The sequence below is a fragment of the Kribbella sp. NPDC031520 genome (genome assembly GCF_055580825.1).
The window spans coordinates 53665-107807 of record NZ_JBVIKS010000003.1; the positions used below are offsets into that span (position 1 = coordinate 53665).

Below are 54143 nucleotides of genomic sequence, written 5' to 3' on the forward strand. Positions count from 1 at the left end.
GCGTGGGCAAGGTGAGCTGCTGCGACGGGAGATCATCGACGCGGCGTTGCGCATGCTGAACGAGCTCGGTGACGACGAGGCGCTCTCGCTGCGCGCGGTGGCCCGAGAGGTCGGGATCGCGGCCACGTCGGTGTACATCCACTTCGCCGACCGGGACGAGCTCGTGTACGCGGCCCTCGAGCAGAGCACCGTGGATCTGCTCCGCGATCTCGAACAGGCGGAGGACAGCGCGGGCGACAATCCCGTACGGCGGCTCCGCGCGCGGCTGCTGTTCCTCGGGAGTTGGACACGTGAGTACGCCGGCATCTACAAGGTGCTGCACGAGAGCACGCTGAACCGGCGGATGCAGCTGACCTTCAAGGAAGAACTATCGGTTCGCGCGATCGCGGCCGTGCAGGCCTGCATGGACGCGGGGCTCGCGCCGGCGGACGACGCGGCGGCGGTGGCTCTCGACATCCGTTCGGCGGTGCACGGTGCGGTGTCGATCCGGATCAACGAGCCGGAGGCGTCGCTGCCACCCCTGGAGGACCAGGTCGATCGCTTCCTGCAGAAGCTGGTTGGCGTATCGCTCGAACATATGTTCTAATAGCGGTCCAGCATCAGTCAGAAGGAGATCGCCGCAACGATGACTGTAGACACCCTTGCAGTAGAAGCGCCGTCCGGCCTCACCGACACTCCCGAGTCGGTCGAAACCACGCCCGCCCCCGAGGTCGCCGAGGCGCCGAAGCCGCGGAAGGCACCGGCGAAGAAGGCGGCCGGCAAGAAGACCAAGACCATCGAGCTCACGCTGACCGTCACCGGGACGGCCGACGGTGAGTGGCGCGCCGAGCTGAAGCAGGGCACGACGTACCTGGCTCGCGACCTGGCCGTCGCCGCGGCCGCGGTGTCGCGCGCCGCCAAAGAGCTGCACGAGGACCTGTCGACCCCGATCGACGAGGTGATCGAAGAGGCCCGCGCCCAGCAGGCCGCCAAGGTCGCCGCCCTCGAGGCCGAGCTCGACGCCGCCCGCAAGGCCCTCGCCGACCTGGACTGACCTCGAGCACCCGTCCGCAACCGTGTGAGGTGGTTGCGGACGGGTTCTGGAAACACAGGCTCTGGAAACTCAGTCGGGCTGGGTCTTGAGGACGATGCGGAGGTTGGCCTTGGGCTCTTCTCCTTGTCCCGCCCGCCCACGAGGTGTGACTGAAACGGCACGCCGAAGTGCTGGGCGGGGAACGGGGATTGCCCTTACCGTGGGTGACCTGCGGGATTTGGCCGCTCCGGGGTGAGAAGGGGTCAGATGAGCACTTTCGAGGACCTGGGTTCGCTGCTGCTGGTGCGGGGCGCCGACGAGATCGACCACGCGGGCGGCAGCCTGTACGTCCACCTGCACCGGGTCGCCAAGCGCCTCGGATCACTCGGTGCATCCAAGACCCTGATGCTGGCCGGGCTCGCGCACGCGGCGTACGGGACGGACGGCTTCCCGACGCACCTGTTCGACTGGCAGACCGAGCGCCCGGTGCTGGAATCGGTGATCGGCGCCGACGCCGAGGCGATCGTCTACCGGTACGGCGCCTGCGACCGGGAGACGACCTGGCGCGACCTCGCCGAGCACCACACCGTCACCGACCGCTTCACCGGTACGTCGGAGGAGCTCGGTACTGCCGACCTGCGCGACTTCGTCGACCTGACGATCGTCAACGAGCTCGACGTCCTCGACCACGATGCCAAGCGCGCCGTGAAGCTACGCCCGTTCCTGCAGGAACAACTCCCCCGCTGGCAGTCGCTCGCCTCCCCCGCCGTCCTCACCGAGGCGACCAGGATCGTGCAGCTGTAAGACTTGGCGCTGTGAAACGGTTCCTGTGGCGAGGGTTCGTGGGACTCCTCGGGCTCTGGCTGATCGTCACCGCAGCCTCCTTCGTCTACAACCTCGCCACGAACGCAACCGCTGCGCCACCACCGGGCCTCAAGTACGTCGACGCCGGCGGGATCAAGACCCGGTACGACGAGTGGGGTACGTCGGGCACCCCCGTCGTACTCGTCCACGGCGCGGCGGAGTCCGTCGACACGTGGTCGCGGCTGGTGCCGCTGCTCGCGAAGAACCATCGCGTGTACGCGTACGACATCACCGGCTACGGGTACTCCGAGCGCAAGGCGCCGTACACGATCGAGCATCTCGCGGCGCAGCTGCTTGGCTTCCTGGACGCGATGCACCTCGGCGGGCCCGGGCAGCCGCGGCCGATCCTGGTCGGGCACTCGCTCGGCGCCGGCGTCGCGGCCGAAGCCACACTCGAAGCGCCCGGCCGGATGGGCGGGATCGTGTTCCTCGACGGCGACGGGCTGCCGCTGCCGGGCGGGAAGGCGGGCCCGCCGAGCTGGCTGGTCATCCCGCCGTACCGGACATCGCTGTTCCGGCTGGTGCTCGACCAGGGCTGGCTGCTGAAGAAGATCTACAACAGCGTCTGCGCGCCCAGCTGCCCGCAGATGGACGTCGACGCGTGGACCCGGCCGTTCCGGCAACCGGGCGCCGAGAAGGCGATCTGGCAGATGACCGCGCACGGCATCCCCGCGGTCGCCTCGGATCGGCTGGCCAAGCTGAAGGACCTCGCACTGCCGAAGTCGGTGGTGTTCGGCGCCGACGACACGAACGGCGGCAACGCGACCGAGACCGCGACCCGGATCGGCGCGCCGGCGCCGACGCTGATCCCGAACGCGAACCACCTGACCCTGATCTCCAACCCGGCGGAGGTCGCGGCGGCGATCGACGCACTTCGCTGATCGCAGATTTCTGGAAATCCGGCCGGCGCCGACGCATGATCGGAGCATGGCCCGATACGAAGTGGTTGCGCGCGCGAAGCCGGATCGGCGACTGTCCAACGCCGACTACATCGACCTGGCCCTGCACTCCTGGGCGCTGGACAAGGGCATGCGGTTCCAGCGGATCGAGGACCTGCCGGACGGTTCGATCGCGATCGTCATGCAGCAGAACATGTCGCCGCGCAAGCACGACGCGGCCTGCGAGATGGCGAACCGCAGTCTCGCCCAGCTCGGTATCCCGTTCCGTCAGGTGCAGCAGATCGACCTGCACCGGCTGACCCGCAAGGGCGGCCGCGCGCTGGTCCGCTCCTGGGCGGGCCCGAACAACCCGCCCGGCCCCGGCACCGCCGGCGATCGCGAGCCGCGCCGCCCGAAGCCGACACCGCCGCACCTGCAGGAGTACCGCCCGCTTACAGAGTGAAGACCTCGAACCGCGCGCCGTACTTCGTGCCGAGCAGCGTGCCGGCCGGACGGGCGGCGCCTTCGAGGAACTCCTCCGGATCGAAGTCGGGCCAGTTCAGGCCATCGATGTAGGCCTTGTGCGCCTTCAACGACTGCACGCCCTTCTCGAAGGTGTCGGTCGTGTCCACACCGTGCTTCGAGTTCGGTGAGCCGGACGCCCACACCTGCCGTACGCCGGACCACTTGTCGCCCGCGTCCGGGAAGATCCACCGGTTCGCGGCATCCCGGACCGCGTCGAGGGTCCCGCGGCCGGTGTTGATGTGGTCGGCCTGGTTGAGCACGACGTCGCCGTCCCAGGTGTCGCGGAAGTTGTTGGTGATCACGATCTCCGGCTGGTGCCGGCGGATCGCGGCCGCGATCACGCGGCGCAGCGGTACGCCGTACTCGATCGTGCCGTCGGGCTGGCCGAGGAACTCGACCGCCGAGACGCCGACGATCCGCGAGGACTCGATCTGCTCGGCCTCGCGCAGCGGACCGCTCTCGGCCGGGTCGACGCCGTCGATGCCCGCCTCACCCGAGGTCAGCAGGCAGTAGACGACCTGCTTGCCCTGCCCGGTCCAGCGCGCGATCGCCGCCGCCGCACCGAACTCCAGGTCGTCGGGGTGGGCGACCACCGCGAGCGCCTTCTGCCAATCCTCGACAACCGGTTCAAGCTCCATGCCCGCAGGCTAGCGGCCGAAGACCTGGCGGGTGTAGGGGTTCTCGAAGGTGCGTTGCGGGTCGAGCCGGTCGCGGACCGCGAGGAAGTCGTCGAAGTGCGGGTACCGGGTGCGCAGGTCGCCGGCGGTCAGCGTGTGCAGCTTGCCCCAGTGCGGGCGGCCGGCGTAGTCGGCCACGATGTTCTCGAAGGCCCGGAAGTACTCCTCGTACGGCAGCCGGTGGTACTGGTGGACTGCGACGTACGCCGTCTCCCGGCCGGACGCGGTGGACAGCCAGATGTCGTCCGGCGCGGCCACCCGGACCTCGATCGGGAACGGGATCCGCGAACCGGACGCGTCGATCCACTCCCGCAGCCGGCGCACCACCTCCACCACGTGCTCCCGCGGTACGGCGTACTCCGACTCGCGGAACACCACGTTCCGCTCGGAACAGAACACCTTGTACGACGCGTCGACGTACTCGCGGGCCGACAACGCGCGCGACGCGAACTGGTTGATCCGCGGCACCAGCCCCGGCCGGCGTACCCCGAGCCGGTTGGTCAGCTCGAACACCTTGTTGGACAGCAACTCGTCGTCGATCCAGCCGCGCACCCGGCCGACCGGCGACGCGCCGACGCCAGCGCCGACCCGGTTGTTCCGCTTGGTCAGCGCGAGGTCCGTGTGCGGGAACCAGTAGAACTCGAAGTGGTCGTTGCCATCGGCAAGTTCGTCGAACCCGTCGAGGACGTCGGCCAGCGGCATCGGCATCTCCTGCGCCCGTAGCAGGAACGCCGGTACGGCCTGCAGGGTGATCGAGCTGATCACGCCGAGCGCACCGACCGAGACTCGGGACGCGGCGAACACGTCCGGGTTCTCCTCGGCGGAGCAGTGCAGCACCGAGCCGTCCGCGGTGACCAGGTCGAGCGCCACGATCTGGGTGGCCAGCCCGCCGAGCCGCGCGCCCGTCCCGTGGGTGCCGGTGGAGATCGCGCCGGCGATGGTCTGCTTGTCGATGTCGCCGAGGTTGGCCATCGCCAGGTCGAACGCCGCGAGGCCCGCGTTCAGCTTCCGGAGACTCGTGCCCGCGCCGGCCGTGACCCGGCCGGACTCGCGGTCCGCGTTGATGATCGAGGACAGGCCGTCCAGCTGGATCATCACCTCCTGCGGAACCGAGCAGCCGGTGAACGAGTGCCCGGAGCCGATCGCCTTGAGCTTCTTGCCCTGTTCGGCCGCGGCCTTCACCGTGGCGGCCAGCTCGTCGGCCGAGCCCGGCCGCACGGTGTCGATGCCGGTCGCCGATTCGGTACCGGCCCAGTTCCGCCAGGTGCTCATCCGAAGTTCTTCCCTTCACCCCGGTAGGTCGCAAGCTCACGGACGTCCTCGCCGTCGATCGCGTGGAGGACGTCGAACCGCTCCAGCATCTCGCCTGCCTTCGCGTACCGCATCCACACCCTGTCGCCGATTCGCAGCCGATCGGCCGATCGGCCTTGTACCGGAGTCTGCACCTCGCCGGCGCCTTCGGTGCCGAGCAGCTTCAGGCCGGACGGCGCGGTGGGCAACGGCAGGCGGGACTTCTTCGCGGGGCCGGACGCGACGTACCCGCCACCGAAAAGGGTGGCGATCCGCGGTGCGGGACGCCGTACGACGTCCAACGCGTACGCCATCGCGTGCTCGGGCTGGAAGATGTCGTACTTGTCGAAGAGGGTCGGGCCGTAGAGGCCGGAGCCCGCGGTGACCTCGGTGACGACCGGGTCGGCGCTGCTGATCTCGAGGCTGCCGGTCCCGCCGCTGTTCACGATCCGCAGCGGCGCGACCTGCTTGACCGCGTCGACGACCGCGCCGCGCCGGTCCGCGAGCTCGGCGGCCGACCGGCGTTTCACCCAGCGGACGGCCGGCGACGTGTCCGGCAGCCCGGCGATCTGCGCCTCGTAGAACATCACGCCGGTCAGCTCGAACGCGTCGTCGGCGGCGACGGTCCGGGCCAGCGTGGCGACGTCGGACGGGGTCCGTAGCGGAGAACGGCGGACGCCGAGATGCTGGCCGAAGACGCGCAGCGAGGCGTCGACGTCGAGACAGACCTGGATCCGGGCCGGACCGGTCGCCGCGGCCCGGATACCGGCAGCCTTGATGACGGCGAGGTGCTCCGGCGAGTCGATCATCAGCGTGATCCGGGACGCCGCCTCCGGGTCCCCGGACAGCTCGCGAAGCGCGGCCCGGTGCGTGGTCGGGTAGCCGAGCAGGATGTCGTCGACGCCGTTCCGGGCCAGCCAGAGCGCCTCCGGCAGCGCGTAGCTCATCACGCCGTGGAAACCGGGCCGCTCGAGCGCGGCGGCGATCAGCGGTCGGCAGCGGACCGACTTGGAGGCGATCCGGATCGGCGTACCGGCGGCGCGCCGGACCAGGTCGTCGGCGTTCCGGCGGAACGCGGCCAGGTCGATCACCGCGTACGGCGCGTCGAGCCGCGCGGTCAGTCGGGCATACCGGTCGAAGTCACCCATAACCGGAGTGTAGGTCACGAAATACTGAAAGGTAATACACATATTGCCCTGGGGTATCGGCACCAGGGCATCTGACGGGCGCGACCGGGGGTGCACCCGGGCGAGGCTGATCGCGAACCCACTCACGAAAGGTCTCCTCATGAACGTAAGCCGCCGCACCCTCCTCAAGACCACCGGTGCCGCCGCCCTGACCACTCCGTTCCTCGCCGGCGCCGCGGCCGCTACCCCGAAGCTCCCGTTCGGGCCGGTCCGGCAGATCGACGCTGGTGTTCTGAACGTCGGCTACGTCGAGCTCGGCCCGTCGCACGGCACACCGGTGCTGCTGCTGCACGGGTTCCCGTACGACATCCACAGTTACGAGCAGGTCGCTCCGCTGCTGGCCCGCCACGGCTACCGGGTCGTGGTGCCTTACTTCCGCGGCCACGGCAGTACTACGTTCCGCTCGGCCTCGACGCCCCGCAACGTGGACCAGGCGGCGTTCGCGCTCGACATCCTCGCGCTCATGGACGCCTTGAAGATCCAGCGCGCAGTACTGGCCGGCTACGACTGGGGCTCGCGGACGGCGGACATCATCGCGGCGCTGTGGCCGGAGCGGGTGCAGGCGCTCGTGTCGGTCACCGGATACCTGATCACCAACTTGGAGTTCAACAAGAAGCCGCTGCCGCCGGCGGCCGAGAACGCCTGGTGGTACCAGTACTACTTCGCGACCGAGCGCGGCGTGCAGGGACTGCACCAGTACAAGCGGGAGATCGGTGAGTTCATCTGGAAGTTCAACTCGCCGACGTGGAAGTACAGCGCGGCGACTTACGCCCGGACGGCGGCAGCGTTCGACAACCCGGACTACGAGGCGATCGTGATCGGCAACTACCGCTGGCGGCAGAGCCTGCTCCCGGCGGAACCGGAGTACGCCGAACTCGAGGCCAAGCTGCAGCAGGCGCCGAAGATCGCGGTGCCGACGATCACGATCGACGGCAAGTACGACCCGTTCACGCCGGCGGGCGACGGGTCGTCGTACCGGGACCACTTCGTCGGGCGGTATCAGCACCGGACGTTCGACGTCGGCCACAACGTCCCGCAGGAGGCACCACGGGAGTTCGCGCAGGCAGTGGTGGACGCTAGCCGATGACGGACTCCAGGGCTGCTGCGGCGGTGTGCGCCCAGTCGGACTGCTGGGTCGGGTGCGCTGAGGTGGTCGCGAGCAGAGCGACCGTTGCCGCTTTGAGCACGGACACCTCTACGTAGGACTCTGCTCCGCGGTACGAACGTACTGCGGTGGCTGCTGTGGTGGTCAACCAGAGCTGTTGGACAGACAGGTCGCCGCCTGTACCGCAGGCGGTCATGCGGGCTTGGTAGCCGGTGTAGTAGGCGTGGGCTTTGTCCGCGTCCTTGAAGCGGAGTAGCAGGGCTGTGGCGGGCAGAGCGTCTGCCGTGCGGTAGCTGCCGGTGAGGGCGTAGGCGGGGACCGGTAGGGAGCCTTTGACCGGTTGGCCGGAACAGCCGGACGGTAGGGCTTCGTACGAAGCCTGGTGGGGGTCGCGTCGACGGGTCCAGGTGTTGTTGCCGATGAAGCCGGCTTCGGCGCCACCTGGGTCGGTGTAGGTCTTCCAGCCCGCTCCTAGCTTCTCGGGAGCCGGGAGGTTGTGGAAGGTCAGCGGACCTGCGTTCGCCGGTGGTGGCGCGGTTGCCTGCTCTGGGACCTGGGGCGGCACAGCTGCATCCGTTGGTTCGTTGGTGGGCAGTGTGTTTGTCGGAACGGGCACAGTGCCGCTGACCGTGCTTGGGATGAGCTGGGTCGGCGTAGGCGTCGGTGTCGGTGTCGGCTGCTGAGCGGCGGGCGCGGAACTGCAGCCCGCCAACACGGCCCCGACCGCGCACGCAGCCAGGAGCGTTCTCACCTGGGCTCGAAGTGCTGGTAGTCGGGCTTGGCCCAGCCGGCGCCCCAGAAGTAGCCCTGGGCAATCAGAGCCTTGGTGGCGACACTGCTCGCGAACAGCATGCCCGGACGAACCAGAGAGCGGTTGCGGTACGCCAGCCCGTTGGACGGGTACCAGACGCCGTTCGCGGCCAGGTACGGGTTCTCGACGGTGTTGATGTCGATCGCCCACCCGTACGAGTGCGGAGACAACGAGTACGGGTCACCCGTGACCCGGCGGCAGTTGAACGCGGACGTGTTGTCGGCCGTCATGGACGTCACGTCGTTACCGCCGAACACGTCCACCCGGCGCATCTGCCGGATCGGGAACTTCGAGGCGAACGTCGAGGTCCAGACCGTGATCATCTTCGCCACCGCGGCGTCCCGGAGGATCAGCTCACCGCGGTGCACGCGGCCGTCGAAGCCCCAGTAGTTCAGCTGTAGGAGCCGCAGCGACGCGGGCGCCACCGGGCAGCCGGCCCGGTACGTGTTCGGCACCATTGCGGCCGACACCGCGTAGACCCTGGGATTGAGGGCGGCCTTGATCACGATCGTCGCGTTCGCGGAGTACTCCATCGCGGCCTGGGTGACGCCGCGGGTGACCACCCGGACCGTCCTCGTGACCGGCAGGTCGTCCGGGACCCGCAGCCGGAAGTTGCCTCCGGCATCCATTGTCGTGATGTTCACGAGTCCCCATTTGCCGCTGCCGAGGTACTGCTGGAGCGCGAGTTCCTTGCCCGGCTCGGCCGGCACCATCTTCCCGCTCACCGAGACCCCGGTGAGCGTCGCGTACCAGGCGGCCGGGGTGTTGAGCACGAGCTTGCGGTCCTGGATCGGCACGGTCCGGTAGTCGGAGATCGCCAGCGCGGTCTCGGCCTTGACCCCGATCATCGTGCGGAACGCCCAGGTGCCCGTGGACGGCGAGACGTAGCTGAACTTGTACGCGCCGTCCGCCGTGGTCCTGGTGGAGCCGCGGAGCGCCCAGGCGCCGGGGACACGCTGCCAGAGCGTGATGTACGAGCCCGTGATCGGCCGGCTGATCTTGCCGGTGAAGACGGTCGGCTTGTCCTCCCACGACGCGGCGGGCTGGTCGAGCGAGATCCCCCAGGCCGGTGTCGCAGGCGGCGTCGGAGTCGGTGTGGGCGCGGGCGTCACCGCCGCGGGAGTCTGCGTCGGAACAGGTGTTGGAGAAGGGGTCGGCGTGACCCCGGCCATCAGTACCGCTACCACCCCGAGCAGATGCAGCCGCATGTGCCCTCCCCTCCCTCGATGTCACCTACCCCTCTAAGAGGCGGTCACACCAGGAAGACGTCACACGCAGCCGCGAAGTTTTCTATTCCTGCAGGCGTTTCACCGCGGCGTCGACGCGCTCGTCGGTCGCGGTCAGCGCTACCCGCACGTTGCGCTCACCTGCCGCGCCGTAGAACGCTCCCGGGGCGACCAGGATCCCCAGGTCGGCCAGCGCGCCGACGGAACCGTACGCGTCGTACGACGGGTGCGACGCCCACAGGTACAACCCGCCGTTCGACAGGGTGATCTCCCAGCCCGCATCGGTCAGCGCGTCCCGCAACACCGCACGGCGACGCAGGTAACGCGCGCGCTGCTCCTCGACGTGTACGTCGTCCGCGAACGCGGCCGCCATCGCCGCCTGGATCGGGGACGGGACCATGAGGCCCGCGTGCTTGCGCACTGCCAGCAGCTCCGCGACGACGGTCTGGTCGCCCGCGACGAAGCCGCCGCGGTACCCGGCCAGGTTCGAGCGCTTGGACAGCGAGTGCACCGCCAGCAGGTTGTCGTGGCTCCCGCCGCACACGTCCGGGTGCAGCACGGACACCGGCTTCTCGTCCCAGCCGAACTCGGTGTAGCACTCATCGCTGACCAGGAGTACGTCGTTCGCCCGCGCCCACTCGACCGCACGGCGCACGTCGGCCACGGGGGTGATCTCGCCGGACGGGTTGCGTGGCGAGTTCAGGTAGGCGATCCGGACGGGACCGTCGTACGTCGTCGGGTCCGGCACCGGCACGCTGGTCGCCCGGGCGAGCGCCGCGCTGGCCTCGTACGTCGGGTAGGCGAGGTCCGGGATCAGGACCGTGTCGCCGGCGCCGACGCCGAGCAGCGTCGGCAGCATCATGATCAGCTCTTTGGTGCCGATCACGGGCAGTACGCCGGTCCTCGGGTCGACCCCGGTCACGCCGAGCCGCCGCTCCATCCAGTCGACCGCAGCCTGGCGCGCAGCCGGCGTACCGATAGTGGTCGGGTACGCCGGTGCGTTAGCGGCGTCGGCCAGCGCCTTCCTGACCAGCTCCGGCACCGGGTCGACCGGGCTGCCGACCGACAGGTCGACGATGCCGTCGGGATGCCCGGCCGCCTTCTCCTTGAACGGGGCGAGCTTGTCCCACGGGAAATCCGGCAACCGGCTGGAGGTCTCGAAGATCACCGGCCCATTCTCCCTCAGCAGGTGTCAGAGGTAGAGACCGGTCTGCCCGTCCTCGAGGCGGCCGGCGGCCACCGCGTGCAGGTCCCGCTCGCGGAGCAGGATGTAGTCGTCGCCGCGCACCTCGACCTCGGCACGGTCCTCCGGGTCGAACAGCACCCGGTCGTCGACCTCGACGGTCCGTACGTTGGCGCCGATCGCGACCACCTTCGCCCAGGCCAGCCGGCGGCCCATCTGCGCGGTGGCGGGGATCAGGATGCCGGCCGACGACTTGCGCTCGCCCTCCTGCTCGAGCGACACCAGGACCCGGTCGTGCAGCATCCGGATCGGGAGCTTGTCGTCGGACAGCCGCTTGCGTGGCGTCACCGGCGACCCACCAGCCGGCGGATCACCAGCAGTACGCCGACCACGCCCACGACCGCACCGGCGACTGCGACGATCTTCTGGGTACGCAGCTGACCGTCCTCGTCGAAGACCTGGGCCTTGGCCTGCTCGACCTGCCGCTCGATCACGTTCTTCGGGTTCGCTCGGTCGACCAGCTCGTCCACAGTGGAAGCCAGCCGCAACCGGGTGGCGGCGATGTCCGCCTCGATCTGCTCGGCGGTCCGAGCCTTCGTGTCCGACACTGTCGGCTCCCTTCCGTCGGCGGGGCATGCCCCGATCTGCCCCTGGTCCCCACCATCCTCGCAGGTCACCCCCGCAAGTCCACGACCACCTTGACGTCTTCCGGTTTCCGTACCAGCGCGGCCGGCCATTCGGACAGCGGAACGGTCCGGGTGATCAGCCGCTCCAGCCAGCCCCGGTCGGCCTTGACCAGCACGTCGACAGCGTCCGCGTAATGCCGCTTGCCCGCGTTGACCGTGCCAACCAGTGCAGCGTTGCGTACCACCAGCTGCCGCACCAGCGCGTCCAGCTGTACGTCGACAGTCGCCGGACCGGGCTGGATCCCTGCGAGACACATGACACCTGCGGGCGGCAGGAGCGACGCGCAGTCGAACACCAACTGCCCAACACCCGTTGCCTCGATCACCACATCCGGTACGACGTCCAGCTGGCACAGGTCCGTCAGGTAGGTCGCGCCGAGCTCCCGGACCAGCTCGGGCTTCGGCCCGTCGTCGACCCGGTCCAGCACATGTACGTCGTACCCGCGTTGCCGTGCGATCAGTGCGGCCAGCAGACCGATCGGACCGGCACCTGTGACGAGCACGTGCTGCGGGGAGTACCAGGAACGTGCACCGACGCGGTCCACCTGCTCCCACGCCTTCGTGAGGATGCTGGCCGGTTCCACGAGTACGCCGAGGTCTCCCAGGGCAGCCGGCACCGGTACGGCGAAGTACGGGTCGACCCGCCAGCGCTCAGCGCCGTACCCGTCCATCTCCGTGATCCCGCGCTCGGTGTACCGCCCGTTGCGGCAGAAGTCCCACTCGCCGCGGGCGCACGCAGGACAGGGCACCGGGTCGGGCCGTCGTACCACTCCGGCCACCAGGTCCCCGGTGGCGAAGCCCGAGCCCACGGGGGCTTCCAGTACGCGGCCGAGCGACTCGTGACCGATCACCAGCGTGCCGGAACCGGGACGGCCGCTGCCGAACACTCCCGAGACCAGCTCGAGGTCCGTCCCGCAGATGCCGGTCAGCAGGCCCTCCACGAGGATCGACCCGTCGGCAACCGGAGGCTCCGGGACGTCACCCACCACCGCCGAGTCGCCCTTGCCCGGCGTGATTGTCATGGCCCGCATCGGGTCAGGCTAACCGGGTCATGTCGACGGTCACCTCGATGGCCGTCGCAGCACCGCCCGAGTAGATGCCTTTCAGCGGCGACACGTCCGCGTAGTCGCGGCCGGTCGCCACCCACACGTGCCGGTGCCCGATCGGGAGGTCGTTGGTCGGGTCAAAGCCCCACCAGTCGCCGGTCCACGCCTCCACCCACGCATGGCTCTCGCCGACGACCGTCTCCCCCACTGCGGCGTCCGGCTTCGTGTGCAGGTAGCCGGAGACGTACCGGCTGGGGATACCGACTGCGCGCAGCATGGACAGCGTGAGGTGGGCGTAGTCCTGACAGACGCCCTCACCGGCCTGCCATGCGTCGACTGCGGACGAGTGCACGCCAGTGGTGCCACGTTGGTACTTGAGCTTGTCGTGGACCCACTTGGACACCGCCAGTACGGTCTCCTCCGGCGTACGGCCCTTGCGGAGCTCGCGGGCCACCGCGGAGAGCTCTCGGTGCTTCGGCACGTACGGGGTCCACTCGAGGTACTCGGCGTACGTGTCGAGGACCTCAGGAGCCTTGAGCTGCAGCCAGGTCACGGGGGCGGGTGGCTGCGTCTGGTCGGTCGTCTCGACCACAGAGGCCGCGATGACCTTCAACTCGGTGTGCGGGGTGTGCAGGTCGAAGGAGCTGACCTCCGTACCCCAGTAGTCCGTGTATTTGTAGGCACGGGCTGCGGGCACGGTCTCGAGCCGGGCCACCATCAGGTTCTGCCGGTTGTCGTGCCGCGGCGTCAGCCTGGCCTCGTTGTAGGACTGGGTGACCGGTGTCGCGTACCTGTAGCCCGTTGTGTGGACTACGCGCAGCCTCCACTTCACAGGTTCACCTCCGCGTTGTTCCACTCGATCCAGGGCACGGTGTGGAAGTACTGACGCGACACTGCCTCACCGACCTCGCGGACCATTGTCTGCAGCGCCTGTAGCCGGTCGGTGAGGTTCTCCAGCAGGTCAGCCGGTCGCAGGAACTCCAGGTCGCTCCTGGCCTTCCCCAGCAGACGTGCGGCCTCAGCGCTCGCACCGATGCGAGCAGACGGCCCGTGGTCGAGCTCTGCGAGGCAGGACTCGGCCTGCTGCAGTGCGTGGAAGACAGACCGTGGGAACAGCCTGTCGAGTAGGAGGAACTGCACGACACGCGAGGCGTCCAGTGCACCGCGGTACGTCCGCAGATACGTGTCGTGAGCACCTGCAGAACGCAGTACCGTCACCCAGCCCGGTGAGGTCGGCCGGTCACCGACCCGGGACATCAGCAGCCGGACGAGCATGTCCACGCGTTCCACAGACCGTCCCAGTACCAAGAACCGCCAGCCGTCGTCGCGGCTCATCGTGGAGTCCGCGAGGCCGGCGAACATCGCAGCCCGGTCCTCCACGAACGTGAAGAACTCGTGCGGCCCCACCCGGCGCGCGGCCCGCTGCCTTTCCGGTACGGCGTTCCACATGGCGTTGATGCACTGCCAGATCTCGCTCGACACCACCTCGCGCGCGACCCTGGTGTTCTCGCGCGCGCTGGCGATCGAGGACACGATCGACCCGGTCTCCGGTGACATCGCGACCAGCTCGGTCAGGCCCCAGACATCCAGCTCGCTGCCGTCGGGTGGAGTGATGCCGAGGACCGACAGCAGCCGGCGGCTGGCCGTGTCCGCGTCGACCGTGGCGTCCTCGAGCAGCTGGTGCACCGAGACGTCGAGGATTCGCGCGGTGTCGTCCGCACGTTCGACGTACCGGCCGATCCAGTACAGCGACTCGGCGTTGCGTGCGAGCATCGTCAGCACCTCCTCATCACTGTTGCTGCTGCTGTTGGGCGACGTTCAGTTCCGGTCCTTGCTCCGGCGTACTCTCCGACTTCACCGCGGGCGTACCCAGCCCCCGTCCCCGCAGCTCCGCGTCTTCGTCGGAGGCCCTGGGTGCCAGCACCCACGTGTCCTTGCTGCCACCGCCCTGGGACGAGTTGACGACCAAACTGCCTTCAGGAATCGCCACCCTGGTCAGGCCACCGGGCAGTACGAACACGTCCTCGCCGTCGTTCACCGCGAACGGCCGCAGGTCCACGTGCCGTGGCTGCAGCCGTTCACCGACCTTGGTCGGCACGGTGGACAGCTGTACGACGGGTTGGGCGATCCAGCCGCGCGGGTTGGCCCGGATACGGCGGCGCTGCGCCTGCAGCTCCTTGGGCGAGGCGTCCGGTCCGAAGACGATGCCGTACCCACCAGAGCCCTCTACCGGCTTCGTAACCAGCTCGTCGAGGCGGTCGAGTACCTCTGCATGTTCTGCGGGCAGCCAGCACCTGTAGGTGTCTACGTTCGGCAGGAGAGGTGTCTCGCCGAGGTAGTACTTCAAGATCTCGGGCAGGTACGTGTAGATCAGCTTGTCGTCGCCGACGCCGTTTCCGATCGCATTCGCGATCACTACGTTGCCTGCGCGTGCTGCGTTCACCAGACCGGCCACACCGAGCACGGAGTCCGGCTCGAAGTGCACCGGGTCCAGGAACTCGTCGTCGATGCGTCTGTAGATCACGTCGACCCGCTGATCGCCCTCAGTGGTCCGCAGGTAGATCACGTTGTTCCTGGCCAGCAGGTCACGTCCCTCGACGAGCTCCACGCCCATCTGGCGCGCCAGCAACGAGTGCTCGAAGTACGCCGAGTTGTAGACGCCAGGGGTCAGTACGACGACGTTCGGGTCGGTGGCACTCGCCGGAGCGGCCGCCCGGAGCGCCCGCAGCAGGTGGACGGCGTAGTCGCCGACCGCACGGACCCGGTGCTTCGCGAACAGGTCCGGGAACACCCGCGCCATCGTCCGGCGGTTCTCCATCACGTACGACACCCCGGACGGGCTCCGCAGGTTGTCCTCCAGCACCCGGAAGTCGCCCTGCTCGTCGCGGACCACGTCGATCCCGGCCACGTGGATGCGGACGCCGTTCGGCGGAGCGATGCCGGCCGCCTGCCGGTGGAAGTGCTCGCAGGAGGTGATCAGCCGCCGCGGCAGTACGCCGTCCGCCACGATCTGCTGCTCGCCGTAGATGTCCGCGAGGAAGGCCTCCAGCGCCCGGACCCGCTGGACGACGCCACGCTCCAGGCGGGACCACTCCGACGCCGTGATCACCCGCGGCACCAGGTCGAGCGGGAACGGCCGTTCCTCCCCGGACAGGCTGAACGTGATCCCCTGGTCCACCAGCGCCCGGTCCAGCGCCTCGGCCCGGGTGGTCAGATCGCCCGGCTGCAACGGCTGCAGCGAGTCGTGCAGCCGCTTGTACGCCGTACGGACCCCGTCGACCGGGTCGAACATCTCGTCGTACGCCCCCGCATGCGGGCGGCGCGGATCCAGATAGCCGTCGAAGAGCTGGCGGTAGCTCATCCACGTCCTCGCTTCGCTGCGGGCGCGGATGAGGCACGAAGGACGCTGTGTTGAACGATGAATTCGCTTCGCTCATTCATGGGCGCATCTTGCCCGTACGATTGCGGCAGTTCAATCGATTCGTGGAGGGTCCTTCATGTCCGATCGTCTGTCCGCCGGCGACACCGCACCCGACTTCACCCTGCCCGATGCCGACGGCAACGACGTGGCACTGGCCGGCCTGCGCGGCAAGAACGTGATCGTCTACTTCTACCCGGCCGCGATGACCCCGGGCTGCACCAAGCAGGCCTGCGACTTCCGCGACTCGCTCGACTCGCTGCAGGCCGCCGGGTACGCGGTCCTCGGCATCTCCCCCGACAAGCCGGCCAAGCTGGCGAAGTTCCGCGAGCGCGACGGCGTGACGTTCCCGCTGCTCAGCGACCCGGACAAGGAGGTGCTGCAGGCGTACGGCGCGTTCGGCGAGAAGACGATGTACGGCAAGAAGGTGACCGGCGTGATCCGGTCCACGTTCGTCGTCGACCCGGACGGGAAGATCGCGATCGCGCAGTACAACGTGAAGGCGACCGGCCACGTCGCCAAGCTGCGCCGCGACCTGGGCCTGTGAACCTGAGCTGTGAACCTGACGGTGTGAAAAGGCACCTCGTTCTGGGCGTTACCGGAGGGAAACCTTCGACCGTTTCATGAGGGTGGTCCATGGAACGGTCGTTTGAGCAAACTGGCACTGTGATTTGGGTCACACGAACATCTCACCGGACCGGAGCGGAGTCGGCACTCAGGGTGAGTTTTTAAGCGTTCCTGTGAAAGAGCCGTACTCAGGAGACGGTTCCGGTTCAGCGACGGGTGTGTCACGACCGTTCCGGGACTTCGCCGTGACGTGCGGAAACCGGGTAATCTGCGCGCGCAGTCAGCCTCTGGCAGCATCTTGGAGGGAGGGACCTGCCGCGATGGGAAAACATTCCTCTGCGGTGACGCGAAGTAACAACAACCGTCGCTCGGTGTACATCACCGCGGTCGGGATTCTGGTAGTCACGCTGGGCGCCGTGTTCGTGGTCCGTTCCTTCGGATCGCAGAACGGTGCCGACGGGTTCCTCGGCGGCGGCAAGGGCTGCTCCGACCCGGCGCAGATCAGCCTGTCCACCACTCCCGAGATGCAAGGCCCGCTCGAGGCAGCCGCCAAGTCACTGGCAGCCAAGGGCGGCAAGGACGGCAACCCCTGTTACCAGGTCACCATCAGTTCGGCACCGTCCGCGCAGGTCGCGCGGGACGTGGCGCACGGCAGCGACAACCGGCCCGACCTCTGGGTACCGGACTCCTCGCTGTGGGTCGCCCAGGCCGACGACGGGCAGAGTGTGCCGACCGTCGCGGTCGCCTCGGTCGCCACCTCACCGCTGGTCCTGGTCGGCCGCAACGCGAACTTCGGCGACACCTCCGCCTGGCTGCGCGTACTGGGCGCCACCGAACCGGCGCTGCTCGACCCGCTGAGCACCTCCCCGGGCGCGCTGACGCTGCTCGCGCTGCAGATGGAGCGGCAGAAGACCTCGGCGTCGGACAACCAGGTGTCGCAGGTCGTCGTACCGCTCGCGCAGCACCTCGGTTCGATGGCCAAGCCGTACACGGACGTCAACGCGCTCTTCGGCCGGGCGGACCAGGACGGCAGCAAGATGGTCGTACCGGCGTCCGAGCAGAGCTTCGTGAAGTACCAGGAGGCGCACCCGGAGGCGCAGCTCAGGGCGATCCAACCGGCCACCGGCACGCTGTTCCTGGACTACCCGATCGTCGTCACCGCGAAGTCGGACACCGATCAGGCGACGAACGTCGCGCAGGCGCTGGCCGCCGAACTGCTCAGCGACAGCGCGTCGCAGGCCCGTGACGACGCCGGCTTCCGCGACACCCAGCTCAGCCCGCTGAGCGCCGGCCGCGGCGTCGGTGACGTCACCCAGCTGACCAAGCCGACCAGCGAAGCCGTCAACACCACCCTGCAGAACTGGACCCGGCTGTCGCTGTCCGCGCACTCGCTGGCGGTCATCGACGTGTCCGGCTCGATGGCGGAGAAGGTCGGCACCAAGACCCGCTGGCAGCTCACCGTCGAGGCGGCCGCGAGCGGCCTGAAGCTGTTCCCGGACAGCGCCGAGCTCGGGCTGTGGACGTTCGCGACCAAGATCGGGACCGACGACGCCGACTACAAGCCGCTGGTGCCGATTGCGCCGCTGTCGGCGAACCAGCGCGCGAAGATCGTCGGCCAGCTCAGCGCCCAGCACCCGATCGTGGGCGGCGGCACCGGCCTGTACGACACCGCGATCGCCGCGATGCGGGCGGTCCGCAAGGAGTACAAGTCGGACGCGGTGAACACGATCCTGCTCTTCACCGACGGCAAGAACGACGACCCCGGCAGCCCGACCCTGGCCCAGACAGTCCAGGCTCTGCAGGCCCAGCAGGACCCGGCCCGCCCGGTCCGCATCATCGCCCTCGGCATCGGCCCGGACACGAACGCCGACGAACTCAGCACCCTGGCCCAGGCCACCGGCGGGCAGGCCTACGTCGCGAAGAACCCGACCGACCTGAAGAGCGTCTTCATCGACGCCCTCCAGAACCGCTGACCCAGGCGCCTCCCCTAGGATGTACTTCCTAGGGGAGGCACCGCCCTCCTCGGCCAGAGTGGTGGAACGGCAGACACACCGGCTTTAGGTGCCGGCGCCCCCGGGCGTGCGGGTTCAACTCCCGCCTCTGGCACAACGCGTTGCGTTCAGGCCGTCAGCTCGGCCAGCAATTTCTCTGTCCGGTCGCGGATTTCGTCGCGGACCTGGCGGACGACCTCGAGGGGCTGACCGGCGGGGTCGGTGAGTTTCCAGTCTTCGTACCGTTTGCCGGGGTAGAACGGGCAGGCGTCGCCGCAGCCCATCGTGATCACGACGTCGCTGGCCTGTACGTCGTCCGTCGACAGCAGGTGCGGTGTCGTGCCGGTGATGTCGATACCGACCTCGCGCATGGCTTCGACGGCGACGGGGTTGATCTGGTCGGCCGGTTCCGACCCTGCCGAACGGACCTCGACCCGGTCGCCGGCGAGCTGACGTAACCAGCCCGCGGCCATCTGGGAACGGCCGGCGTTGTGGATACAGACGAACAGAACACTGGGCTTGCTCACGACGACGCTCCCGCGGTGGTTTCGGTGTGTGGTGTGACGGCTTGGTCCGCGGCGCTGCCTGCGCCGGGGTAGAGGATCGTGACCAGGGCGGCGCCGACGATCGCGCCGACGAACTGGAAGACGACGAAGCCGGGGACGGAACCCGGCGCGATACCGGCGAAGGTGTCGCTGAACGCGCGGCCGACGGTGACGGCCGGGTTGGCGAACGAGGTGGACGAGGTGAACCAGTACGCCGCGCCGATGTATGCACCGACTGCCGGCGGCGCGATGGCGGCCCGGCCGGTCGCAGCGAGGCTGAAGACGAGCAGGACGAGTCCTGCGGTGGCGACGCTTTCGCCGAGGTAGAGGTGTTCGGCGGAGCGGTGGGTGGTCGACCAGGACACGGCGGTTTCGCCGTACATCAGGTTCGCCAGGACCGCCCCGGCGATGCCGCCGGCAAGTTGGGCCGGGAGGTAGGCGGCGAGCTCCCGTACGGCGAGGCCGGTACCGAGGCGCCGGCCGAGCCACCAGTCCGCCAGCGACACGACGGGATTGAAGTGGGCGCCGGAGATCGGGCCGAAGATCAGGATCAGTACGGCGAGCCCGAGCGCGGTGGCGAACGAGTTCTCCAGCAGTTGCAGGCCGACGTCACCGGGCGAGAGTTTCGCGGCGGCGATTCCCGAGCCGACCACTACCGTCACGAGCAGCCCGGTGCCGATCCCTTCGGCGAGCGCTTTGCGCCACGGGTTCATGCGCGGCTCGCTTCCGGGGAAAGGGCCGGGGCCAGCCGGTCGATCCGCTCGGTGATCTCGGAATAGGCAGCCTCGAACGCCGCGTCGGTGTCCACGGGCGCGGGGTCCGGGACGGACCAGTGCAGCCGGGGCCGCTGTTCGGTGAGCAGGTGTTCGGTGGGCAGGTGTTCGTGGGCGTTGTCGCAGACCGCGATGAGCAGGTCGTCGGTACGTACGACGTCACGCAGGTTCGCCGTACGCCAGCCCGACGGGTCGAGACCATGGCGGCGGGCAACCTTCGACGCGCGGGGGTGTACCCGTCCGGCGGGTTCGGTACCGGCCGAGACCGCGGGGACCTGGCTGCGGCGGGACCAGATCGCGGCGGCGAGCTGGGAGCGGGCGGAGTTCTGCGTACAGACGAACACCACCCGGTTGGCGGCGAGCAGCGCGGGCGTGGCGATCGATGCCAGGGCTTGGGGCTCGAGACGTACGTACGTACGTCGGCGGTCGCCCTCGGACCGGGTCCGGACGACGAGGCCGGCGTCTTCGAGGACCTTGAGGTGATGTGCGACCAGGTTGGTCGGCAGGCACAGCGCGGCGCCGAGCTCGCCGGGAGCGGCGTCGCCGGCGACCAGGGTGTCGATGATCGCGAGCCGTGCGGGGTCACCCAGGGCGGCGTGGATCCGGGCTCGCTCCGGCAGGGTAGATCGCTCAGTATTCATTGACTCAATAATCGTTGAGTCAATGCTTCTGGTCAAATGCGCGTCGAATCAGTTGAGAGAAGGCCGGCGACCCAGCGCAGCTTCTCGGGGACCGGCCAGTAGTAGACCCAGGTGCCGCGGCGCTCGCAGTCGACCAGGCCGGCCGCGCGGAGCACCTTCAGGTGATGGGAGATGGTCGGGCCGCTCACGTCGAACTGCGGCGTGAGGTCGCAGACGCAGATCTCGTCACCGGCCGAGGTGATCATCGAGAACAGCCGCAGCCGGATCGGATCGGCGAGCGCTTTGAACACCGCCGCACCCTCCGCGGCCCCGGCCTCGTCGAGCGCGGCGTCAGAGATCGGCGCGCAGCAGCCACCGGCGGCGACGGGGGTCAGCGTGATCTCTTGTTTCGACATGGATCTATCTTGACTCTTGTCTAATCAGCAGGCAAGCTGACTGTTGTTTCGATGATCTTCTAGACAGGGAGTTGGATCGTGGGCGAGCAGACAGCAGCGCCGATCGTCGTCATCGGCGGGGGCCCGATCGGCCTGGCGGCCGCCGCACACCTCGCAGAACGGGGGCTGGACTTCGCCGTACTCGAGTCCGGTCCGGGCGTCGCGGCGGCGATCGAGGAATGGCGGCACGTGAAGCTGTTCAGCCCGTGGCGCTACGACATCGACTCCGCGGCGCGCCGCCTGCTCGAACAGACCGGCTGGACCGAGCCCGACCTCGGCACGCTTCCGACCGGCGGCGATCTGATCGACGCCTATCTGGAGCCGCTCACCAAGACGCCCGAGCTGAACGACCGCATCCGCTACAACTCTGAGGTCGTCGCTGTGACGCGGGTCGGTTTCGACCGCCTCCGCACCGCCGGTCGGGAGAACGCGCCGTTCCTGATCCGGCTGGCTGACGGGACCGAGCTGCTGGCGGCCGCGGTGATCGACGCTTCCGGTACATGGCGGAAGCCCAACGTTCTCGGTGGTTCCGGCATCCCGGCCCGCGGCGAGGTCGGTACGGACGGTATCGCGCACGCGTTGCCCGACGTACTCGACGCGGACCGTGAGCGCTATGCGGGCCGACGTACGGCGGTCGTCGGCGCAGGCCACTCGGCCGCGACCACGCTGCTCGACCTCGGCCGGCTCGCCGACGAGGAGCCCGGTACGGGGATCGTGTGGGTGGTCCGCGGGACCGACCAAGCGCGCACGTACGGCGGCGGTGACGCCGACGAGCTCCCCGCCCGCGGCGCGCTGGGGTCGCGGTTGAAGAAGCTCGTCCAGTCCGGGCACGTCGAACTGGTCAGCTCGTTCCGCATCGAGTCCGTTGGTACGGCCAACGGCCGCGTCGTACTCACCTCCGGCGAACGAACCGTCGCCGCCGACACCGTGGTCAACTCCACCGGCTTCCGCCCCGACCACGGCATGGTCTCCGAACTTCGTCTCGACCTCGACCCGATCATGGGATCGACCCGCGCCCTCGCGCCGTTGATCGACCCGAACCAGCACTCCTGCGGCACCGTCCCACCGCACGGCGTCGACGAACTCGCACACCCCGAACCCGGCTACTACGCCATCGGCGCGAAGTCGTACGGCCGCGCGCCCACGTTCCTCCTCGCCACCGGCTACGAACAAGCCCGCTCCGTCACCGCCGCCCTGGCCGGCGACTGGGAGGCCGCCCGAGACGTCCAACTCGACCTCCCCGAAACCGGCGTCTGCTCCTCCAACCTCGCCTACGGCGACAGCGCAGACGAGTCCACCGGCTGCTGCGGTCCTGCGCCACAGACAGCCTCGGAACCAGCAGCCCGAGGCCTGTCCACCGGCCTCAACGGCGCCCTGCTGACCATCGTCGAAGCCAACACCCCCAAGGCATCCGGCTGCTGCGGCTGACGCACACACCCCACTCCGCGACCGACCACACCCCCGGCCGGTCGCGGAGCCATCCGACGTGCGGCGGAAGCAAGATGGTCACGCCGCCCCGCCGCAATCGCCAACACGATCAAACCCACCTGATCCCCTCGATCGCACCGCGCTCCGGAGCACCCGACCTTCAGCGATCACACCCTCCGAACCGGGGGGCATCGCGTCACCGCCTTTAACGGTCCTGACACGGTCAGCACGACAGTCGGCCCGGTGACCGCGGCTCCGGCCGATCCGGGAACGGTCTTCGTCGCGGTCGATTGCGACGTCCCGGCACTCACGGATGGTCAGCCGGTGTTGCCGGTCGCCGCCGAACCCTACGACCAGTCCGAGCGAGAAGGTGCCGATAGCAACGACCCACCGCGGAGGCGTCGTCGGCAGCACTTCCGGCCACGGGTACTTCGGACTGACCGAGCGCCTCACAGCCAGCCGCATCGCACCCAGGCCATGCACGTCCGAGCCCGACAACTTCCAGCCCCCGGCCGCCAAGGAAAGTCGAGCCCAGGCGATTTCTTCTTGTATGTAAGGGATCCGGGTGGATCACCGATTTGTACGTGACCATTCCGTGACCTACAATAGAACACATGTTCGATCCCGACCTGGACGACCTCGACACCACGGCGCTCCTCGCCGCGGCCGCCGACTACGCCCAGGACCAAGAACACGCCGCCGTCGGCCTCCTCCGCACCACCCTCGCCTTCGCCGACCGCAACGCCGTCATCGACCGCGACCACGACCCGCTGCCCGGCTACGAACGCCTCCAGGTCTACGGCGGCGACGGCTGCCCCGGCGTCGCCGAATTCGCCCCCATCGAACTCGGCGCCGTCCTCGCCATGTCCAGCGGCGCCGCCGCCTCCCTCCTCGGCGAAGCCCTCGCCCTCCGCCACCGCCTCCCCTTCACCTGGGCCGCCGTCCTCAACGGCACCGCCACCTCCTGGAAAGCCCGCAACATCGCCCGCGCCTGCCTCCCCCTGTCCCTCGAGGCCGCCGCCCTCGTCGACCACCGCGTCGCCGGCCTCGTCAACACCCTCACCCCAGGCGCCCTCAAGAAGATCGTCACCGCCGCGATCTGGCAAGCCGACCCCGAAAAGGCCCAAGCCAACGCCGAAGCCGCCGCCAAACAACGCGGCGTGTACGTCACCCAGTCCGACCCGAGTGACGACCACGGCACCAAACGCATCTGGGTCCGCGCCGCCACCGGCGACGTCATCCGCTTCGACGCCACCATCAGCGAACTCGCCCAGGCCTTGAAGCTCCTCGGCGACCCCGACCCGGTGGACCAACGCCGCGCCAAAGCCATCGGCTGGATCGCCGACCCCGAAGCCGCCCACAACCTCCTCGAAGCCGCCCGCTACCTCGCCCGCCACCACACGCACAGCCAAGACACCCACGGGCACCGAACCCACCCCGCACAACCCACCCCAACCCCCACCACCAACTCCACGCCCGCCAGTCGACCAGCACAGCCACCCAACCCAGCACAGCCCACCAACCCACCTCACGCGACCAGTCCCACGCACCCGACCCACCCAGCCGCCCCAACCGATCCAGCGCCCTGCGCTCACCCGTTTCCACCGGAGCGCACGCACCCAGCCGAGCCGGCATGCCCCGCGCACCAGACGCACCCTGCGGACGCGACCGACCTAGCCGACGTAGCGGTCCCGACAGACGCGACAGACGCTGCTGGTCTGGCGAGCGCGGCCGACCTGGGGGATCTGGAGAATGCGGCGGACCCTGCGGACCCGGCTAACCCTGCGGCGGGATCGGACTGCGCTGCGGTGGCCGAGGACGAGCCCACCGTTGATGACGAAGCTGCGGCGCCCGACTGTGCCATGCGGGACGAGGCCATGCGGAACGACGAGCCTGTGCTCGAGGACGAGCCCGTGACGTACGACGAGCCGGTGGCCTACGACGAGGCTGGGACCCACGACGAGGCTGGGACCTACGACGAGGCTGTAGCGTACGACGATGGCGCGGAGGATGACGCGACCAGCGGTGACGCCGACCGCGTCGGTGACATCGACAGGGTCGGCGGGCTGAACGAGGCAGCTGACGGCGAGGCGTTCACCCGGCTGGCGCTGGCCGACACGCTGAAGGCGCGCCTGGCCGCGATCAAACAGGATGCCTACAGCAACGGACTCGGCACAGGCACCGGACGGCGAGCCCGGCACACCCTCTACGTGCACCTCACCGACAACACCCTCGCCACCGGCACCGGCGTACTCCGAGTCGAAGAACTCGGCCCACTCCTCGCCACCCAGTTGACCGAACTCCTCGGCCACGACCAAGTCGTCGTGAAGCCCGTGATCGATCTGCATGACCAGGTCAGCGTCCACTCCTACGAAATCCCGGATCGGATCCGGGAGCGTGTGCGGTTGCGGCATCCGGTCGACATGTTCCCGTACAGCGGCGCCGAAGCCACCATCTCCATGGACCAAGACCACATCACCCCGTACAACCACACCCAGCCGACACCAGCCGGCAGCACCTGCGAAGCCGAGCCAACCGAGCCAGCCGGTCGATCCGACAGCACCGGACCATCCGACTGCACCGGCGTGCCCGACGGCCGAGGATCGGCCGGACCCACTCGACCACCCGGTAGAGGTGGTCGACCCGATCGGACCGGACCGCCTGGAAAGACCGGGCAGACCGGTGTCGACAACCTCATACCGCAAGGCCGACTCCACCACCGCGCCAAAACCTTCGGCGGCTGGCACAACCGCCGCCTGCCCACCGGCGCCATCGAATGGACCAGCCCCCACGGATTCCGCTTCCACGTCGACCACAAAGGCACCCACCCGCAACCACACCGCCAAGCCAATGGCCGCAGACCTCGACCACGGCCCGAGTCGTGAAGCGCGGTAGGCGGAGACGCCGCGGCCGCCCAGAGCGCACGATGGAAACCGGTGCCGTTCCGGAAGCAACTTGAGCAGGCGGACAGCGCAACCAATCCCGCCGCGTCGCCCGCTCGGACCAGAGGTCGGCGGTAGCATCGAATCATGGCGCGACAGGTGGCTGTCCTGGGTTTCGTGGCGGCGATGATTGCTGTCGTGGTCGCCGTGGACGTCCTGTTCTTCAGGCATCAGTTCTGGCCGCGGTTGATTGTGAACGTCGGGATTGTCTTGGTGTTTCTGGCGATCTACCTCAGGTTTCTGAAGCGGGCTTGAGGCGTACGGCGCCTGCGCTGCCGTTGAGGGTTGTGGGGGTGCCGTCGGGGATTCTGGTGGTGGCTTGGGGGACGGCTACTACAGCTGGGATGGATTGTTCGCGGGCGACGATGGCGGCGTGGGAGAGGATGCCGCCTGACTCGGTGATGACGCCGGCGGCGATGGTCAGGAGTGGGGTCCAGGACGGGTCGGTGTACGGGCAGACGAGGATGTCGCCGGGCTGGACCTTCGCGAAGTCGGCGGGGCCGCGGACGATGCGGGCCGTGCCGGAGGCGAGCCCCTGGCTGGCGGGAGTGCCGGTGAAGCTGGCTCGGGAGGTGCCGGTGTCGGTGGCCGGAGAGCCGGTGTCGGTGGCCGGAGAGCCGGTGTCGGTGGCCGGGGAGCCGGTGCGGGTGGCCGGGGAGCCGGTACCCGTGGCCGGGGAGCCGGTACCCGTGGCCGGGGAGCCGGTGCGGGTGGCCGGGGAGCCGGTACCCGTGGCCGGGGAACCGGTGCCGGCGGCTGGGGTGCGTGTGGGCCCGGTGCGGGTGGGCGGGGAGCCTGTGCGGGTGGGCGGGGAGCCTGTGCGGGTGGGCGGGGAGCCTGTGCGGGTGGGCGGGAAGCCTGTGCGGGTGGGCGGGGAGCCTGTGCGGGTGGTGGTTTGTGGTGGGGGTGTGGTGGTTGGTGGGTTGGCTGTTATGGGGCGGGATTGGAGGAGCCAGATCTTGTCGGCGGCGATGGCCCATTCCATGTCCTGCGGGGTGCCGAAGATGGTGGCGGCTTGGTTGCCCAGGGCTGCCAGTTGGACGGCGGTCGCGGCGGTGAGAGTCGGCGTGCGGCGTTTGTCGGCGGGGACCTGGGTGAGGCCGGTGCGGGTCAGGGATGTGGATTTGTTGGCGATGGTGCTGGTGACGGTGTCGTCCACGACCTGGTAGCGGTCGGGGGTCTGGCGGCCTTCGACGACGGTTGGGCCTAGGCCCCAGGAGGATTCGATCAGGGTCGGGGCGCTGGGGTCGGTGGGTGTGAACATCACGCCGGATACGTCCGCGTCTACCTGCACCTGGACGATCACCGCCATCGACGGTTCCTCGTCGCCCTTGCGGTATGCCGTCGCGCGTGCGGACCACAGTGACGCCCGGCACGCATGTACGGCGTCCATCACCGCCTCGATCCCCCGTACGCCGAGAAAGCTGTCGTGCTGCCCCGCCGCCGAAGCCGCCAGGCCGTCCTCACCAGAACCCGACGACCGCACCGCAACCACCGGGTCCCCCGTACCCGTCAACCACCCCCGAAGCTCCTCCACCTCAGCCCAACTCAGCCGCGCACCCGCACGAGGGAACGGGACCACCACACCCCCAGGAACAGGCAGACCTGCCCGGAGCAGGACGGACAGCGCGGCGGCTTTGTTGCCGCACGTGGCAGGGGTGGCTGCCGCCAAAGGGATCAGCACGGAGCTCCTATCAACGATTCGTTGCCAACATAATGTTGACAACGTTTTGTTGATGATGCACGGTGGGCGGATGCGGCGCAAGGGCGATGGCGATCAGGAGCGGGCCGAGCGGGAGCGGGAGGCTCGAGAACAGCTGCTCGCGAAGGGAGCGAAGGACGTGGCGGCCCGGCCGTGGCGGCCTGCGCCGATTCCCTTGTCGGCGGTGGATTTCACGCAGTTCGCTGTGTGGCGGGCGGCCGAGTTGAGCGAGGAGGAGTTGCTGGCGGCGTTGACGTTGTTGCCGGCGGCACGGGCCGAGGTGGAGGAGGTCGAGGCAGGATTGTTGTTCGTGGCAAGGAGTTCGGGGCTGACCTGGGCAGAGATCGCGGACGCGATGGGGTTCAGTTCACCGCAGGCCTGTCAGCAGCGGTTCAACCGGTTGGCGGCGCGGCAGGACGGGGTGTCGTGATGTTGCTGGTGCTGCATGCCGTGCGGTTACTCGGGTTCGCCGATACACCGGCGGTTGCGAAGCGGTTCAACCAAAGCGTCGACGAGACCCAGCACGCGCTCGAGGACGCCGAGGCGCGCGGGTGGGCGACGTACAGCAGTTTCGCCGGCACAGCCGGGTGGTCGCTCACGGAGACTGGCCGCGCGGAGAACGAGCGGCTACTGAGGACCGAGCCAGGACGCGAGATCGTGCAGGAGGTGTACGACGAGTTCCTGCCGCTGAACGCCCTTCTGCAGCAGGCCTGCACCGACTGGCAGCTCAAGCCGACGGCCGGCGATCCGCTGGCCGCCAACGACCACGAGGATCCAGCCTGGGATGACGGCGTACTGCACGAGCTGAGAGCACTGGCCAAGGCGCTGGTCACGATCAACGCCAAACTGCCGCTCCCCCGGTTCAAGGGGTACGACGTACGGTTCTCAACCGCGCTACAGAACGGCTGGGTGGATCGGAGTGACGTGGACTCGTGTCACCGCGTCTGGTTCGAGCTGCACGAGGATCTGATCGCGACGCTCGGGATCAAGCGCTCCTAGTCGCATCCAGGTACGCCGCGCCGCGCGGTGAGATCCGGTAGCCGACCTCGAGGCTGTAGGTCAGCCCGAGGTTCTTCAGCTTCCGTACGTCGAGCTTGAACGGCGCGGTCTCCCGCCCGACCGACGCGGCCAGATCCGCGGCGCGTACAGCCGGCGTGGTCTCGATCAGGCGCAGGGTCTGCAGAGTCCAGGGGCCGTGGTTGCTGAGCTCGTCGAAGCGGTCGAGGCGTTCCTGCAGCTCGGCCAGCTCGGCCTCCGACAGCGACGTCTGCGTGGCCAGTTCGTCGCGCGGGTCCGGACCTTCGACCAGGTGGAAGCGGATCAGGAACGTCGGCAGCGACTCGTCGCCTCGCAGCCGCCGGCGTACGTCCCGGGCGTTCTGCCGGTCGGCCAGGGCCAGGTCGGCGTCGGTGTCGGCGATCAGGTCCGGGTTCACCTGACGGATACTGTCGATCTCGATCCGCCCGGCGTTCGTGCGGTACACGCGCCCCTCGACCACCCGTGGCTCGGCCCACCGCCGGTACGCGACGGTGATCTTCCCCGACGCGACCCCGTCGGTATCAGTACCAGCGAACAACATGACTAGCTCCCCAACGCCTTCGCGACGATCGGGGCGAGCTCGCGCAACGCCTTGCCCCGGTGGCTGATCGCGTCCTTCTCCTCGACCGACAGCTCGGCCGTCGTCCGGTCGTACCCTTCGGCCTGGAACAGTACGTCGTACCCGAACCCGCCGGTGCCTCGCAACGACCGGATCACCGACCCGCGCATCTCGCCGAGCACGATCTCGTCCGGCCCGTCCGGCCGGACGAACGCGACCGCCGCCACGAACGACGCCCCGCGCCGCTCGTCCGGCACATCCTCGAGCTGCCCGAGCAGCAAGAGGTTGTTCGCGTGGTTGTCCTTCGCCGGACCCGACCAGCGCGCCGACAGCACCCCGGGCATCCCGTTCAGCGCGTCGACGCAGATCCCGCTGTCGTCCGCGATCGACGGCAGCCCGGTCGCCTTCAGCGCCGCGTGCGCCTTCAGCAGCGCGTTCCCCTCGAACGTCGGCTCGGTCTCGGGCGGTTCGTCGTACGGCGGTACGTCGCCGAGCCCGAGCACCTCGATCCCGGGCACGATCGGCGTCAGGATCCGCCGCAGCTCCTCGAGCTTCTTCTTGTTGTTCGAGGCAAGCAGTACGCGAGTCACGCCAGCGCCTCCTGCTGGATCTTCGCGAGGTCCGCACATCCGGAAAGTCCGAGCTCCAGCAAGCTGTCCAGCTCGGCGCGGTCGAACGGCGCGCCCTCCGCCGTCCCTTGCACCTCGATGAACTTCCCGTCGCCCGTGATCACCAGGTTCATGTCGGTCTCGGCCCGGACGTCCTCCTCGTAGCAGAGGTCGAGCATCGGCGTACCGTCGATGATCCCCACCGACACCGCCGACACCGATCCGGTCAGCGGCTCGCTCTTCAGCAGCTTCCGCTCGCGCAGCCAGGACACCGCGTCGACGAGCGCGACGTACGCGCCGGTGATCGCCGCGGTCCGGGTGCCGCCGTCGGCCTGCAGCACGTCGCAGTCCAGCAGGATGGTGTTCTCGCCGAGCGCCTTGTAGTCGATCACGGCCCGCAGCGAACGGCCGATCAGCCGGGAGATCTCGTGGGTACGACCACCGATCTTGCCCTTCACCGACTCGCGGTCCGAGCGGGTGTTGGTGGCCCGCGGGAGCATCGCGTACTCGGCACTGACCCAGCCGAGGCCTGAGCCCTTGCGCCAGCGCGGCACACCCTCGGTCACACTCGCCGCGCACAGCACCCGGGTCCGCCCGAACTCGACCAGCACCGAGCCCTCGGCGTGGTCGAGCCACTTCCGGGTCACCTTCACCGGTCGGAGCTGGTCGGCATTACGTCCATCGATACGGGCCATGCACCAGACCCTATGCCTGGATGCGCCGGACCTCCGAATGGGACGACGGCGGGAGGGCGAGCGGGCTGCTCGGCGCGAACTGCGTGACCGCCATCCGGGCGGCCCACGGCAGCAGGTCGTGCGCGCGGCGGCCGACCCAGGGAACGCCCTCGCGAACCAGCCACACCGTGTCCGCCCATCTACTCGGCGGACGGGACGCGCAGTCCAGCTCCGGTGGTACGTCGATCGGGATCCCTCGAAGCGTCAACTCGTCGGCGAACGCGCGAGCCAGCCTGCGGTGCCCGCGCTCGCCGGGATGCAGCCGGTCGATGCTCCAGAAGTCCCGCCGGTACACCTCGGGGTAGTCGGCCATGTCCAGCCGGATCCCGCCGTACCGTGCGTGCAGGTCGTCGAACGCGACGTTGACCTGCTCGATCCGCTGCCACAGCGGCCGCCGTAACCAGCGCGGCAGGCCGAACACCTTGCCGTGATCGTGGAACCGGACGGTCAGCAGCAGCGCGCCCCGCGCGGTCAACTGCTCCGCGCAGAGTTGCAGCTGCTCGCGGATCCGGCCGGCGTCGAACGTTGACCGCAGGGTGTCGTTGACGCCTACGATCAAGGAGGCGATGTCGATCGGGCCGTCCGACACCGACACCGCGGAGGGTAGTTGCTCGGTCGCGACGATCGGCACGGTGGCGCCGCTGGTCGCGAAGTTGGAGAACGTCACACGGTGGGAGCTGGCCAGGGAGTCGGCGAGCAGCGAGGCCCAGCCCCGCCACCCCTCGCCCGGGCGCGCGCCGGCACCGGACAGGTCGGTCGTACTGCTGCCGTTCATCGGGTCCCCGACACCTACGGTGGTCGAGTCCCCCAGTGCCACGTAGTGGAGGCTCACATTCCGCCATGGTGACGGCACGGAGCGAGACGCCGATGTGCGGCGGGTGGCCGGTAACCCAATTCCAACTGGAGGATGGGTGATTGATTGCCAGAATTGCTCGGAGTTAGGCTGTTACAAACAACTATGTGCAGGAGTTGCCTGGTATGACTGATCTTCGGTTTGGCGTCGTGGGCCTCGGCGCCCGCAGCCGCATCGCGCAGTACGCGCACCGTCCCGGCGAGGGTTCCGAGGTCGTGGCGCTGGCCGACCCGTCCGCGCCGCAGCGGGACGCGGCCCTCGAGCTGTACCCGGAGGCGACCGCGTACGCCGACCACACCGAACTGCTCGACCAGAAGCTTGACGGCGTCTTCCTGACCACGCCGGACGACCTGCACGAGGACCCGGCAATCGACTTCCTCCAGGCCGGCATCAACGTCTTCGTGGAGAAGCCGCTGGCGATCACCACCGAGGGCTGCGACCGGGTGCTGCAGACGGCGTACGACTCCGGCTCGCGGCTGTACGTCGGCCACAACATGCGCCACATGCCCGTCGTACTGACGATGCGCAAGCTGATCCAGGACGGCGCGATCGGCGACGTGAAGGCGATCTGGTGCCGGCACTTCGTCGGCCACGGCGGCGACTTCTACTTCAAGGACTGGCACGCCGACCGTCGTCGTACCACCGGGCTGCTGCTGCAGAAGGGTGCCCATGACATCGACGTGATGCACTGGCTGGCCGGCGGGTACACGACCCGGGTGAACGCGATGGGCGCACTCACCCTGTACGGCGGCATCGCCGACCGGCAGGACCGCTCCGGCCAGCGGTTCAAGGATTTCGTGTCCAGCGACAACTGGCCGCCGCTGGAGCAGAAGGGCCTGGCGCCGGTGATGGACGTCGAGGACCTCTCGATGGCGAACCTGCTGCTCGACAACGGCGTCTTCCTGACCTACGAGCAGTGCCACTACACGCCGGACTACTGGCGCAACTACACGGTGATCGGAACGCACGGCCGGCTGGAGAACTTCGGCGACGGGCCGGGCGGCGTGGTGAAGGTGTGGAACAGCCGCCGCTCCGGGTACCGCGAGGACGCCGACCTGGTCGTCGAGATCGAGGGCGACACCGAGAACCACGGTGGCGCCGACCCGCACCTGGTGGCCGAGTTCGTGAACTTCGTCCGCGACGGTGGCGCGACGCTGACGTCCCCGATCGCTGCCCGGGCCGCGGTCGCGGCCGGTTACGCGGCGACCCAGTCACTGCGGGCGAACGGCGTGCCGCAGGACATCCCGGCGCTGGACCCGGCCCTGGTCGCGTACTTCGACAACGGGCAGACGCGCTGAGGGTGGTGCTACCCTCTTGGACGTGACCAGGTACGCCGCGATGCGAATGCTGAGCCCTCGATGCGGGAGGACTTCAGCGGCGTAGGCACGTGTGCTTGCAGCTAGAGGCCCCCGATGTCGGGGGCCTCTTCTTTTCCTGAGACCAGCTGCAAACCACCCTGGAGTGCCACATGATCACGTACATCACCGACTGTCACGACGGTAACGCCCGCGCCAGACTCAGTACCCGGATCGGCGCGCTGTTCGGCCAGGCGCCGACGATCGTCGCCGCCGACGGGCCCGATCCGGAGGCGTTCGCCGCGCTCACCCTGCTCGACTGCCTGCAGTCGCTGGACCTGCTCGGCGAGGACGGCCGTCCGACGATCACGCTGCTGAACATCGCACCCCGCGACGGCGTCTGGCCGAACGGCGTACCGTTCTGCTACTTCTGGTACGGCAAGCACCTGATAGCGAGCACCTTCAACGCCCGGGTGCTCTCCCTGGTACGACGTGAGCTCGGCATCCACCACGTCCACGTCACCGACATCCGCGAGGCGGTGACGGCCGCCGGGTTCGATCCGGCCGACGTCGAGAAGATCGCGGGTACGCAGTTCCGCAGCCTGTGGTACCTGCCGCTGCTGGCGAAATGGGTAGCCGACGGCCGAAAGGTCCCCGCTGTCGAGACCGCCGTACCGCACACGCCGGCCGGCGATCCGGTGGTGACCGTCGTCGACAACTTCGGCAACTGCAAACTCGACCGCCGCCTCGACCTGGTCCCCGGCACCGCACTGTCCGTTGCCCAGCGCAACAATGACGGCAGTACGACGGTCGTCGACGTGACGTGCTACCCGCACCTGACCGCCGTACCCCGCAACACCCCCGGCATCGTCCCCGGCAGCTCCGGCAACGGCTTCACCGAACTGGTCATCCGCGGCGGCTCAGCGGCCGAGACCTTCGGACTACAACCCGGCGACACCTTGCTGGAGGCGGTCGACGCTCAAGTGGCGTGAGGTCCCAACGGGAGGCCGGCGAGGTGGTCGAAGGCTTCGTCCATGGTCTTCAGGTAGACCGGGAGCGTCGAGTCGACCGCGAGGTGCTGGTAGGTCGCCATCACTACCCCGACGACCGCGCCGGCCCAGGCGCGGACGGCGAAGTCGTCGGGGGAACGGCCGGTGCGTTCGGCGGCCAGGCCGGCGAGCAGGTCGATGCCGGCGTACAGCTGGTCGAGCATGCGGACGCGGAGTTCCGGGGCGTTCATGACGAGTTTCTGGCGTTCGGACTCCAGCGCCCACTCGTCGTCGTCGAGCGCGCCGAGGCTCTGCCGGATCGCCGCGCGGAGCGCCTCGGTCGGGCTCAGTTCGGGCGGCTGGGCCCGGAACAGCTCGATCATCAGCGGATCGAGCCGGTCCAGGATGATCGTGTCCTCCTTGGTCGGGAAGTACCGGAAGAACGTGGCCGGCGAGATCTCGGCGGCGTCGGCGATCTCCTGGACCGTCGTCTCGGCGTACCCCTGGTCCCGGAACAGCCGCAGGGCGTGCTCCTGGATCGCGGCCCGGGTCTTGGCCTTCTTCCGCTCACGCAAACCGCTCATACCTTGATTGTGACGGCTTCCTGAGGGACGGCCGCGGTACGGCGTGGCAGGAACGTCAGCGCGAGCACGATCGACACGACCGCGAGGCCGCTGCACGCCCACAGCGTCACGTCCATGCCGTCGACGAACGCGGCCCGCGCGGACCGGGTCAGCTCGGGCGAACCGAGCGCGATCGCCGCGGACGCGCTGTCCCGCGCAGCATGCGCCGCCGCGGGCGGGAGACCGGTCACGTCGAGGTGACTGCGGTACGCCGCGTTCAGCACCGTACCGAGGATCGCCACCCCCAGCGTGCCGCCGACCTGGCGCAACGTCTGGATGAGCGCCGACCCCGAACCGCTCCGGTCGAGCGGCAGCGCCGCGAGTGCGAGCCCGTTCATCGGCGGCAACGTGAACCCGATGCTGACCCCGACCAGGCTGACCCAGATCGCGGTGAACCCGTACCCGTCACCGGCCTCCGTGAACGCCCCGAGCGCCAGCCCGGCGAGCATCAACCCGAACCCGATCACGACCGAGACCCGCGCCCCGGCCTTCTCGACCAGCCGCTCGGCGACCTTCGCGCCGACCAGCATCCCGCCGATGATCGGCAGCAACCGCAGCCCGGCCTGGAACGCGTCTACGCCCTGCACCGCCTGGAACAGTTGCGGCAGTACGAACAGCAGCCCCACCAGCGCGAACGACGCCAGCGTCGCGAGCACGGTACCCCAGGTGAACCCGGCCGACCGGAACAAGGACAGCTCGATCAACGGATCCGCCGTACGCCTCGCCCACGCCCAGAACGCGACCAGGAACAGCAGACCGCCCGCGATCCCGCCGAGCGCCCATGCCGAACCCCACCCGTGCTCGCCCGCCGCGATGAAGCCGTACGTCAGCGCGACCAGCCCGGCCGCGGTCAGCAGGATCCCGGGTACGTCGATCCGCCGCGACCGGTGACCGGCCGTCCTCGGGATCAGCAGGGCGACCGCGACCAGCCCGATCGCAACGAGTGGCAGGTTGATCAGGAACACCGAACCCCAGCGGTAGTGGTCGAGCAGCCACCCGCCGAGCACCGGTCCGAGCGGGATGCCGATCGAGTTCGCCATCAGCCAGATCGTCATCGCCCGCTGCCGTTCCTCGGGCGCGAACAGGATGTTCAGCAGCGACATCGACAGCGGGATCAGGAACGCCGACCCGATCCCGAGCGCCGCGCGCGCGGCGATCAACTGCCCCGGCGTCTGCGCGAACGCACACGCCGCCGACGCCAGCCCGAACACGACGAGCGCCCCGAGCATCAGCCGCTTCGGCCCGTACCGGTCCCCGAGCAGCCCGGCCGGCAACAGCAGCGACGCCAGCACCAGCGTGTACGCGTTCGCGAACCACTGCAGCTGACTCGTCGACGCCTTCAGATCGGTCGCCAGCGTCGGCAACGCGACATTCAGCACGGTCAGGTCCAGCCCGATCACGATCAGGCTGACCGACATCGCCCCCAGGGCCCACCACCGCCGCGGATCCAGCATGACAAACACCTTTCTGAGATCGCCTCTAATTTGAGAGTAGGTCTCAGAATCATCATCTGTCCAGTCTCAGCGCTCCGCGGCGAGACCTGCCAGCACATGCCCGAGGCTCCGCTCGAACAGCCGGTCGAACCGGTCGTCGGCGTGCGGGGTCTCGGCCTCGACCATGATCCGGCTCAGATGCGGGTAGTCCCCGCTCCCGATCACGCGCTCGCCGTACTGCGACTGCTTCGCCAGCCAGTCCGCCATCGCCTGGCCGGACTCGCGCTCGGCCAGCTCATCCAGGACATGACCGCGGACGAAGGTCAGCAACGTCGCCGCCTGCGCCAGCACCTCATCCGCGGAGAGCCCGGGCGCGTCGACAGCGGCGTACGTCGCCTCGAGCCAGGCAAGCATGTTCGGACCGAGGACGGGGCGGGTCGCGGGCAGGCGCACGAGCCAGGGATGCCGCAACGCCCGCGCCCGTTGGGCGTCGGCGAGGGCACGCAGATCGGCCTCCCAGTCACCGGTCGGGACGGGCGGCGGATGGTCGCCCATCGCCCGGTCGACCATCAGGTCGAACAGCTCGTCCTTGCCGTCGAGATAGCGGTACAGCGAGGTCGTACCGGTACCGAGCTCGGCGGCCACGCGCCGCATCGACACCGCCTCCAACCCGTCGGCGTCAGCGACCCGGACGGCGGCAGCGGCGATCTCGGCCCGGCTGTGGGCCGGCCGTGGTCCGCGGGCGGCGCGCTCCGGGCGGAGCCAGATCGGTGGTCTCTCCATACCGGGAGTTTACTGCGCACAGTGTTCGCAGTACGATTACTGCGAACAGTGTTCCCGGGTTTTGGGGAGGATCGGATGGAGATCGGATCGGTGGTGTCGGCCGACGGCACCGAGATCAGCTATCGCCGGGTCGGGCAGGGGCCGGCGGTGATCCTGGTGCACGGCTCGATGCTGGCCGCGCAGGACTTCACCGCGCTCGCCGAGGCGCTGGCGGGCGACTTCACCGTGTACGTGCCGAACCGCCGCGGGCGTGGGCGCAGCGGTCCGCACGGTCCGCGGTTCGGGATCGATCGCGAGGTCGAGGACCTGCAGGCGATGGTCAAGGAGACCGGCGCGACACGGGTGTTCGGGCTGAGCTCCGGCGCACTCATCACGCTGCGGACCGCACTCCGGACGCCGGCCGTCGAACGCATCGCGCTCTACGAGCCACCACTGTCCCTCGACGGCTCGGTCCCGGTCGGCTGGGCGTCGCGCTACCACCGCGAGATCGCCGCCGGCCGGACCGTCTCCGCGCTCGTCACAGTACTCAAGGGGCTCGGCGTGGATCCCGTCTTCGCCAGGGTCCCCCGGTTCGCGCTGGTGCCGCTGCTCAAGCTTGCACTGCGAATCCAGCGGCCGAAGGGCGACGACGTCCCGATCGCCGAGCTGGTCCCGACGATGGCCGCCGACCTGAAGCTGGTGGAGCAACTAGCGGGTACGACCAACGATTACGCCGCGGTCGGCGCCGACGTTCTACTGCTCGCCGGTGGCCGGAGCCCGGCGTATTTCGAGCGCGCCCTCGACGCGCTGTCCGCCGTACTCCCGAGGACGTCGCGGGAGACCTTCGAGAGGCTCGACCACTCCGGTCCGACCAACGACGGCGGCCCGGCGGAGGTCGCCCGGTCGCTACGAGAGTTCTTCGCCTGAACCTGACACCACGTCCCGCAGCAACTGCCGGACCATCGCGGGCTGCTCGAGCCACGGTGAGTGGCCGGCGGCCGGGATCAGGTGGAAGGTGTGGTTCGGGACGTGGTCGGCGAGGTCGCGGACGGCCGACCACGGGCGCGGATCGTCGGCGCCGTGGACGAACGCGACGGGCGCCTGGATCGTCGCCGCCCTGGCCTTCAGTTCGTCGTCGGTCGCGCCTCCGACTGCCCCGAGCGCGCGGTTCGCGGCGAAGTTGATCGGGAGGTCGACGGACGCGCTCGCGTACGCCCACTCCATCGCGCGCTCGCGGTCCGCGTAGTCGGTGAACCAGGACAGCACGCGGAACTCGATCTCCTCGTCCCAGGTCCGTGGCCGGCCGGACAGCTGCTCCAGCTGGGCGTCCTGCTCGGGGGTGATCCGCCGCGCGCGTTCCTCGTCGTACGCGGTCTGCCAGTCCCCGACTCCCACGCCGCCGACGTACACGACGCCGGCCAGGTGATCGCCGTACGACGCGGCGTACGCCATCGCCAGCGAGGCGCCGAACGAATGGCCGAGGACGATGATCCGCTCATGGCCGAAGTGCGCGCGGAGCTCGTCGATGTCCTGCGCCGACCGCTGCACGGACTGCAGCTCCGACGGGCCGGATCGTCCGCACCCGCGCTGGTCGAAGCGGTACACGACGGTCAGGTCGTCGAGCATCTCCGCGAGTCTGGCGTAGTCGTCCCAGAGCCCCGGTCCGCCGTGCAGGATCACGACCGGCGGCCGCTCCGTCGCCGTGCCGGACGACACGGTCCAGAGCCGGACGCCGTCAGATGTCGAAAACGGCATGAGGGGTCGCGATCTCGACGGGGCCGGGGTAGGTACGGCGGGCGTTCTCGGCCTGCGTCACGCGGTCGTACCACGGGGGCACGTGGGTGATCACAAGCCGCTTCACCCCGGCCTTCTTCGCGTGCTCGCCGGCATCGGCCGGGGTGAGGTGTAGGTCGACCGGGTTGTGCGGGTCGTTGTCCGGAAGGGCCGCCTCCGACAGCAGTACGTCGGCGCCGCGGGCGAGCTCGACGAGCGCGTCGTTCGGCCCGGTGTCGCCGGTGTAGACGAGCGACTTGTTGCCGTACTCGACGCGGATCGCGTACGCCGGGACCGGGTGGACCATCGGCGCGGTGCGGATCGTGAACGGCCCGACCTGCTGAACGTCCTGCCAGGCGTGGAACTCCAGCTCCTCCTCCATCCCCGGATCGAGCGGCAGGTCGTACGCCAGCGCCATCCGTTCGGCCGCACCGGGCGGGCCGAAGACGGGGATCCGCGGGATCGGGGAGCCGGGCGCGTAGCGCGCCGCGACGTACAGACCGCACAGGTCCATGCAGTGGTCAGGATGCAGGTGCGACAGGCCGACCGCCCCGATCTCCGGTACGGCCAGATGCCGTTGGAGTGAACCGAGCGCACCGCTGCCGAGGTCCAGCACCAGGTTGAACCCGTCGGCGGTGACCAGATAGCTCGAGGCGGCCGAGTCCGGCCCGGGAACGGACCCGGAGCAACCGATCACGGTGAGCTTCATACTTGAAACCCTACCGGCGCGTCATGCCGTGTGCAGGACCAATCGGGTTGCCACACAGGCTTTCGGGGCCTTTCCGGTGCCTTCGACAACGGCCCGTGCGACCTAGGTCACACGTCAGCGGACCCAGGCGAACTGGTCGACGTTCGCCAGCGCGGGGCCCAGAAAGCGGGAGCCGATCGCCGCGAACTCGGCCGGATTGCCGGTGGTGACGAAGCGGTGCTCCGGCGCCGGCAGATTGTCGGGGCGCAACAAGTTCGTCTTGGTGAGGACGGAGTACACGTCCTTCGCGCACTCTTCCGCACTGCTGACCAGCGTGACGCTGTCGCCCATCACGTACGAGATGACGCCGGTGAGCAACGGGTAGTGGGTACACCCAAGGATCAACGTGTCGACGCCGGCCTCGACCAGGGGATCCAGGTACTCATGGGCGGCCTCGAGCAGCTCCGGCCCCGACGTCACGCCCGACTCGACGAAGTCGACGAACTTCGGGCACGCCCGGGTGAACAGCTCCACCTGCGGCGCGGCGGCGAAACCGTCTTCGTAAGCAAGCGATTGAGCCGTCGCCTTCGTGCAGATCACGCCGACCCGCTGGTTCCGGGTCGCGGCGACGGCGCGGCGCGCGGCCGGCAGGATCACCTCGACGACCGGTACGTCGTACCGCTCGCGGGCGTCCCGCAGCATCGCGGCGCTCGCGGAGTTGCACGCGATCACCAGCATCTTCACGCCGGCGTCGACGAGATGGTCGAGGCACTCCAGCGCGTACTCACGGACCTCGGCGATCGGTTTCGGGCCGTACGGCTGCCGGGCGGTGTCGCCGAGATACAGGATCGGTTCGTGCGGCAACTGGTCGAGCACCGCGCGGGCGACGGTGAGTCCGCCGAAGCCAGAGTCGAAGATCCCCACCGGTGCGTCAGCCACAGCGAAATCTTATACGGGTCCGTTGCCGGGCAGATCCGAAGTGCAGCCTTACCTAACCGATGGCAACGACACGCCGAGGTTGTCCACATCTTTACGTTATGGAATTGCCTTTTCGCGTGATGCACGCCACTCTGGAGCGATGTTTGCTGGACCGCCCCTCGTGATGCCATGGATCTGATGCATCACCTCGCGGTGGCATTCGTTGCCACCCCCGCACCAACTCCGAAACCCACGGAGTCGAACAACGGCACAGCCGCAGCCATCGCGTCGTCCATCGGGCCGACCGGTCTGCTGCTGTTGCTGCTGATGGCGATCGTCGCTCTGTACGTCGTCTCGCTGGCGCTGCACCCGAATGCCAAGTGCAACAGGTGCAAGGGTGCCGGTCGGCACCACGGCAGCCTCTTCAGTTACGCCCAACGCCCCTGCAACAGCTGCAAGGGACGCGGCGTCCACCCACGGCTCGGCCGCCGAGTCCTGTTCAAGGAACCGTAAGTTGCCTCAAGCCCACAACTGACCTTCGAGGCGTTCTTCGGCTTCGTCGACGGTGCCTTCGTACGCGCCGGTGGACAGGTACTTCCAGCCGCCGTCCGCGACCACGAACGCGATGTCGGCCTGCTCGCCCTCACGCACGCACTTGGCCGCCTGGCCGAGCGCGGCGTGCAGGATCGCGCCGGTCGAGATGCCGGCGAAGATGCCCTCGTTGTCGAGCAGTTCGCGCACCCGCCGGACGGCGTCCCGCGGTCCGACGGAGAAGCGCGCGTCGATCAGCGTCTCGTCGTACAGCTCCGGGACGAAGCCCTCGTCGAGGTTGCGCAGACCGTAGACGAGCTCGCCGTACCGCGGCTCGGCGGCGACGATCTTCACGTCCGGCTTGTTCTCGCGGAAGAACCGGCCGGCGCCCATCAGCGTTCCGGTCGTACCGAGACCGGCGACGAAGTGCGTGACCGACGGCAGGTCGTCGAGGATCTCGCGCGCGGTGCCGTCGTAGTGGGCGAGCGCGTTCGACGGGTTGCCGTACTGGTAGAGCATCACCCAGTCCGGGTGGTCCTCCGCGACCTGCTTGGCGACCCGGACCGCTTCGTTGGACCCACCCGCGGCCGGGGACGAGATGATCTCGGCGCCCCACATCCGGAGGATCTGACGGCGCTCCTCGGAGGTGTTCTCCGGCATCACGCAAACCATCCGGTAGCCGCGCAGCTTGGCCGCCATCGCGAGCGAGATGCCGGTGTTGCCCGATGTCGGCTCGAGGATCGTGTTGCCCGGGCGCAACCGGCCGTCCTTCTCGGCGTCCAGCAGCATCCGCAGCGCCGCCCGGTCCTTGATCGAACCGGTCGGGTTGTGGTCCTCGAGCTTCGCCCAGAGCCGGACGTCGGCCGACGGCGACAGCTTGGGCAGCCCGACCAGCGGCGTACCGCCGACCGAGTCGAGCAGGCTGTCGAAACGCATCAGACCGCGCCGCCCGCCACCGCAGGCAGAACAACCACCACGTCGCCGTCCTTGACCTCGGTCTTCAGGCCGCCGGTGAAGCGGACGTCCTCGTCGTTCACGTAGACGTTCACGAACCGGCGCAGCTCCTCCGGGTCGCCCTCGACGATCCGCTCCTTGAGGCCCGGGTGGTTGCCGTTCACGTCGTCGATGAACGCGGCCAGGTCGGTGCCGTCGCCGGTGACCGCCTTCGCCCCGCCGGTGTAGGTGCGCAGGATCGTCGGCACGCGCAGCTCGATCGCCATTTCAGTCTTCTCCTTCAAAGGTTTCTGTATAGGAACCAACTACGCGTACTTCTTCTTCCGTGACCTCGCCGCCGACGATCCGGTACGACCGGAACTCGACCGGCCCGTCGTACGCCGGGTCGTCCGCGCCGTCCCGGGTCGACACCAGGACGTAGTGCGCGCCCGGCTCCTGGGCGAGGTTGATGTCGGTCCGCGACGGATACGCCTCGGTGGCGGTGTGCGAGTGGTAGATCACCACCGGCTCCTCGTCCCGCTCGTCCATCTCCTTGTAGAGCCGGAGCAGGTCACCGGAGTCGAACTCGTAGAACGTCGGCGACATGGCAGCGTTCAGCATCGGCACGAACCGGGTGGCCCGATCCGACCCTTCCGCCCCCGCCACGACCCCACACGCCTCATCCGGATGATCCTTCCGGGCATGCGCGACGATCGCGTCGTATGTCTCCCGCTCGATGACCAGCACGCCTCCACGGTACGGCGACCGCACGGGCCGCCCCGCCAACCACGGAGTCGGTCCAGAATGCGGACAGCGTGTTACCAGCGGTCGTGGATCTCCGGCTTGATCAGGTCGTCGTACGTCTGGCGGACCGCGTCGAGGCGGTCCGGGGTGAGCGGGGCGAGGGTGGCTGCGGAGATGTTGCCGGCGACCTGGGACGGGTTGCGGGCCCCGGGGATGACGACCGAGACGCCTGGCTGGTCGAGGATCCAGCGGAGCGCGAACTGGGCCATCGTGGCGCCGGCCGGGAGCCAGGGCATCAGGCGGCGGACCGCTTCCAGGCCGATGCCGAACGGGACGCCGGAGAAGGTCTCGCCGACGTCGAAGGCCTCGCCGTGGCGGTTGTAGGTGCGGTGGTCGTCGGGGCCGAACGTGGTGTGTTCGTCGTACTTGCCCGACAGCAGCCCGCTGGCCAGCGGTACCCGGGCGATGATGCCCACCCCGGCTGCCTGCGCGGCCGGGAGGACCTCGTCGAGCGGCTTCAGACGGAAGGCGTTCAGGATGATCTGGACCGTCGCCACGTTCGGGCGGGCGATCGCGGTCAGCGCCTCGGCGCAGGTCTCGACACTCACGCCGTACGCCGCGATCCGGCCCTCGTCCACGAGCGTGTCGAGGGCGTCGAAGACCGCGTCGTTCGAGTACACCGGCGTCGGCGGGCAGTGCAGTTGCACCAGGTCGATCGTGTCGACGCCGAGGTTCCGCCGGGAGCGGTCGTTCCAGGCGCGGAAGTTCTCCAAGGTGTAGGCCGAAGGGACCTGCTCGACCCGGCGCCCCATCTTGGTCGCCACGGTCAGACCTTCAACCGATTTGAGCACCTGGCCGACGAGCCGCTCGGACCGCCCGTCGCCGTACACGTCCGCGGTGTCGATGAACGTCACGCCGCCCTCGATCGCCGACCGCAGCACGGCCAGTGCGTCGCTCTCGTCGACCGAACCCCAGTCCGCCCCGAGCTGCCACGCCCCGAGCCCGACCACACCAACATCCCGCCCGGTCCGCCCGAGCCGCCGCGTCTCCATACGCGCCACCCTAGTGTCAGCGCATGTTGTGCAGCAGGGCGGACTGGAGGTAGCCGAGCCAGTCGTACAGGTCGTACGTCAGGCGCCGCGGGTCGTCCTCGTCGAGCTTCTCCCAGGTCGCGTAGTCGTCCTCGTCCTTGATGTCGAGGCGCGTCCCGATCGCCAGCCTCAGGTCGTTCAGCGCGCGCAACCAGGACAGCTGCTCGTCCGGTTCCAGCGCGATCTCGTCGGCGCCGGACTCCTCCAGCGCGGACAGCACCCGCTTCGCGTCGGTGACCTTTCCCTCGCGCAGCCCGCGCTCGGTGAACCGGCGGAACTCGGCCGACGCCAGGTCGTCCTGCTTGTACGCGTCCGGCAGCAGCCGCTGCAGTACGACGTCCTCGGGCGGCGAGGTCGGTCCGTCGTTGTCGCTGAGCATCGCCTCGAGCGGGTCCGCCGGTGCGGTCGTGCGCGGCGGCAGCCCGTCGTACAGCAGCTCGACCAGGTTCCGGAGCAGGTTCGCCAGGATGTCCGCCTCGTGCTCGGCGAAGCTGACGACCACGGTCTTACGGCGCTTGCGGAACCGCGTCACGACTTCTCGCAGGTGGCCCACAGGCCGTAGGAGTGCATCGCTTCCACGTCGCGTTCCATCGCTTCCCGGTTGCCGTTCGACACCGCCGACTTGCCTTCGGAGTGCACCTGCATCATCAGCTTCTCCGCCTTCTGCTTGGAGTAGCCGAAGTACGTCTGGAAGACGAACGTGACGTAGTCCATCAGGTTGACCGGATCGTTCCAGACGATCGTCACCCAGGGTGGGCTCAGCTCGATCGCCTCGTCGACCTCGGGGCTCTCCAGCTCGCTCGGTGCGGTGCTCACCTGTCCATTCTCTCCATCATCGGTTCCCGTCTCGCAATAGGCTGCCCTCGTGACCCATTCGACGGCACTTCTGACCGACCACTACGAGCTGACCATGCTGCAGGCCGCCCTGGCGGACGGCACGGCGGAGCGCCGCTCGGTGTTCGAGCTGTTCGCCCGCCGGCTGCCGGACGGCCGCCGGTACGGCGTGGTCGCCGGCGTCAACCGGCTGCTGGACGCGCTCGAGCAGTTCCGGTTCGACGAGCAGGCGATCGCCTTCCTGGCCGATCGCGGCATCGTCGACCAGGCTACCCGGGACTGGCTGGCCGGCTACCGGTTCAGCGGCGACATCGCCGGTTACGCCGACGGCGAGATTTTCTTCCCGGGTTCGCCGGTGCTGGTGGTGGAGTCGTCGTTCGCCGAGGCAGTACTCCTGGAAACCGTTTTCTTGTCGATCCTGAACCACGACTCCGCGGTCGCCTCGGCGGCGTCGAGGATGACCTGGTGGGCCGGTGGGCGGCCCTGTATCGAGATGGGCTCGCGGCGGACCCACGAGGAGGCCGCGGTCGCCTCGGCGCTGGCGGCGTACATCGCCGGCTTCGGCGCCACCTCGAACCTGGAGGCCTCGCGCCGGTACGGCATCCCGAGCACCGGTACGGCGGCGCACTCGTTCACGCTGCTGCACGACCGCGAGCAGGACGCGTTCCGCTCCCAGGTCGACGCGCTCGGGAAGGGTACGACGCTGCTCGTCGACACGTACGACGTCGCCGAGGCGGTCCGCGCCGCGATCGAGCTGACCGGCCCGGAGCTCGGCGCCGTACGGCTCGACTCCGGCGACCTGCCGTCGCTGGCCGGGCAGGTCCGCGAGCAGCTCGACTCGCTGGGCGCGACGAAGACCCGGATCATCGTGACCAGCGACCTGGACGAGTTCCAGATCGCCGCGCTCGCCCCCGCGCCGGTGGACGGCTACGGGGTCGGTACGTCGCTCGTCACCGGCTCGGGCTACCCGACCTGCGGGTTCGTGTACAAGCTGGTCGCCCGCGAGGACGCGAGCGGCGAGCTGGTGCCGGTGGCGAAGAAGAGCCCGGACAAGATCTCGATCGGCGGCCGGAAGTGGGCGCTGCGCCGCCGGTCCGCGGCCGGGGTCGCGGAGCTCGAGCTGATCGGCGTCGGCGAGCAGCCGGTCGACGACGGCGACGACCGCGTACTCCTGAAGCCGCTGGTCGAGTCCGGCAAGGTCATCGGCCGGACGACTCCCGCGGAGTCGCAGGCCCACCACCAGAAAGTCCGCGACGAACTCCCCCGCTACGCCAGCCAGCTCAGCCGCGGCGAGCCCGCGATCCCGACCGAGTACGTCGGCGACTACGACGCCCGCAACCCGTTCCGCCCGCGGAGCCACACATGACTGACGACTGGTCCCCGGACGCGCCCGCCGACGAGGCCGACGTACTGATCGCGCTGCGGTTCGCCGAACGGGCGGCGCGGAAGGCGGTCGCGGAGGAGCTGGCCGGGACCGAACTGCACACCGGCCAGGAGCTGGTGCTCGCGAAGCTGCTGCACCACGGATCGTTGCCGGTGGCAAGGCTCGCGAAGGTGCTCGACGTCGAGGTGCCGACCGCGACCAAGACCACGCAGCGGATGGAGGCCGCGGGTCTGGTCCGGCGGGTGAAGAGCGCGACCGACGCGCGGCAGGTCGGCATCGAGCTGACCGACCGCGGCGTCGAGCTCGCACACACCATCCAGGAGGTCTACGACCGGGCCGGCCGCCGCGCGCTCGCGAACCTGTCCCCCGAGGACCGCCGGATCGTCCGCAACCTGCTCTGGACGATCACCTCGACCCTCGAGGACGTCACCCAGCTATAACGGCAGGAACGTGTCGAGGTACTCGTTGCGGAACTTGCCGGCCGGGTCGTACTTCGCCGCGAGCGCGACGAAGTCCTTCACCTTCGGGTAGCGCTCCGCCAGGGTCGCGGCGTCGGCGGCGAACACCTTGCCCCAGTGCGGCCGTACGTCGAGATGCCCGAGTGCCTCCTCCAGCTCGGCGACGACCGGGCGGACCGCGGCCTCGTCCTGGATCCAGGTGAAGTGCAGGGCGACCGTGTCGCGGCCCTGGCTCGGGCTCAGCCACAGGTCGTCGGCGGCGATCGTCCGCACCTCCGACACCTGGATCACCGGCGCGAACCGCTTGCCCAGGGCACGCAGTACCTCGATCGCCTCGGCCGCCCGCTCGCGCGCCACGAAGTACTCCGACTGGAGCTCGTCGCCGTTGCTCGGAGTGAACTCGAGCCGGAAGTGCGGGAGCCGCTCGTTCCACGGGCCGGGCACGCCGCCCTGCTGGGTCGCGTAGCCGGCCGGCATCACCTTGATCGGATGCCGCGCACCGTCCGCGAGCCGCGCGCCCAGCCACTCCGGGTCGGGCTCGGTCAGCTCGCGGCGCTTGCGCCACACCATCACCTCCGGGTCGACCCAGTCGGTGAACGCGCTGACGCTGTACGCGCTGCTCATCACGGCCGCGAAGTCCGACTGCAGCCGATCCACCGGCAACGCGTCGTACACGACCTGGCTGATCTGGTACGACGGCTGTACGTCGAGCGTGAGGCTGACCGTGACCCCGAGCGCTCCGAGCGCGACGATCGACCCCGCGAAGTCCGCGTCGTCGCGGGTCAGCGTGACGAGCTCGCCGCCGGCGTTCACGAACGTGATCGCGTTGACCGCGTCCGCGAGCGGGCCGTTCGTGTCACCAGAACCGTGCGTACCGGTCGAGCACGCGCCGGCGACCGAGATGTGCGGCAGCGACCCGAGGTTGTGCAGCGCGAGACCCTGAGCCTGCAGCGCGGCGGTGATCTCGCCGTACCGCGTCCCAGCGGACACCGTCACGCCCCGCTCGCCGACCTCGATCACCTGCGGCAGTTCCTGCACGCTGACCAGCGTGCCGGTCGTGTCCGCGATCCGGTTGAAGGAATGCCCGGTGCCGAGCACCCGCACCTGCTCCGAGCGCGCGACCAGTTCCTGCAGCTCGCCGACCGTCCGCGGTCGCTGCAGTTCGCTCGCAAACTCGACGTTTCCGGCCCAGTTCGTCGTCATGCCCGCAGCCTCGCACACCGGCGCCGGATCGGCCTCCGGCCGTCCACGCACCGAGCCGGCTCGATCGGGTGCAGTACGTCTAGAGCATCAGTACGGCGGCTGTTACGCCGGCCAGGACGATCAGGATGCGGAGGTAGGTCGCGGGGAGGCGGCGGCCGACGTGGGCGCCGGCGTAGCCGCCGACGACGGAGCCCGCGGCCAGTAGCGCGGCCGCTTGGAGGTTCAGGTCGGCGACGACCAGGAAGATGATGCCGGCGACCAGGTTGGCGGCCAGCAGGGCCAGGGTCTTCAGGCCGTTGACCACCCGCAGCTCGAGGTCCATGCCGAGGCCGAGGACGGCCATCATCATCACGCCGGCGCCGGCGCCGAAGTAGCCGCCGTACACGCCGGTCAGCGTGGTGCCGAGGATTGTTGCCGGTGACATCGATCGGCGGAGGTCGTGGGGATGGCCGGCGCGGGAGCGGAGCCAGCGGGAGATCCACGGCTGGACGCCGACGGTCAGGCAGGTGAACAGGATCAGCCACGGCGCCGCGGACGCGAACACCCGCGACGGCAACGCCAGCAGCAGTGCGGCGCCGCCGACCGCTCCGACGGCACAGACCAGTACGACGATCACGACCTGCCGGCGCGGGACCTCACGCAGCTCGCGCCGGTACCCGAAGACACCACTGAGCGCACCCGGCAGCAGACCGAGCGTGTTGGAAGCGTTCGCGACCACCGGCGGAATCCCGAGCGCGATCAGCACCGGGAAACTCAGCAACGACGCGACCCCGACCGTCGACGTGAGGATCCCCGCACCGAGCCCAGCACCGACAACTGCCAACTGCTCGGGACCCGTCACCCGACGATTATCGCTACCGCACCTTCACCGTGGCCGCCGGGCCTTTCCGGACGTTGCGGCCGTCGCTGACCTCGACGCGGTACGACAGCGTCTGACCGCTGGTCAGTCCGGAGTCGGTGACCGAGGTGACGGCCGCCTTCGTCCAGGAGTTCGACGTACGGGACCACGTGCCGATCCGGGTGCTGCCGCGGTACACGACGTACGTGAGCTTCATGTTGTCGCGGTCGAGCACGGTCCTGAAGGCGATCGTCACCTTGTTCGACCGCGCGCTCGCGACCTTCGGCGCCGCGGGGCGGGCCGGCGCGGCACCACCCGGTACGTTCGTGAACCGGGTCAGCCCTTCCTGCGGTACGCCGTTCACCTGGGTGAAGTCGCCGCCGGCCCACAGGTCGTTGCCTCCGGTCGCGAACGCCAGCGGGCCGACCACCGTCGTACCGCCCGCGTCGGTGTTCGGGTTCCAGGGGCCGAGCTTGCCGGTGATCGCGCTGTAGACCAGCAGGTGGTGCGTACCGCTCCCGTCACGGAACTCGCCGTCCGCGCCGCAGTCGTGCGCGTGCGAGCCCTTGTACAACCAGTTGCCGACGGCAGCGATCGCCTCGGTCGCGCCCAGGCAGTTGCTCTTCCAGATCAGCTTCCCGGTCCTGGCGTCGGCGGCGAGCACACCGTCATAACAGCCGCGACCAGAGCCGGCGTTCGATGCGAACACCTTGTTTCCTTGGACTTCCAGGTCCTTCACCCGACTGTCGCAGTCCGAGCTCTGTTCCGGGATCGCGGCTGCAGCCGGCATCTCGAACGCCGCACCGGTCGTGCTGTTCAGCATCGCGAGCGCATGGGAGTCGCGGCCACCGATCTCGTTGAACCCGCCGCCGACGAAGACCCTGGTCCCGTCCCTGGACACCTCGATCGCGTGCACGTCGTCGTCCGCCTCCGGGTCCCACGGCAGCAGCGTCCCGGTACTCAGGCGGACCGCCGCGACGTTGCCGCGAGCAACCTTGTCGACGGCGCCGAACGAACCGCCGAGGTAGACCGTGCTGCCGGTCACCTTCAGCGCGGCGACCCGGTAGTTGACCACCGGATCCCACCCGGCCACGAGTTTGCCGGTGGCCACATCGAACATCGCGATCCGCGACCGCGGCACGCCGTCGACGACGGTGAAGTCACCACCGATCACCACCCACCGGCCGTTGGGCGACGTCGCGACGGCCCACACCGGCCCGTTGACCCTCGGCGCGAAGCGCGTCGGTACCCCGGTGGTCCGGTTGAGCACCGCGAAGTACTTCCGGGGGGCATCGTTCACGCCACGGGCCTTGCCCGGCGGACGGACCCGGGTGAACAGCCCGCCCACGAACACCAGGTTGCCCGCGACGGCGAGCGTGTTCACACTCGCGTTCGTCTGCCAGCTCGCCGACTGCACCGAGGACAACGCCGATCCGAACCCCCGCGGCTCGCTCCGCGCCACCCTCGCCGTCGCCGCCTGCACCCTCGGCCCGGCCGGAACCAGCGCGGCAGCAATCACAGCTCCGGCCGTGACCACCGCCAGAACGACCTTCTTCATGGCAAACCCCCCGCCGCCTTGGTAACTATGCGCCGTCACACGATAACTGTCAGCGCATACATTCCCACATCGGGGCTTGCCTTCGGTTTATTAGTCGGCTAAGTTCTTTGTGTAGCCGACTAACGATATACAGGAGGACGGGTCATGGACCTGGGTTTCAAGGACGCGGCGGTGCTGGTGACGGGTGGCTCGTCCGGGATCGGGCGGGCGACCGCGATCGCGTACGGGCGGGAGGGGGCGCGGGTGGCGATCACCTACAACTCCCGGAAGGACGCGGCCGAGGCGGTGCTGGAGGAGATCGAGGCCGCGGGCGGTTCGGCGTACGCCGTACCGATGGATCTCGGTGCACCGGAGACGATCGCCTCGGCGGTCGCGTCGGTGGTGTCGGAGTTCGGCGGGCTCGACGCGGTCGTGGCGAACGCGGTGAGCTGGGGGACGCTCGGATACGACGAACGACCCTCGAAGATCGAGGAGTCCCGGCCGGAGTGGTGGACCGGGATCATCCGGGCGAACCTCGAGGGGAACTTCCACCTGGTACAGCAGGTCGCCCCGGCGCTGCGGCGCTCCGAGCACGGGCGGCTCGTGCTGGTCTCGACGGACCTCGCGGAGCGCGGGATGACCGGGGCGTGGGCGTACAGCGCCGCGAAGGCGGGCCTGCACGGGCTGGCGGCGAGCCTGCAGCACGATCTGGGCGCGGACGGCGTGCTCGTGAACGTCGTACTGCCCGGAATCACGCTGGAGAACGGCGTACACCGGGTCATCCCGCAGCCGGCCCTGGAGCGGATCGCGGCCGGATTCACCGCGCGGCACCTCCCGGACGCATCCGAGCTCGCCGACGCGATCCTGTTCCTCACCTCGCCCCGCACGAAGGCGATCCAGGGGCAGCTCCTGCACGTCACAGGCGGCAACCTGATTCCCTCGTAATGCAGCGTGGACCGGCCCGGCGCTTGTACGGTGGGCTCAGGAGTACTCCCGCAAAGGAGCGTCGCGATGGCCCGGGCACTGATCGTGGTTGATGTGCAGAACGACTTCTGCGAAGGCGGCAGCCTGGCCGTCCCCGGCGGCGCCGACGTCGCGTTCCGGATCGGCGAGCTCCTGCACCAGTGGCACGAGGCGGAGCCGGACGACCGGCAGTACGCGTACGTCGTCGCCACCCGGGACCACCATGTCAACCCCGGCGACCACTTCTCGCGTACCCCCGACTTCGTGAACTCCTGGCCCCCGCACTGCGTCGCCGGTACCGACGGCGTCAGCTTCCACCCGAACCTCGACCCGCAGCCCTTCGACGCGATCTTCGACAAGGGCGAGTACGCCGCGGCGTACTCCGGCTTCGAAGGCAAGTCCCACGAAGGCGGCCACCCACTTGCCGACTGGCTCCGCGCCAAGGGGGTGACCGACGTGGACGTCTGCGGCATCGCGACCGACTACTGCGTCCGAGCCACCGCCCTCGACGCCCACAAAGAAGGCTTCGGGACCACCGTCCTCACCACTTTGACCGCCGGCGTAGCCGAGTCGTCCACCACCCAAGCCCTGACCGACCTCCAGGCTGCAGGCGTAACCCTCACCTGAAGGACTAGCTCGTCACGGTGATCGGGGTGCCGTTGGAGGTCAGGGTCCAGTCGACGGTGTGGAACGTCTTCGGGTCGACCGTGCCGGTGGCAGTGACGTAGTCGATCATCAGCTGGCGGATTTCCACCTGGCGGTTGTAGACGACCGGGGCCGTCTTCACGTGGGGGAAGTTGCCGCCGCCGGACTGGCGGTAGTTGTTGACGGCCACGACGAACTGCTGGTCGGCGGCGACCGGGGTGCCGTCGTACGCCAGGTCGGTGATGCGGGCGCCGGCCGGCTTGGCGAGGTCGATCTTGTAGGTCAGGGGCTTGGTGAGGCCGCCGACGATGTCGTAGTTGTAGTCCGGCGTACCGTTCGGCGCCGTCGGCGTCGGGGCGTTCGTGAGCTGGTCGGACGTGAACGGCCCGGTGCCGGTGACCTGCTTGAAGTAGTACGCCGAGAACTCCAGGTACTCCTTGACCTGCGCGCCCGTCATCGTCACCCCGAGCAGCGTGTTGTCGTAGATGTAGAGCCCGGCGACGTCGCGGATCGAGACGTCACCGGCCGGGATCGCGGCCGCCCGGTTGAACGGGGCCGCGATCGCCAGCACCGGCAGCGACGCCTGCGCCGTACCCGCGAGCGCCTTCGAGACCGCGTCGGCCTGGATGAAGTTCACGAAGTCGAGCGCGGCTGTGTCCTCCCACGGCGCGGTCGCCGCGGACATCGCCTCGGTGCACGTACCGATCTTGGAGTTGACGTACGTGACGACCTTGTCATGGTCCTTCTGCAGCAGGTTCACCACGTCCGGGTCGGCGTCGACGGTGTTCGCGTTCAGCACCTGGCTGTGCCGGCCGACGACCGTCCACTGCCCGCGGACCTTCTGCAGGTCCAGGTCGAACAGCGACAGCCGCATGCCCCACTTCAACGGCTCGCTCAGCACGACCTGCTCGCCGCTCGTCTTGTTCGTGACGAGCCGCTCCGGGATCTCCAGGTGCGCGTGGCCGACCAGTACGGCGTCGATCCCCGGAACCGTCTCGGCCATCAGCACCGACGCGTTCTCCGGGTACGGCAGCGCGTCGCCGTACGACGACGACAGGTCCATACCCGAGTGCACGGACGCGATCACGATGTCGGCCCCGGCCGCGCGGACCTTCGGCACCCACTGCTGCGCGAGCTCGACGATGCCGCCGAACTTCAGCTTGTTCTCGACGTTCGCTTTGTCCCAGATCGCGATGCCCGGGTTGGTCAGGCCGAGGATGCCGACGGTGATCGGCTTCTCCCCCGGTACGTACACCTGCTTCAGCACGTACGGCGGGAACGCCGGCAGGCCGGTCGTCCAGTCCTGGGCGTTCGCGCCGAGCAGCGGGAACCGCAGCTGCTGCTGGAACTTGCGCAGGATGTCGAGCCCGTAGTTGAACTCGTGGTTGCCGAGCGCCGCGGCGTCGTACCCGATCCGGTTCATCGCGGCCGCCATCGGGTGCGTGTGACCGCCGGTGATGGGCTCGATCTTCGCGTAGTAGTACGACAGCGGGGTGCCCTGGATGGTGTCGCCCGCGTCGAGCAGCAGCGGCCGCGGCGCGTGCCGGTCCGCCGCGATCCGGTCGCGGACGGCGCTGACCAGGGTGGAGACCTTCGCCAGGCCGATGTCGTTGTGCGCGGAGTCGTCGTACTCGGCGTTCTTGAAGTAGTCCCAGTTGAACACGTTGCCGTGCAGGTCGGTCGTACCCATCACGGTCAATCGAACGGTCTTACCAGGCCCGCTGCCGGCGTACGCCGGAACCGCCTGGAAACCGGCCGCGGCGAGCGCCGCCGCACCGCCGATCACCGTCCGTCGTGTCATCCCGGTCTGCGCCGTCCGCTCACCACTGTCGGTCATCGCCCCGCCTCACAAGGTCTGCCCGCCGCCGGGATCTCCGGCACGAATGCACACGATAAGCGAGACCCGGTGAACAACTGCCCCCTGGCACGCGAGAGGATGCCCCGCATGACCAAGCCGCCCGGCAAACTCCTGCCGTTGGTCGCCGCCTTGCTTTGCGGTGCCGTCCTCGCCCAGACCGCCTCCCCGTCCTCTCCTTCCGTGACCTCGGCCGCGGCCGTCGTCTCGACCACGCCGCACCACGGACTTTTCAGTACGCCGATCACGTCGAAGCGTGGCCAACCGTCGTCCACGAAGGAATCCACTCCACCTCCGGTGCAGCCGAAGCCGCCGGCCGACGACTGGAACCTGACCGACAACGGGAAGGTCCTCTACCTGACGTTCGACGACGGCCCGCAGCACGAGTGGACACCGAAAGTTCTGCAGATCCTGCGCAAGCACAAGGCGCAGGCCACGTTCTTCGTCCTCGGGATGCAGGTCGCGCAGTACCCGGAGCTGCTCGCCGCCGAGCGCGCCGCCGGGCACCACGTCGGCAACCACACGTACGACCACAAGACGCTGAGCCTGCTACCGGAGGCGAAGGTCCGGCAGGAGATCGTGACCGGTGTCGCCTCGAAGTGCGTCCGCCCGCCGGGCGGTGGCACGAACGCCGAGGTCGAGGCGATCATCGCCGGGTATCACAAGCGGCAGGTGCTCTGGGACGTCGACACCAAGGACTGGGAGAAGCCCGGCACCGCCCACATCGAACACGCGATCCTGGCCGGCGCCCGCCCGGGCGCGATCATCCTGATGCACGACGGCGGCGGCAACCGGTCCCAGACCGTCGCCGCCCTCGACCAGGCGCTGACCATCCTCACCAAGCAGGGCTACACGTACCGCGCCCTGCCCTGTTAGCGCTGGACGCCGGCCTTGCCGTTGGAGAAGTGTTTGAGGGCCTCGTCGATGATGTGGACGGGCTGGTCGAGGGCCTTGACCAGGAACATGCCGGTGGGGCGGAGCAGGGGGTTGGGCTTGACGACGCTGCGGACCGCCGGCTGGTCGAGGCCGCGGACGCCGGCCGTGGTCGCGCTGACGCCCTGCTCCAGGGCGATGTCGAGCATGTACTGGCCGAGCAGCTTGTGCTGGGTGAAGCCGCGGACGGTCGGCCACGGCAGGACGACGGGGTACGCCGCTCCGTCGCACGCGAGCTCGAGGCCTTTCGCCGAGATCCGCATCGCGACCGGCGGGAGCTCGTTGGCGTCGTACCAGATCTGCCGCTCGGCCTGCACGCGGTAGACGAGCACCGTACTGAGCACCAGCGGGACCATCGCCACGATCAGCAGCAGCGCGAACGGCCACATCCCCGACCCCGGGAACGCGAACAGCGCGTAGACCGCGGCGGCGATCCCGAGCGCGCCGAGCGCGGCCGTCACCCAACCGCCGCGGCGCTCGACCGTCCGGACCACCTCGCGCCGGCGCAGCACCGCGTCACGGTCGATCCCGACCACCAACGGCTGCCCCGGATCACCTGGCGGCACCTGCACCTCCGGCGTGTCGTCTGCCGCGTCCAGCTCTGCGACCTGTGAAGTTGCGTCCCCGTCCTCACTCACCGGGAAAGAATCCCACAAACTAGCGGTCCTTGCGGCGGCCTGCCCAGGTCCAGGCGTAGACGCCGTCGTCGACGGCCTGGCCGCCCTCGCCGAGTTCGAGCGGGCGGAAGGTGTCGACCATGACCGCGAGTTCCTCGAAGCGTTCGGCGCCGAGGGAGGCCTCGATCGCGGACGGCTGCGGCCCGTGGGCGTACCCGCCGGGGTGCAGCGAGATCGAGCCGAGGCCGATCCCGGAGCCCTTCCGGGCCTCGTAGTCGCCGCCGCAGTAGAACATCACCTCGTCGGAGTCGACGTTCGAGTGGTAGTACGGCACCGGCACGGACAGCGGGTGGTAGTCGACCTTCCGCGGCAC

The 54143-nt window shown here is 69.1% G+C and carries 61 protein-coding genes and 1 tRNA gene (2 of these 62 only partly in view); 23 read left to right on the forward strand and 39 right to left on the reverse strand.

Annotation, left to right across the window (positions count from 1 at the left end; all coding sequences use genetic code 11):
* The 5 genes from ACZ5BU_RS15535 to ACZ5BU_RS15555 all read left to right on the forward strand — a co-directional run.
* Nucleotides 1-586 carry the 3' portion of a TetR/AcrR family transcriptional regulator gene (locus ACZ5BU_RS15535; RefSeq protein ID WP_465699365.1) on the forward strand. It extends 32 nt beyond the left edge of the window, so the window shows 586 of its 618 coding nt (coding positions 33-618); its start codon lies off the left edge, out of view; its stop codon occupies nt 584-586.
* Between the two features lie 39 nt (nt 587-625).
* Nucleotides 626-1033 (forward strand): DUF6319 family protein, encoded by a 408-nt coding sequence (locus ACZ5BU_RS15540; RefSeq protein WP_465699367.1) that lies wholly within the window; start codon nt 626-628, stop codon nt 1031-1033.
* A 246-nt stretch (nt 1034-1279) separates the two neighbouring features.
* On the forward strand, nt 1280-1816 hold the full coding sequence (locus tag ACZ5BU_RS15545; protein WP_465699369.1) for a DUF6817 domain-containing protein: 537 nt from the start codon (nt 1280-1282) through the stop codon (nt 1814-1816).
* An 11-nt stretch (nt 1817-1827) separates the two neighbouring features.
* Nucleotides 1828-2757, forward strand: a complete 930-nt coding sequence (locus ACZ5BU_RS15550; RefSeq protein ID WP_465699370.1) for an alpha/beta fold hydrolase — start codon at nt 1828-1830, stop codon at nt 2755-2757.
* A 46-nt stretch (nt 2758-2803) separates the two neighbouring features.
* A complete protein-coding gene (locus tag ACZ5BU_RS15555; RefSeq protein ID WP_465699372.1) occupies nt 2804-3217 on the forward strand; it encodes a hypothetical protein in 414 nt (137 codons plus the stop codon).
* Here ACZ5BU_RS15555 and ACZ5BU_RS15560 read toward each other — a convergent pair.
* Genes ACZ5BU_RS15560 through ACZ5BU_RS15570 form a run of 3 tightly spaced genes read right to left on the reverse strand, consistent with a single transcriptional unit; the run spans nt 3207 to nt 6394 of the window.
* Nucleotides 3207-3917: a PIG-L deacetylase family protein gene (locus tag ACZ5BU_RS15560; RefSeq protein ID WP_465699374.1), complete on the reverse strand. Its 711-nt coding sequence runs from the start codon at nt 3915-3917 to the stop codon at nt 3207-3209. The two genes, ACZ5BU_RS15555 and ACZ5BU_RS15560, sit on opposite strands and share 11 nt — an antisense overlap.
* A gap of 9 nt (nt 3918-3926) precedes the next feature.
* Complete coding sequence (locus ACZ5BU_RS15565) at nt 3927-5228, reverse strand: D-arabinono-1,4-lactone oxidase (protein WP_465699376.1); 1302 nt, start codon at nt 5226-5228, stop codon at nt 3927-3929.
* Nucleotides 5225-6394, reverse strand: coding sequence for an amino acid deaminase/aldolase (locus ACZ5BU_RS15570; protein ID WP_465699378.1), 1170 nt, complete (start codon nt 6392-6394; stop codon nt 5225-5227). The genes ACZ5BU_RS15565 and ACZ5BU_RS15570 overlap by 4 nt, the downstream gene beginning before the upstream one ends.
* Nucleotides 6395-6533: 139 nt before the next feature.
* Between ACZ5BU_RS15570 and ACZ5BU_RS15575 the strand changes: the two genes are divergently transcribed.
* Nucleotides 6534-7520, forward strand: coding sequence for an alpha/beta fold hydrolase (locus ACZ5BU_RS15575; protein WP_465699379.1), 987 nt, complete (start codon nt 6534-6536; stop codon nt 7518-7520).
* Here ACZ5BU_RS15575 and ACZ5BU_RS15580 read toward each other — a convergent pair.
* The 9 genes from ACZ5BU_RS15580 to ACZ5BU_RS15620 all read right to left on the reverse strand — a co-directional run bounded on the left by ACZ5BU_RS15580 (nt 7510) and on the right by ACZ5BU_RS15620 (nt 15851).
* Entirely contained in the window at nt 7510-8103 is a 594-nt protein-coding gene (locus ACZ5BU_RS15580; RefSeq protein WP_465699381.1) for a hypothetical protein, read from the reverse strand. The two genes, ACZ5BU_RS15575 and ACZ5BU_RS15580, sit on opposite strands and share 11 nt — an antisense overlap.
* 182 nt (nt 8104-8285) lie before the next feature.
* Nucleotides 8286-9557: a M15 family metallopeptidase gene (locus ACZ5BU_RS15585; RefSeq protein ID WP_465699382.1), complete on the reverse strand. Its 1272-nt coding sequence runs from the start codon at nt 9555-9557 to the stop codon at nt 8286-8288.
* Nucleotides 9558-9639: 82 nt separating this feature from the next.
* Entirely contained in the window at nt 9640-10740 is a 1101-nt protein-coding gene (dapC, locus tag ACZ5BU_RS15590) for a succinyldiaminopimelate transaminase (protein WP_465701052.1), read from the reverse strand.
* 27 nt (nt 10741-10767) lie between these two features.
* Nucleotides 10768-11106, reverse strand: coding sequence for a GroES family chaperonin (locus tag ACZ5BU_RS15595; RefSeq protein ID WP_185759412.1), 339 nt, complete (start codon nt 11104-11106; stop codon nt 10768-10770).
* Complete coding sequence (locus ACZ5BU_RS15600; protein WP_465699384.1) at nt 11103-11366, reverse strand: DUF3618 domain-containing protein; 264 nt, start codon at nt 11364-11366, stop codon at nt 11103-11105. Before ACZ5BU_RS15600 ends, ACZ5BU_RS15595 begins: the two co-directional genes overlap by 4 nt.
* Before the next feature lie 65 nt (nt 11367-11431).
* Complete coding sequence (locus ACZ5BU_RS15605; RefSeq protein ID WP_465699386.1) at nt 11432-12475, reverse strand: glucose 1-dehydrogenase; 1044 nt, start codon at nt 12473-12475, stop codon at nt 11432-11434.
* 4 nt (nt 12476-12479) lie between these two features.
* Nucleotides 12480-13322: a transglutaminase family protein gene (locus tag ACZ5BU_RS15610; protein WP_465699388.1), complete on the reverse strand. Its 843-nt coding sequence runs from the start codon at nt 13320-13322 to the stop codon at nt 12480-12482.
* Nucleotides 13319-14263 carry an alpha-E domain-containing protein gene (locus tag ACZ5BU_RS15615; RefSeq protein WP_465699390.1) on the reverse strand — a complete coding sequence of 315 codons (945 nt, stop codon included), beginning with the start codon at nt 14261-14263 and terminating at the stop codon, nt 13319-13321. The genes ACZ5BU_RS15610 and ACZ5BU_RS15615 overlap by 4 nt, the downstream gene beginning before the upstream one ends.
* A 16-nt stretch (nt 14264-14279) precedes the next feature.
* Nucleotides 14280-15851, reverse strand: coding sequence for a circularly permuted type 2 ATP-grasp protein (locus ACZ5BU_RS15620; RefSeq protein ID WP_465699392.1), 1572 nt, complete (start codon nt 15849-15851; stop codon nt 14280-14282).
* A 136-nt stretch (nt 15852-15987) separates the two neighbouring features.
* On the opposite strand from ACZ5BU_RS15620, the gene bcp reads away from it, so the two are divergent.
* The 3 genes from bcp (at nt 15988) to ACZ5BU_RS15635 (ending at nt 18581) form a co-directional block, all read left to right on the forward strand.
* The gene (gene bcp, locus ACZ5BU_RS15625; RefSeq protein WP_465699394.1) at nt 15988-16455 is read left to right on the forward strand and encodes a thioredoxin-dependent thiol peroxidase; all 468 of its coding nucleotides are present in this window, start codon (nt 15988-15990) and stop codon (nt 16453-16455) included.
* Between the two features lie 361 nt (nt 16456-16816).
* Nucleotides 16817-18448: a substrate-binding domain-containing protein gene (locus tag ACZ5BU_RS15630; protein WP_465699396.1), complete on the forward strand. Its 1632-nt coding sequence runs from the start codon at nt 16817-16819 to the stop codon at nt 18446-18448.
* Nucleotides 18449-18500: 52 nt separating this feature from the next.
* Nucleotides 18501-18581, forward strand: a tRNA-Leu gene (locus tag ACZ5BU_RS15635).
* 13 nt (nt 18582-18594) lie between these two features.
* On the opposite strand, the gene ACZ5BU_RS15640 is transcribed toward ACZ5BU_RS15635, so the two are convergent.
* The 4 genes from ACZ5BU_RS15640 to ACZ5BU_RS15655 are packed head-to-tail and all read right to left on the reverse strand — an operon-like array spanning nt 18595 to nt 20820.
* Nucleotides 18595-18993, reverse strand: a complete 399-nt coding sequence (locus tag ACZ5BU_RS15640) for an arsenate reductase ArsC (protein WP_465699398.1) — start codon at nt 18991-18993, stop codon at nt 18595-18597.
* Complete coding sequence (locus ACZ5BU_RS15645; protein WP_465699400.1) at nt 18990-19724, reverse strand: aquaporin; 735 nt, start codon at nt 19722-19724, stop codon at nt 18990-18992. The genes ACZ5BU_RS15640 and ACZ5BU_RS15645 overlap by 4 nt, the downstream gene beginning before the upstream one ends.
* Complete coding sequence (locus ACZ5BU_RS15650; RefSeq protein WP_465699402.1) at nt 19721-20425, reverse strand: arsenate reductase/protein-tyrosine-phosphatase family protein; 705 nt, start codon at nt 20423-20425, stop codon at nt 19721-19723. The genes ACZ5BU_RS15645 and ACZ5BU_RS15650 overlap by 4 nt, the downstream gene beginning before the upstream one ends.
* Nucleotides 20426-20457: 32 nt before the next feature.
* Nucleotides 20458-20820: an ArsR/SmtB family transcription factor gene (locus ACZ5BU_RS15655; RefSeq protein WP_465699404.1), complete on the reverse strand. Its 363-nt coding sequence runs from the start codon at nt 20818-20820 to the stop codon at nt 20458-20460.
* Nucleotides 20821-20895: 75 nt separating this feature from the next.
* Here ACZ5BU_RS15655 and ACZ5BU_RS15660 point away from each other — a divergent pair, with 75 nt between their 5' ends.
* The 3 genes from ACZ5BU_RS15660 (at nt 20896) to ACZ5BU_RS15670 (ending at nt 25484) form a co-directional block, all read left to right on the forward strand.
* The gene (locus ACZ5BU_RS15660; RefSeq protein ID WP_465701054.1) at nt 20896-22287 is read left to right on the forward strand and encodes an FAD-dependent oxidoreductase; all 1392 of its coding nucleotides are present in this window, start codon (nt 20896-20898) and stop codon (nt 22285-22287) included.
* Nucleotides 22288-22901: 614 nt separating this feature from the next.
* Nucleotides 22902-25172 carry a 13E12 repeat family protein gene (locus ACZ5BU_RS15665; protein WP_465699406.1) on the forward strand — a complete coding sequence of 757 codons (2271 nt, stop codon included), beginning with the start codon at nt 22902-22904 and terminating at the stop codon, nt 25170-25172.
* Nucleotides 25173-25316: 144 nt separating this feature from the next.
* Nucleotides 25317-25484, forward strand: coding sequence for a hypothetical protein (locus ACZ5BU_RS15670; protein WP_465699408.1), 168 nt, complete (start codon nt 25317-25319; stop codon nt 25482-25484).
* On the opposite strand, the gene ACZ5BU_RS15675 is transcribed toward ACZ5BU_RS15670, so the two are convergent.
* Nucleotides 25462-26766, reverse strand: coding sequence for a PEP/pyruvate-binding domain-containing protein (locus ACZ5BU_RS15675; protein ID WP_465699409.1), 1305 nt, complete (start codon nt 26764-26766; stop codon nt 25462-25464). The two genes, ACZ5BU_RS15670 and ACZ5BU_RS15675, sit on opposite strands and share 23 nt — an antisense overlap.
* Before the next feature lie 199 nt (nt 26767-26965).
* Between ACZ5BU_RS15675 and ACZ5BU_RS15680 the strand changes: the two genes are divergently transcribed.
* Entirely contained in the window at nt 26966-27361 is a 396-nt protein-coding gene (locus ACZ5BU_RS15680; RefSeq protein ID WP_465699411.1) for an SANT/Myb-like DNA-binding domain-containing protein, read from the forward strand.
* The gene (locus ACZ5BU_RS15685; RefSeq protein ID WP_465699413.1) at nt 27361-27930 is read left to right on the forward strand and encodes a transcriptional regulator; all 570 of its coding nucleotides are present in this window, start codon (nt 27361-27363) and stop codon (nt 27928-27930) included. Before ACZ5BU_RS15680 ends, ACZ5BU_RS15685 begins: the two co-directional genes overlap by 1 nt.
* On the opposite strand, the gene ACZ5BU_RS15690 is transcribed toward ACZ5BU_RS15685, so the two are convergent.
* The 4 genes from ACZ5BU_RS15690 to ACZ5BU_RS15705 are packed head-to-tail and all read right to left on the reverse strand — an operon-like array spanning nt 27917 to nt 30702.
* Nucleotides 27917-28510: a hypothetical protein gene (locus tag ACZ5BU_RS15690; RefSeq protein WP_465699414.1), complete on the reverse strand. Its 594-nt coding sequence runs from the start codon at nt 28508-28510 to the stop codon at nt 27917-27919. The genes ACZ5BU_RS15685 and ACZ5BU_RS15690 overlap by 14 nt on opposite strands.
* Before the next feature lie 2 nt (nt 28511-28512).
* Entirely contained in the window at nt 28513-29118 is a 606-nt protein-coding gene (rdgB, locus tag ACZ5BU_RS15695; RefSeq protein WP_465699416.1) for an RdgB/HAM1 family non-canonical purine NTP pyrophosphatase, read from the reverse strand.
* Nucleotides 29115-29831, reverse strand: a complete 717-nt coding sequence (gene rph / locus ACZ5BU_RS15700) for a ribonuclease PH (protein WP_465699418.1) — start codon at nt 29829-29831, stop codon at nt 29115-29117. The genes rdgB and rph overlap by 4 nt, the downstream gene beginning before the upstream one ends.
* Nucleotides 29832-29841: 10 nt before the next feature.
* A complete protein-coding gene (locus ACZ5BU_RS15705) occupies nt 29842-30702 on the reverse strand; it encodes an SGNH/GDSL hydrolase family protein (RefSeq protein ID WP_465699420.1) in 861 nt (286 codons plus the stop codon).
* 146 nt (nt 30703-30848) lie between these two features.
* Here ACZ5BU_RS15705 and ACZ5BU_RS15710 point away from each other — a divergent pair, with 146 nt between their 5' ends.
* Nucleotides 30849-32021, forward strand: a complete 1173-nt coding sequence (locus tag ACZ5BU_RS15710; protein WP_465699422.1) for a Gfo/Idh/MocA family protein — start codon at nt 30849-30851, stop codon at nt 32019-32021.
* Nucleotides 32022-32191: 170 nt separating this feature from the next.
* On the forward strand, nt 32192-33010 hold the full coding sequence (locus ACZ5BU_RS15715; protein WP_465699424.1) for an SAM hydroxide adenosyltransferase: 819 nt from the start codon (nt 32192-32194) through the stop codon (nt 33008-33010).
* Here the strand turns inward: ACZ5BU_RS15715 and ACZ5BU_RS15720 are convergent.
* From ACZ5BU_RS15720 to ACZ5BU_RS15730, 3 genes are all read right to left on the reverse strand, one after another.
* On the reverse strand, nt 32998-33591 hold the full coding sequence (locus ACZ5BU_RS15720) for an acyl-CoA-like ligand-binding transcription factor (RefSeq protein ID WP_465699426.1): 594 nt from the start codon (nt 33589-33591) through the stop codon (nt 32998-33000). The two genes, ACZ5BU_RS15715 and ACZ5BU_RS15720, sit on opposite strands and share 13 nt — an antisense overlap.
* Complete coding sequence (locus tag ACZ5BU_RS15725; protein ID WP_465699428.1) at nt 33588-35084, reverse strand: DHA2 family efflux MFS transporter permease subunit; 1497 nt, start codon at nt 35082-35084, stop codon at nt 33588-33590. Before ACZ5BU_RS15725 ends, ACZ5BU_RS15720 begins: the two co-directional genes overlap by 4 nt.
* 66 nt (nt 35085-35150) lie before the next feature.
* Nucleotides 35151-35846, reverse strand: coding sequence for a TetR/AcrR family transcriptional regulator (locus ACZ5BU_RS15730; protein WP_465699430.1), 696 nt, complete (start codon nt 35844-35846; stop codon nt 35151-35153).
* Between the two features lie 75 nt (nt 35847-35921).
* On the opposite strand from ACZ5BU_RS15730, the gene ACZ5BU_RS15735 reads away from it, so the two are divergent.
* Nucleotides 35922-36752: an alpha/beta fold hydrolase gene (locus ACZ5BU_RS15735; protein ID WP_465699432.1), complete on the forward strand. Its 831-nt coding sequence runs from the start codon at nt 35922-35924 to the stop codon at nt 36750-36752.
* Here ACZ5BU_RS15735 and ACZ5BU_RS15740 read toward each other — a convergent pair.
* From ACZ5BU_RS15740 to murI, 3 genes are all read right to left on the reverse strand, one after another.
* The gene (locus ACZ5BU_RS15740) at nt 36732-37580 is read right to left on the reverse strand and encodes an alpha/beta fold hydrolase (protein ID WP_465699433.1); all 849 of its coding nucleotides are present in this window, start codon (nt 37578-37580) and stop codon (nt 36732-36734) included. The two genes, ACZ5BU_RS15735 and ACZ5BU_RS15740, sit on opposite strands and share 21 nt — an antisense overlap.
* Nucleotides 37561-38307 carry an MBL fold metallo-hydrolase gene (locus ACZ5BU_RS15745; protein WP_465699435.1) on the reverse strand — a complete coding sequence of 249 codons (747 nt, stop codon included), beginning with the start codon at nt 38305-38307 and terminating at the stop codon, nt 37561-37563. The genes ACZ5BU_RS15740 and ACZ5BU_RS15745 overlap by 20 nt, the downstream gene beginning before the upstream one ends.
* A gap of 114 nt (nt 38308-38421) precedes the next feature.
* On the reverse strand, nt 38422-39225 hold the full coding sequence (murI, locus tag ACZ5BU_RS15750) for a glutamate racemase (RefSeq protein WP_465699436.1): 804 nt from the start codon (nt 39223-39225) through the stop codon (nt 38422-38424).
* A 168-nt stretch (nt 39226-39393) separates the two neighbouring features.
* Between murI and ACZ5BU_RS15755 the strand changes: the two genes are divergently transcribed.
* Nucleotides 39394-39717, forward strand: coding sequence for a hypothetical protein (locus tag ACZ5BU_RS15755; protein ID WP_465699438.1), 324 nt, complete (start codon nt 39394-39396; stop codon nt 39715-39717).
* Nucleotides 39718-39723: 6 nt separating this feature from the next.
* On the opposite strand, the gene ACZ5BU_RS15760 is transcribed toward ACZ5BU_RS15755, so the two are convergent.
* From ACZ5BU_RS15760 to clpS, 6 genes are all read right to left on the reverse strand, one after another.
* Entirely contained in the window at nt 39724-40671 is a 948-nt protein-coding gene (locus ACZ5BU_RS15760) for a PLP-dependent cysteine synthase family protein (protein WP_465699439.1), read from the reverse strand.
* Complete coding sequence (locus ACZ5BU_RS15765; protein WP_465699441.1) at nt 40671-40955, reverse strand: MoaD/ThiS family protein; 285 nt, start codon at nt 40953-40955, stop codon at nt 40671-40673. Before ACZ5BU_RS15765 ends, ACZ5BU_RS15760 begins: the two co-directional genes overlap by 1 nt.
* 1 nt (nt 40956) lies before the next feature.
* Nucleotides 40957-41415: a M67 family metallopeptidase gene (locus tag ACZ5BU_RS15770; RefSeq protein WP_465699443.1), complete on the reverse strand. Its 459-nt coding sequence runs from the start codon at nt 41413-41415 to the stop codon at nt 40957-40959.
* A gap of 71 nt (nt 41416-41486) precedes the next feature.
* Nucleotides 41487-42464 (reverse strand): aldo/keto reductase, encoded by a 978-nt coding sequence (locus ACZ5BU_RS15775; RefSeq protein WP_465699444.1) that lies wholly within the window; start codon nt 42462-42464, stop codon nt 41487-41489.
* Between the two features lie 16 nt (nt 42465-42480).
* Entirely contained in the window at nt 42481-43035 is a 555-nt protein-coding gene (locus ACZ5BU_RS15780; protein WP_465699446.1) for a DUF2017 domain-containing protein, read from the reverse strand.
* Nucleotides 43032-43319, reverse strand: a complete 288-nt coding sequence (gene clpS, locus ACZ5BU_RS15785; RefSeq protein WP_141858870.1) for an ATP-dependent Clp protease adapter ClpS — start codon at nt 43317-43319, stop codon at nt 43032-43034. The genes ACZ5BU_RS15780 and clpS overlap by 4 nt, the downstream gene beginning before the upstream one ends.
* Nucleotides 43320-43413: 94 nt before the next feature.
* On the opposite strand from clpS, the gene ACZ5BU_RS15790 reads away from it, so the two are divergent.
* Both ACZ5BU_RS15790 and ACZ5BU_RS15795 read left to right on the forward strand, forming a co-directional pair.
* Nucleotides 43414-44703, forward strand: coding sequence for a nicotinate phosphoribosyltransferase (locus tag ACZ5BU_RS15790; protein WP_465701056.1), 1290 nt, complete (start codon nt 43414-43416; stop codon nt 44701-44703).
* Entirely contained in the window at nt 44700-45161 is a 462-nt protein-coding gene (locus tag ACZ5BU_RS15795) for a MarR family winged helix-turn-helix transcriptional regulator (RefSeq protein WP_465699448.1), read from the forward strand. The genes ACZ5BU_RS15790 and ACZ5BU_RS15795 overlap by 4 nt, the downstream gene beginning before the upstream one ends.
* Here ACZ5BU_RS15795 and ACZ5BU_RS15800 read toward each other — a convergent pair.
* From ACZ5BU_RS15800 to ACZ5BU_RS15810, 3 genes are all read right to left on the reverse strand, one after another.
* Nucleotides 45156-46382, reverse strand: coding sequence for a D-arabinono-1,4-lactone oxidase (locus tag ACZ5BU_RS15800; RefSeq protein ID WP_465699450.1), 1227 nt, complete (start codon nt 46380-46382; stop codon nt 45156-45158). The two genes, ACZ5BU_RS15795 and ACZ5BU_RS15800, sit on opposite strands and share 6 nt — an antisense overlap.
* Before the next feature lie 79 nt (nt 46383-46461).
* A complete protein-coding gene (locus ACZ5BU_RS15805) occupies nt 46462-47223 on the reverse strand; it encodes a sulfite exporter TauE/SafE family protein (protein ID WP_465699452.1) in 762 nt (253 codons plus the stop codon).
* 13 nt (nt 47224-47236) lie between these two features.
* Entirely contained in the window at nt 47237-48778 is a 1542-nt protein-coding gene (locus tag ACZ5BU_RS15810) for a WD40 repeat domain-containing protein (protein WP_465699454.1), read from the reverse strand.
* 144 nt (nt 48779-48922) lie between these two features.
* Between ACZ5BU_RS15810 and ACZ5BU_RS15815 the strand changes: the two genes are divergently transcribed.
* Together ACZ5BU_RS15815 and ACZ5BU_RS15820 are read left to right on the forward strand one after the other, a co-directional pair.
* The gene (locus ACZ5BU_RS15815; protein WP_465699456.1) at nt 48923-49702 is read left to right on the forward strand and encodes an SDR family NAD(P)-dependent oxidoreductase; all 780 of its coding nucleotides are present in this window, start codon (nt 48923-48925) and stop codon (nt 49700-49702) included.
* 66 nt (nt 49703-49768) lie between these two features.
* Complete coding sequence (locus ACZ5BU_RS15820; RefSeq protein ID WP_465699458.1) at nt 49769-50347, forward strand: nicotinamidase; 579 nt, start codon at nt 49769-49771, stop codon at nt 50345-50347.
* Nucleotides 50348-50351: 4 nt separating this feature from the next.
* Here the strand turns inward: ACZ5BU_RS15820 and ACZ5BU_RS15825 are convergent, their stop codons facing one another.
* Nucleotides 50352-52202 (reverse strand): bifunctional metallophosphatase/5'-nucleotidase, encoded by a 1851-nt coding sequence (locus tag ACZ5BU_RS15825; RefSeq protein ID WP_465699460.1) that lies wholly within the window; start codon nt 52200-52202, stop codon nt 50352-50354.
* Nucleotides 52203-52310: 108 nt separating this feature from the next.
* On the opposite strand from ACZ5BU_RS15825, the gene ACZ5BU_RS15830 reads away from it, so the two are divergent.
* Complete coding sequence (locus ACZ5BU_RS15830) at nt 52311-53096, forward strand: polysaccharide deacetylase family protein (protein ID WP_465699462.1); 786 nt, start codon at nt 52311-52313, stop codon at nt 53094-53096.
* Here the strand turns inward: ACZ5BU_RS15830 and ACZ5BU_RS15835 are convergent.
* Together ACZ5BU_RS15835 and ACZ5BU_RS15840 are read right to left on the reverse strand one after the other, a co-directional pair.
* Entirely contained in the window at nt 53093-53791 is a 699-nt protein-coding gene (locus ACZ5BU_RS15835) for a hypothetical protein (protein WP_465699464.1), read from the reverse strand. The two genes, ACZ5BU_RS15830 and ACZ5BU_RS15835, sit on opposite strands and share 4 nt — an antisense overlap.
* A 19-nt stretch (nt 53792-53810) precedes the next feature.
* Nucleotides 53811-54143 carry the 3' end of a homogentisate 1,2-dioxygenase domain-containing protein gene (locus ACZ5BU_RS15840; RefSeq protein WP_465699466.1) on the reverse strand. Its footprint extends 864 nt past the window's final position, so the window shows 333 of its 1197 coding nt (coding positions 865-1197); the start codon falls outside the window, past its right edge; it ends in the stop codon at nt 53811-53813.

What these genes read in the sequence shown, in the direction of transcription:
- ACZ5BU_RS15665 (WP_465699406.1), top strand. Translation starts at nt 22,902, where the DNA reads ATGTTCGATCCCGACCTGGACGACCTCGACACCACGGCGCTCCTCGCC.
- bcp (WP_465699394.1), top strand. Translation starts at nt 15,988, where the DNA reads ATGTCCGATCGTCTGTCCGCCGGCGACACCGCACCCGACTTCACCCTG.
- ACZ5BU_RS15735 (WP_465699432.1), top strand. Translation starts at nt 35,922, where the DNA reads ATGGAGATCGGATCGGTGGTGTCGGCCGACGGCACCGAGATCAGCTAT.
- ACZ5BU_RS15745 (WP_465699435.1), bottom strand. Translation starts at nt 38,307, where the DNA reads ATGAAGCTCACCGTGATCGGTTGCTCCGGGTCCGTTCCCGGGCCGGAC.
- ACZ5BU_RS15620 (WP_465699392.1), bottom strand. Translation starts at nt 15,851, where the DNA reads ATGAGCTACCGCCAGCTCTTCGACGGCTATCTGGATCCGCGCCGCCCG.
- ACZ5BU_RS15685 (WP_465699413.1), top strand. Translation starts at nt 27,361, where the DNA reads ATGTTGCTGGTGCTGCATGCCGTGCGGTTACTCGGGTTCGCCGATACA.
- ACZ5BU_RS15825 (WP_465699460.1), bottom strand. Translation starts at nt 52,202, where the DNA reads ATGACCGACAGTGGTGAGCGGACGGCGCAGACCGGGATGACACGACGG.
- ACZ5BU_RS15615 (WP_465699390.1), bottom strand. Translation starts at nt 14,263, where the DNA reads ATGCTCGCACGCAACGCCGAGTCGCTGTACTGGATCGGCCGGTACGTC.
- ACZ5BU_RS15680 (WP_465699411.1), top strand. Translation starts at nt 26,966, where the DNA reads ATGATGCACGGTGGGCGGATGCGGCGCAAGGGCGATGGCGATCAGGAG.
- ACZ5BU_RS15570 (WP_465699378.1), bottom strand. Translation starts at nt 6,394, where the DNA reads ATGGGTGACTTCGACCGGTATGCCCGACTGACCGCGCGGCTCGACGCG.
- ACZ5BU_RS15650 (WP_465699402.1), bottom strand. Translation starts at nt 20,425, where the DNA reads ATGAATACTGAGCGATCTACCCTGCCGGAGCGAGCCCGGATCCACGCC.
- ACZ5BU_RS15720 (WP_465699426.1), bottom strand. Translation starts at nt 33,591, where the DNA reads ATGAGCGGTTTGCGTGAGCGGAAGAAGGCCAAGACCCGGGCCGCGATC.
- ACZ5BU_RS15540 (WP_465699367.1), top strand. Translation starts at nt 626, where the DNA reads ATGACTGTAGACACCCTTGCAGTAGAAGCGCCGTCCGGCCTCACCGAC.
- ACZ5BU_RS15730 (WP_465699430.1), bottom strand. Translation starts at nt 35,846, where the DNA reads ATGGAGAGACCACCGATCTGGCTCCGCCCGGAGCGCGCCGCCCGCGGA.
- ACZ5BU_RS15810 (WP_465699454.1), bottom strand. Translation starts at nt 48,778, where the DNA reads ATGAAGAAGGTCGTTCTGGCGGTGGTCACGGCCGGAGCTGTGATTGCT.
- ACZ5BU_RS15575 (WP_465699379.1), top strand. Translation starts at nt 6,534, where the DNA reads ATGAACGTAAGCCGCCGCACCCTCCTCAAGACCACCGGTGCCGCCGCC.
- ACZ5BU_RS15545 (WP_465699369.1), top strand. Translation starts at nt 1,280, where the DNA reads ATGAGCACTTTCGAGGACCTGGGTTCGCTGCTGCTGGTGCGGGGCGCC.
- ACZ5BU_RS15560 (WP_465699374.1), bottom strand. Translation starts at nt 3,917, where the DNA reads ATGGAGCTTGAACCGGTTGTCGAGGATTGGCAGAAGGCGCTCGCGGTG.
- ACZ5BU_RS15795 (WP_465699448.1), top strand. Translation starts at nt 44,700, where the DNA reads ATGACTGACGACTGGTCCCCGGACGCGCCCGCCGACGAGGCCGACGTA.
- ACZ5BU_RS15690 (WP_465699414.1), bottom strand. Translation starts at nt 28,510, where the DNA reads ATGTTGTTCGCTGGTACTGATACCGACGGGGTCGCGTCGGGGAAGATC.
- ACZ5BU_RS15710 (WP_465699422.1), top strand. Translation starts at nt 30,849, where the DNA reads ATGACTGATCTTCGGTTTGGCGTCGTGGGCCTCGGCGCCCGCAGCCGC.
- ACZ5BU_RS15765 (WP_465699441.1), bottom strand. Translation starts at nt 40,955, where the DNA reads ATGGCGATCGAGCTGCGCGTGCCGACGATCCTGCGCACCTACACCGGC.
- ACZ5BU_RS15755 (WP_465699438.1), top strand. Translation starts at nt 39,394, where the DNA reads ATGGATCTGATGCATCACCTCGCGGTGGCATTCGTTGCCACCCCCGCA.
- ACZ5BU_RS15760 (WP_465699439.1), bottom strand. Translation starts at nt 40,671, where the DNA reads ATGCGTTTCGACAGCCTGCTCGACTCGGTCGGCGGTACGCCGCTGGTC.
- ACZ5BU_RS15715 (WP_465699424.1), top strand. Translation starts at nt 32,192, where the DNA reads ATGATCACGTACATCACCGACTGTCACGACGGTAACGCCCGCGCCAGA.
- ACZ5BU_RS15565 (WP_465699376.1), bottom strand. Translation starts at nt 5,228, where the DNA reads ATGAGCACCTGGCGGAACTGGGCCGGTACCGAATCGGCGACCGGCATC.
- ACZ5BU_RS15725 (WP_465699428.1), bottom strand. Translation starts at nt 35,084, where the DNA reads ATGCTGGATCCGCGGCGGTGGTGGGCCCTGGGGGCGATGTCGGTCAGC.
- ACZ5BU_RS15555 (WP_465699372.1), top strand. Translation starts at nt 2,804, where the DNA reads ATGGCCCGATACGAAGTGGTTGCGCGCGCGAAGCCGGATCGGCGACTG.
- ACZ5BU_RS15740 (WP_465699433.1), bottom strand. Translation starts at nt 37,580, where the DNA reads ATGCCGTTTTCGACATCTGACGGCGTCCGGCTCTGGACCGTGTCGTCC.
- ACZ5BU_RS15790 (WP_465701056.1), top strand. Translation starts at nt 43,414, where the DNA reads ATGCTGCAGGCCGCCCTGGCGGACGGCACGGCGGAGCGCCGCTCGGTG.
- ACZ5BU_RS15670 (WP_465699408.1), top strand. Translation starts at nt 25,317, where the DNA reads ATGGCGCGACAGGTGGCTGTCCTGGGTTTCGTGGCGGCGATGATTGCT.
- ACZ5BU_RS15655 (WP_465699404.1), bottom strand. Translation starts at nt 20,820, where the DNA reads ATGTCGAAACAAGAGATCACGCTGACCCCCGTCGCCGCCGGTGGCTGC.
- ACZ5BU_RS15800 (WP_465699450.1), bottom strand. Translation starts at nt 46,382, where the DNA reads ATGACGACGAACTGGGCCGGAAACGTCGAGTTTGCGAGCGAACTGCAG.
- ACZ5BU_RS15585 (WP_465699382.1), bottom strand. Translation starts at nt 9,557, where the DNA reads ATGCGGCTGCATCTGCTCGGGGTGGTAGCGGTACTGATGGCCGGGGTC.
- ACZ5BU_RS15830 (WP_465699462.1), top strand. Translation starts at nt 52,311, where the DNA reads ATGACCAAGCCGCCCGGCAAACTCCTGCCGTTGGTCGCCGCCTTGCTT.
- ACZ5BU_RS15775 (WP_465699444.1), bottom strand. Translation starts at nt 42,464, where the DNA reads ATGGAGACGCGGCGGCTCGGGCGGACCGGGCGGGATGTTGGTGTGGTC.
- ACZ5BU_RS15605 (WP_465699386.1), bottom strand. Translation starts at nt 12,475, where the DNA reads ATGCGGGCCATGACAATCACGCCGGGCAAGGGCGACTCGGCGGTGGTG.
- ACZ5BU_RS15820 (WP_465699458.1), top strand. Translation starts at nt 49,769, where the DNA reads ATGGCCCGGGCACTGATCGTGGTTGATGTGCAGAACGACTTCTGCGAA.
- ACZ5BU_RS15815 (WP_465699456.1), top strand. Translation starts at nt 48,923, where the DNA reads ATGGACCTGGGTTTCAAGGACGCGGCGGTGCTGGTGACGGGTGGCTCG.
- ACZ5BU_RS15645 (WP_465699400.1), bottom strand. Translation starts at nt 19,724, where the DNA reads ATGAACCCGTGGCGCAAAGCGCTCGCCGAAGGGATCGGCACCGGGCTG.
- rph (WP_465699418.1), bottom strand. Translation starts at nt 29,831, where the DNA reads ATGGCCCGTATCGATGGACGTAATGCCGACCAGCTCCGACCGGTGAAG.